The following is a 55,471-nucleotide window of genomic DNA, read 5'->3' as shown; positions in this document are numbered from 1 at the left end:
GCAATAGAACTACGGCCCCGGCAAATCAAAGGTGGGTTTCTAGTATAAAACTGCTGCAACCCGCCCCAACCCACTACTTTTGCGACGGCCGGTGTCCTGGTTACACCCTTTGCATTGTCTAGGGCTGCCTCTCCGCGCCGGCTACTACTTCTTCCTTTTGACTTCCCTCCTAAAAATCCTGCTGCTTCCCTTCAGCTGGCTCTATGCGGCCGTGCTGGCGATGCGCAACTGGCTCTACGACCGGGGCTGGAAACCCAGCACGGCCTTTCCCGAGGTACCGGTGCTCAGTGTGGGCAACCTGCGGGTAGGAGGCACCGGCAAAACGCCCCACGTGGCCTGGTTGGTGGCCTGGCTGCAGGCCCGCGGGCAGCGGCCGGCGCTGCTCAGCCGGGGTTACGGCCGTCGTACCCGTGGCTACCGGCTCGCCACGGCTGCCGATTCGGCCGCTACGGTTGGCGACGAGCCCTGGCAGCAGTTTGGGCAGTTTGGCGGGGTGGTGCCGGTAGTGGTGAGCGAAGACCGGGTAGCTGGCATCCGGCGGCTGCTGGCCGAAGTGCCCGCCCTGACGGCCGTGGTGCTCGACGATGCCTACCAGCACCGCCGGGTACGGCCGGCCGTAAATATCCTGCTGACTGAGCAGCAGCGGCCGTTTTATAGGGATGAAGTGCTGCCGGCCGGCCGCTTGCGCGAGAGCCGGGTCGGGGCCGCCCGCGCCGATGCGGTTATCATCACCAAGTGCGCCCCCGACCTGACCGTAATTGCTCAGGCCGGCATCACCCAGCAGGTGCGCCGCTATGCCCGGCCCGAGGTGCCAGTGCTGTTTTCTGCCTACGATTATGGCGCGCCAGTGCCCGTGCCGGGTACGGCGGCCGGCCGGATGACCGCGCCGATGAGTGGGGCTGAGGTGGTCTTGCTGACTGGTATTGCCCAGCCCGGCCCGCTGCTGGCGCACCTCGCAGCGGCCGGATACCGCGTAGCCCACCACGCCCGCTTCGCCGACCACCACGCTTTTACGCCCGCCGAAATTGCGGCCCTGGCTGCGCAATGCCAGCCGGGCCAGTGCGTTCTGACCACCCAGAAGGATGCGGCCCGCCTGCAGGAGCCCGCGCTGGCGGCAAGTGTGGCCGATTTGCCCGTATTTTACATTCCGATTACCGTCCGGTTCCTGGCCGACGGGGAGGCCCGGCTGGTCGCCCTGCTTGCCCCGTACTTTCCGCTTCCCGCCGTTGGCTGATTTTCCGTTGCTTTTCATCCGTAACTTCTCGCTGCGCCTGCTGCTGCTGGCCGGCCTGCTGGGGCTGGGCCTGCTGCGCCCCTGGGCCGGCCACGCCCAAATTCTCGACGACTCGACCCGCAACCGCTATGGCGCCCGCACCACCTTCATTTTGAAGGAGCGCGACCTGCTGCAAGGCGATACCGTGGGCCGGATGGTGGACTCGACGCTTACGCGCCTGCCCCAGCAGCGCTACTGGACCCACGATACCACGTTTCAGCAGACGCTGGGCTACTTTGGGGCGGCCTCGCGGCCGCTACTCTGGGAGGCCAACCGCCAGCTGGGCGCCCGTCTGGGCCGTACCGTTTTCGACCAGTATGCCCGCGGTCCCGAAGATGTAAACTACTACGATACGAAGTCGCCCTACACGTTTTTTCGCTTTTTCCAGGGCAACCCCTACGAGCAGGTATTCGAGCTGGGCTACGCCCGCAGCCTCAAAAAGCGCTTCAATGTGGGCTTCAACTACGAGCGTTTTGGGGCCAACAAGGCCATTGCGGTCAGCAACACCAAAACCGGTCAGGTCGAGCACAACAACTTCGTGTTCTTTGCCCGCTACCAGTCGCTCAACAACCGCTACCACGCTATGGGCCACTTCAGTACGGCCCGCCACACGCTGGCCGAGCAGGGCGGCATCCGGCCCCAGCCCTACCAACTGGATACGCTGGCTAACCAGCTGGATACGCTGACCAATGGAAGGGTGTATCCTGACCTGAAACTGCTTTTTGGATTCCAGCGGGAGGTAGTGAACCTGACCAACGCCAAAAACCGCGACTCCCGCGACCGGGTGCGGCTGCTGCACAGCTATCAGCTGCTGGGCCGGGGCCTCACGGCGTACCACCTCTTCAACTTCAGCCGGCAGCTCAACCGGTACACCGACGAGCAGCCGGCCCCTGGCGGCGTGCGCAACCCGTTCTACCCGATAAACCGGCTCAGTTCGGCCGCCACCGACGACCGGGCTGAGTTTCGCCAGTTCGAGAATACGGTAGGCGTGATGGGGCAGAGCCAGCAGGTAAACTACCGCCTGTACGGCCGCTACCGTATGTATTCGCTCGAAACACGCTCGGCCTACGAGGCACCGCCGGTGGTGCGCGAGGCGCTACCTACAGTCGATGGCCCCAGCCAGCTGTTTGCGGGCGGCACGGCGGCGTTCCAGTACCGGCAGTTCGCCATCGAAACGGCCGGTGAAATCAAGCCCGATCTGAAAGACGCGGCGCAGACGGAATATTGGCTTAGCGGCCGGGCCCGACTGGGCTTTTTGAGTGGGGAGGTGCTGCTGACCAGTGTGGCCCCCACGCTCACGGAGCAGCAGTTCTCGGGCAATCACTTTGCCTGGAACACCAACTTTAAAAACGTGAATGTACAGCAGCTGCGGGTGCGGGCTGCCCGGCAACTGGGCCGGCACTTCGTGGAAGCCGTGGGCACGGGAGCCAATGTCAGCAACTACATCTACTACTCCGTCGACCCGATTTCCCAGACGGACCAGGTACATATGGATGGCCCCCGGCAGACAGTCGATTCCAGTCATTTTCAAATTGGCTCTCTCATGGGGCACTACCGGGGTAGCGTGGGGCACTTGTTCTTCGAGACGCAGGCGACCTTTACGGCCGGGGCCAGCTCCGACAACCCGGCGCTGCGGATTCCGGCCGTGGTGGGCGAGGCGCGGGTGTACTACCAGGGCTATCTGTTCAAAAAAGCGCTGTTCGGGCAGGTGGGCGTGCAGGGCTACTACCAGTCGCGCTGGAAGGCCTACGACTACAGCCCCAGCACCCAGCAGTTTTTCGTGCAGGACCACTTCACCATCCGCAGCGTGCCGGTGGCCGATGTGTTCCTGAATGCCGACATTAAAACGGTGGGCGTGTTCCTGAAAATGGCCTACATCAATCAGTTTCTGCCCCCAAACGGCTATTTCGCCGCGCCCTACTATTCCGCCCTGCCCCGCCGCTTCCAGTTCGGCCTGCGCTGGCAGTTCTTCAATTAGGGCTGAACAAGGCCTTACTATCCTGACGAAGGCTCTCCTTCGTTCCACCAGCACCCATGAAAGAGAAAACCATCCTCAAGCTGAAGCTCAACACCGACCCGCGGTGGGTGGACATTGCCAGCAAAAACCTCGAAGATATTCTGGTTGACCACGCGTACTGCGAGCAGAAAGCGGCCAGCACCGGCATTTCGCTCATCCTCAAATACCCCGAGAAGACCAGGCTGGTAGAGGAGCTGACGGCGCTGGTGGCCGAGGAGTGGGAGCACTTTGGCCGGGTGATGCAGGAGCTGCGCCAGCGCGGCTTCGCGCTGGGCCGCCCGCGCCGCGACGAGTACGTGGTGGCGCTATTGGCTCATGTGCGCAAGGGTGGCCCCCGCGAGCGGCAGCTCATGGACCAGCTGCTGGTGAGTGCGCTCATTGAGGCCCGCAGCTGCGAGCGGTTCAAACTGCTCTGGAAACACATTCCCGACCCCGGCCTGAGCCAGTTTTACTACGAGCTGATGGCCTCCGAAGCCGGCCACTTTGTGAGCTACGTGGAGCTGGCCAAGGAATACGCCGACCCGCAGGAGGTGGACGTGCGCTTCCAGGAGCTGCTGCGCATCGAAGGCGACATTGTAACCAGCCTGCCCGTTCGCGACGACCGGATGCATTGAGTGGGTTGCGGGTTGTCAGTCGTTAGCTTCTGTCAATGGCTGATAACCAGCTGCTGATCGTCGATTAGCCGAGCCAAAAACATGGTTGGAGTAAAAAACTTGCCTTCCGTTCGGGGTCTTCGTAGCTTAGGCCCCAACCATTTAGCTAGTTTGCTGCTCTGCCCAATTCCTTATGAAGAATCTGCTATTCTTTGCGTTGCTACTGGCGTTACCCTTCACCGGCCGCGCACAAGCTGCGGCCGGCTCTCAGCTTAACTTTTGCGGCGTTAACCTGCCCCTGGAAAACGGCTATACCGCCGTTTCAAGCTCCGAAGTAACCGGCCCGGCCTACCAGCTGGCGTGGGTGTACCTCGATTACAGCGTGATGCGTACCTACCCGCCCGAGCATGTGCGGGTGGCGAAGAAAAAGCAGAAAAACGTGGAGGTAACACCCTTTACCTGCACGCTGCTCGACGGCCCGCCGGCCCAGGGCACGCGCCTGGCGTACGCCACCGAAACGGGCGGCATGGCCTACCAGTACATCGTGTTCGGCATAGCTAAAGGCCAGCCCGTGCTGGTCGACCTCACGCTGCCTTTGGACCCCGAAAAAACCGACGACCTGCCCGCTCTCGTGCAGCAGTTTATGCGGCTGGAGAAGTAAGGAGGCTACTGCTGCCAGATTCCGGGAAATCAGCACCTTGTTAAGGTTTCAACACCCGGCTAAAGCAAAGGGGCACGGACTGCAGTCCGTGCCCCTTTGCTTTAGCCGGGTGTTCTCGTACCGTTTCTCACCTCTTGCTGGTGAACATCAGGTTTTCTGCTTCTTCTTCTTGGCGGCCGGAAACAGGATGTTGTTGAGAATGAGTCGGTAACCGGGCGAATTGGGATGAAGGCTCAGGTCGGTGGGCTCTTCCTCTACCAGATGCTGATAGTCTTCGGGGTCGTGGCCGCCATAGAAGGTCCAGGTGCCTTTGCCCAGCGTGCCGTGCATATAGCGCACCTCGCCCGACGCCTTGTTCTCGCCCATTACCACCACATCGGGCTTCACCAGGCTTTTGCGGAAGGCTGTGGTCTGGCCCATAAAGCCCTTGATGGTGCGTTCGTGGTTCTGGCTGAGCATGGTAGGCACCGGGTCGTACTTGGCCGAGAAGTTGAACAGCTGGAAATAGTCGTTGTCTTCGTACACGCCCCGCTCGCGCGGGTCCATGTCGATGTTGGAGTACTCGTACTCGAAGGGGTTGGGGCGCAGCTGGAAATTCTGGAAGGCCAGCGTGCGGTTGAAGTTGAGCTTGCTCTGCGCCTGCTGGTCGGCCGGGTCGCCGTCGTACATGCTCTCTACCATATCCAGGCCCAGGCCGGCCAGGGCAATGTCGTACGAGTCGGTGGCCGAGCACATGGCGAACATAAAGCCGCCGCCGGCAATAAACTCCTGCATCTTCACGGTTACGGCCCCTTTCATCTGGCTTACTTTGGCGAAGCCGTTGCGTTTGGCCGCTGCTTCGGCGTCGCGCTGCTGCTGCTGGTACCAGGGGCGGCTGCGGTACGAGGCGTAGAACTTGCCGTACTGGCCCGTGAAGTCCTCGTGGTGCAGGTGCAGCCAGTCGTACTTGGGCAGGTCGCCGCGCAGCACCTCGTCGTCGTAGATGGGGGTGAAGGGTATTTCGGCGTAGGTGAGCACCATCGTTACGGCGTCGTCCCAGGGCATCTTGCCCTTGGGCGTGTACACCGCAATTTTGGGCACCTTCTCCAGCTTCATCACATCCATGTTGGCGTTGGGGTCGGCTATTTCGGAGAGGATGTTGGTGTACTGCGCCCCGGAAATCACCTGGTAGCTCACGCCCCGGATGGCCAGCTCGTTTTCGGCCCCCGGCACCACATCGCAGGCAAAGGCCCCACCGCGGTAATTCAGCAGCCAGTCTACCTCCACCTGCTTGCCCAGCAGCCAGTAAGCCGCACCGTAGGCCTTCAGGTGTTCCTTCTGGCTTTTGTCCATCGGGATGAGAATATGGTTGGCTTGAACCGCCAGCGGCCCCAGCAGCCCGGCAGCCAGCACGAGCAACAAACTCAGCAGACGAAGATTTTTCATAGATAAAAGGCTAAAAACACGGCCCGGCGAAAGGTAGCAAATCGGGGCGGAGTTGTGGGCCAAACGCGCTACCTTGCACAGGCGGCCCCGGAGTTAACGAAGGCCGGCGGCACCCGGAAATACAGGTTCCGAAGCCCAGGTAACATTCATTGAAAACTAAACGCTTATTGCGCCACTAGCAGGAATCTGGCAGTCAGAACGAAAGCTAACAGCCAACCGCTATAAGCTAACAGCTGAAACCCATGCATTTGCTGGAAAACATCAAAGAGGCGTTTCGTTCCATTGGCAGCAATCTGCTGCGTACCATTCTCACGGCCCTCATCGTAAGCATCGGCATTATGTCGCTGGTGGGCATCCTCACGGCCATCGATGCCATCAAGGCTTCGCTCAATTCCACTTTCGCCAGCCTGGGAGCCAACTCGTTCGAAATCAAGGCGAAAGGCTACAACAACCGGGGCCGGCGGGGCGGGGTGCAGGCCAAAACCTACCCGGCCATCGACTACCTGCAGGCCCGCCAGTACAAGCAGCAGCTCGGCGACGAAGCCAAGGTGGGCATTTCGGCCTTCGTGGCCGGAGCTACCGAGGTGAAGGCCAACGGCGAGAAAACCAACCCCAACATGCAGGTGGTAGCCGGCGACGAAAACTACCTGCTCATCCAGAGCTACGGCCTTAAAGCCGGCCGCGGCTTCTCGCCCACCGAACTCGACAACGGAGCCAATGTGGTGATTGTGGGTTCTGAAATCAAGGACAAGCTGTTTCCTGCGCAAAGCCCGGTGGGCAAGTATGTGTACATGCTGGGGCGGCGGTTTCAGGTGGTAGGCGAGCTGGAGAAAAGCGGCAGCAGCATGGGTGGGGGCGGAGCCGACCGGCTCATGCTCGTGCCGCTGGAAACGGGCAACCAGCTGCCCCGCCAGCGCGCCCTCACCTACGACGTGAAAACGGCTACCACCGATGCCAGCCAGCTCAACTACCTGACAGGCGAGGCCACCGGCATCATGCGCGCCGTGCGCCACGACGAGCTGGGCCAGCCCGACAGCTTCGAGGTGGAGCGCTCCGACTCGCTGGCCGGCAAGCTCGACGCACTATCGGGCAACCTGCGTATCGGCGGCTTTCTGGTGGGCTTTATTACGTTGCTCGGCGCCAGCATTGCCCTGATGAATATTATGATGGTGTCGGTAACCGAGCGCACCCGCGAAATAGGAGTGCGCAAGGCCATGGGCGCCACGGCCCTGCTCATCCGCCAGCAATTCCTCATCGAGGCCATCGTGATTTGCGTGCTGGGTGGCTCGCTGGGTATCCTGCTGGGTGTGGGCATCGGCAATGCCGTGGCGCTGCTGGTGGGCAGCGGGGGCTTCATCATTCCCTGGCTCTGGATGAGCGTGGGGCTGGCTATCTGCGTAACGGTGGGCCTGGCCTCGGGCTACTACCCGGCCAGCAAAGCCGCTGCCCTCGACCCCATTGAGAGCCTGCGTTTCGAGTAGGAGCGAGGCATCGTCAAATACGTGTGAGCCGGCTGTTTTCTTCGGAAGGCAGCCGGCTTATTCATTTGGTGGTATATTGCCACGGTATTCAACAAATATACTCTGGGCATGGCAACGCAAACAACGGTAGGGCAACGGTTTACTCAACTGATAAATCATTTGGGCTTATCAAAAAATGCCTTCGCTATGTCGCTGGAAAAGACGGCTACCGTCATTCAGCACCTCGTGGACGAGCGTAATAAGCCCGGTTTCGATTTGCTGTGTAAGGTGTTTGAGGTGTATCCAAATGTGTCAAAAGATTGGCTGTTGGAAGGCCGTGAGCCCATGCTGACCGACGAAAATGAGGCGGCCACTGCTGAAGTTGAGGCTGCGTCTTCTGCCCCAGCGCCTCGGGAAAGCGTTGCCCGCCAGCCGCGCCCGGAGCCCGCCGCCACTACACAAACTGGTGCACCAACTGCTGCGCCAGTACCAGCAGAAGCAGCGCCTTTAGTGGCGCCGGTGGCTGCTCCCGCCCCGGTCGCCCCGGCCCCTGTTGAGGCGCCGGCCACTCCTGTTCCCGTGCCTCATTCCGCGCCGGCTGCCGCTGCCCCGGCCGCGCCAGATACCAGCTGGCAAACGGCCCTGTACACCCAGCAAATGGCCCACCAGTTGGCTATGGCCGAGATGCGCAACCAGCACCTGCAGGACCAGCAGCGCATGATGCAGCAGATGATGGACCTGATGCAGCGTCAATTGGCATAGTAGAACTGCCCTTTCGAACAGCGCGGAGTACTTCGTCCTTCACAATAGAAGCTGTTTAGGTGGTGTTCAGTGCTCATAAGGACGGTCACGTTGAGCTTGCCGAAGCATCTCTACCGCTTCGTTTAACGACTGCTATGAAGCGGTAGAGATGCTTCGGTAGGCCCAGCATGACCGTCCTCACGACTTCCTAAACAGCTTCCCAGTCTAAAACCCTGCTAACGAACAAGCCCCTAACGTGAGGACGTCAGGGGCTTGTTCGTTAGCAGGGTTTCCAGGGGCAAACTGCGCTGCGCTACTCGCAATAAGAGCTTGTTTTAGTGCTGCAACACCTCGATGCCCATTTCTTCGGCTTCCATCAGGTTCTGCGGGTTCACGGCGGTCAGGCGCAAGGGCTTCAGCTCGCCCACCAGCAGCGGGTCGTACTTGGCTACTACGCGGATGTAGTTGGGCGTGAAGCCTTCCATCTGGCCGTTGGTTACGTCGTCTTCAAACAGCACCTGGGTTTCGAGGCCCGTGTGCTGCTCGTAGAAATAGCGCTTTTTCTTCTCGGAGAGGCTGCGCAGCTGGGTGGTGCGCTCGTGGCGGTGGCGGTCCTGCACGCGGCCGGGCAGGGTAGGCGCCAGCGTGTTGGCCCGCTCCGAATACGGAAACACGTGCAGGTAGCTCACGTCGAGCTCGTTGAGGAACTGGTAGGTCTCCAGGAAATCGGCCTCCGTTTCGCCGGGGAAACCCACGATAACATCGACGCCGATGCAGGCGTGGGGCATCACCTCCTTAATAAGCGCCACCCGCTCCTGGTACAGCTCGCGGCGGTAGCGGCGGCGCATCTGGCCCAATATCTTGTTCGAGCCCGACTGCAGCGGAATGTGAAAATGCGGCATAAACCGCTTCGATTGGGCCACGAAACGGATAATCTCGTCGGAGAGCAGGTTGGGCTCGCAGGAGCTGATGCGGAACCGGGCAATGCCCTCCACCTCATCCAGGGCCCGCACGAGGTCGTAGAAATTCTCCGGCCGCTCGTGCTCAGGGCCCTGCACGCCGAAGTCGCCGAGGTTGACGCCGGTGAGCACGATTTCCTTCACGCCGGTTTCGGCCAGTTTCTCCACGCGCTCCACCACGCTCTGCACCGAGCCCGAGCGGCTGGCTCCGCGGGCCAGCGGAATCGTGCAGAACGAGCAGGAGTAGTCGCAGCCGTCCTGCACCTTTAAAAAGGTGCGGGTCCGGTCGCCGTAGGAGTGGGCCGCGTGGAACTCGGTGGCCTCCGAAATGGGGGAGGCGAACACCCGGCCCGGCTCGCCGGCGGCTGGCCGGATGAAGCCGGCCAGCGTTTCCACGAGCTGGAATTTCTCGGCGGCTCCGAGCACGGCGTGCACGCCGGGGATTTCGGAAATTTCCTGGGGCTTGAGCTGGGCGTAGCAGCCCACAATGGCTACAAAGGCCTCGGGGTTGTGCTTGAGCGCCTCCTTCACCACCTTCCGGCACTTGCGGTCGGCGTGGTCGGTGACGGAGCAGGTATTGATAACGTAAATGTCGGCCGCGTCCTCGAAGGCGGTTTTCACGAAGCCCGCTTCCTCAAACTGCCGCCCAATGGCGGACGTTTCGGAGAAGTTGAGCTTGCAGCCCAGCGTGTAAAAGGCAACTTTCTTGGTTTCCATGTCCATAAGCAAGGCCGCAAAGATACGGCGGAAGCGGCGAGCTTGCGGCAGTGAGGCGGGCCACCTGGAACACAAGTCTAGAAACTCCTATTTTTGATTGGCCTACCTGATGAGGAAGTGTACACAACATGAGTTTGTTGTATGCTCAGTGGCAGAAGGACCCAGCTACCCTCACCAAAGACCCGACCCACCGCCCGCTGAGGCTATGCGCGTAGTATTCTATTCGCTAAAATAGTGCGGTTGAACTCATAAGAGAAAGTGTTTGTTTGGGGGGCTACAACAGAAGGTGGGTTGTGCTTAGAGGAGAGTGTTGAAGTGGTTGTGAGAAAGATTTGTGCTGAAGAAATACTACGCAACATCGCGTGAAGTTGAATTCCTAAACCCTGTTTAATGAAGAGAGTACCCATGTTTTTGAGCCTGGCTGCTATTGCGTGCAGCCTGTTTTCGTGCAACAAAGACCTCGAAGAGGTAAGCCCGATGGCCGTTGAAAGTGTTGCTGTGAGCCGCCCGCTCCAGCTGGCTAGTAGCAACTGGCACCAAACGGGGCTTCTGGTAAGCACCAGCACGGCCGACAAAGTGACCGAAGCCGACCTTTTTTCGCACGTTAGCCCCAGCATGCTGGACCAGCTGGCCGATTTTCAGGCCGATGGCACGTATACGGTGCATAAAGGCGGAGCCCATTCGACCCCTGCTGTGGGGCGCTGGCTGCTGAATCCTGCGGGCGACTCCATTAAGCTGACGCTGTCCGAGCGTGTACGCAACCTCGCCGTAACGGAGCTAACAGCTGACAAACTGAGCTTGTCCTACACCGATGCCGCTACCAATGGCTCCGTGACTACCTACACTTCCGTGTATAGCCACTAACTCCTCCCAGAATCGGGGGATTTATACATCAGTCCCTGCACAAAATAGTGGGCGTTAGCAGTAGCAATCGTGTCCACACGATTGCTACTGCTAACGCCCACTATTTTGTGTTTAGCAATGCGTTGTTTCCAGCAGTGCGCCTGGAGAGCAAGTGGCAGGGTAGGAGGAATGCGAAATCTGACGGAGTTCTGGTGGCAGCTGCATTGAACTATAGGGACGAGGAGTTATGCAGAAGCGCGAGGATTTAGGAGAGTGACCTGAGTGTAATACGCTGTTTATCAGCTGCTATTACTCTTTTGCGGGCCTCAAACGGCTCTTCAGTGGGCAATATGTCGGGACTAACGGTACTGCTTGCTTATACGCTTCAACACGATAAGCGCATATATATGAATAAGCAGCCAGTAAATGATTGATGATATAAAAACAAAATATATTACAAATATACTGCTATCGGGGTATTGCTTGTATTGCTTATTAGTGTTATATTAATAAAAAATATATTTAGAAGACAATTTTTGAATTTGTACGGGCATCAGCTGATGTCAAGATACAGGCTCAAACTGCTCCACTACACTTGCAGTATATCCAACTACTCCAAGCGCGCTATCGGCTTTCGGGCTGCTAGTTACTCGTCCTAATCGGCGGCAATACACAAGAATCACTCGCTCCTTTCCCCTCGCTATGAACCGTTTCTCTACACCTCAATGTCACTCCTGCCCCAGTTATCATCTCTCTCTGCTGCACTGCTGCGGTAAGGATGAGCAGGAAGAAATAGGGCTGCATAAAACTGCGCAGCAATACGTGGCCGGGCAAGTCATCTTCCGTGAAGGAAGCAGGGCACTGGGATTGTATTGCGTGCACGACGGGATAATAAAAATTTCTAAAACCGGGGGCGACGGCAAGGAGCAAATCGTGCGGCTGGCCAAGGGCGGCGACATGCTGGGCTACCGCGGCCTGGTAACCGGCACCCTGCACTCAGCTTCGGCCGTAGCGCTTGATACCTGCACAGTGTGCCTGGTGCGAAAAGAAGATTTCTTTCAGGAGATGAGCAACAACAGCGTTTTTTCCAACGGCCTGATTCAGCTGCTTTCCAAAACGCTGGGCGAAACCGAGGAGCGCATGTTGCACCTGGCCTACAAACCGGTACGCGAGCGGCTGGCCGAAGCCCTGTTGCTGCTGCTGCGCACGTACCGGAGTAAGGACCAACCCGACTCCCTCTCTTTCTCCATCACCCGCGAAGATCTGGGCGCGCTGATGGGCACCACCAAAGAAACCTCCACCCGAATGCTTTCTGAATTCAAGGCCGAAGGCATGCTCAGTACGCACGGAAGCGCCATTACTATTCTGGACACGATGAGGCTGGTGAATATCGCCACGCAGTATGATTAGCGGCCAACGGGTAGCAGCGGCATTGGCCTGCTACACCTGACCAAAATCAGGCTGTCAGCCCGCCTGCTCCGCGGCGAGCAACAGCAGTATCGGAACCGGACTTTGCTGAAGCAATGCGGCCATCATGCTCCTCCCAAAACCGGCTTCCCGCAGGGCACCCCGCCGGATAATCAGGACGAGCAAGTCGGCCCGTAGCTCCCGTACTCGGTCCGGAACCCCGCTTAAAATCTTATCTGCCGCATTGCCACCTGGTACTACGAGGGCTGCGGCAGTAGTGAGGTAGCGGGCTGCCAAACCACATGTGAGCAGGGTTTGTAACGCATCGGCTGGCGAAGAGGTGGAGCGCGCAGTTGGCGTGTGCAGCACCGTGATAAGAACAGGCAGGGTGAGTAGTAGCGCATGCATGGCGCGCTGCCCATGCATGAGGGTAAAAGGGTCACCATCGGTTACCAGCGCAATATGCGAGGGGGGCTCCTGGCTGGTCAGGCCGCTTGGCACGAGCAGCAGCGGCGGGCTGATGGCTGGCAGCAGCGACCAGACTGCCGGATCCGCCAGGCCGGCGGAGGGACTTGACGTAGCCGGCACGGTCATCACAACCAGCAGCGCGTCTTTGTTGGCCAGGGTCGGTACAATCGTTTCCTCTAGCGTGGCTGCTGGCCTAGCTATGTCATCAGCCATACCAGGAGTTGATTCGCCGGCCAGCACGGGACCCGCCGCCATCTGAAGCAGACAGACGGGCACGGCCATTGCCCTGGCGAGGAGCGTAGCGTAGGATACGGCTGCTTTCGAAGCAGACTCGCTTTGACTAAGCACAACGATGGATGTAGGCATATAGGTGGTGGCAGGTACGAAAGCAGACGGGTAGAAAGCGCATCAGCAAGGACTACGGGTAAAGCATCAGCGAAAGGAACATAGCGCTGTGAAAACCCGCTTAATTATATTATATTCGTATTATATATTTATAATTGCATATTGAAGAAACTGTCAAGAAGCCTTCCCAAAAAGATCTGCGCGGCCTTGCCATAAAGCTACTGCGCATCCGAGCGCTCATAAATGACGCTGCATACTTCCAGAAATGCGTTTGGTCAATGCTAGCGAGCTGCCTATGAAGAGAGAAAATCGAAATCTGCGCAGTTTTCGAAGGCCTGAACCAGGTTGTTGAGCAAGCTGTGGCGGGTTTCCCGCTGCCCGGTTTTCGCAATGGGACTACCGCCACAACCGTTGCGGAACCATACGATTCCGACGACACCCTCACCTGACTTATCTGGAAAGCAGTTTTTATCCGCCCTATGCATGCCTCCCTTACCCTGCAGGCTTTTGATGAAACCATATATCGGGAAGCCGATAGGTTGGGCCAGAACCTGCTGGCCAACCAGTTTCTGGTGGCTTTCGAGCTGTGGCAGCAGCGCTGCTTTTACGTGAGTCAGCACGCCGAGAAGGTGTTGGGCTACGCCCCCAACCTGATTGAATTCAATTTGCTCGACAACGCTATCCACCCCGATGACCGGCCGTTTGTGCGGCGGGCATCGGAGTTGGCGACGGATTTCAGGCAGTATATCCAGCTCTCGGATATCGATTCGCCACCAGCGGGCGCGTTACCACTGACTATCTGTTGCAGTACCGACTACCGGCTGCGTACCTGCTCAGGGGCATTTCTGCGAGTGTTGCGGCAGGATTTTATTCTGGCCCAGGATGCTGCCGGAAAGCCATTGGCGATGGGGAGCCTGTTTACGGATATCACCGGCCATAAAACAACCTTTGAGGTGCACTTTAGCCTCAACCATCCCGACTTTATCCGCTGGTTATACTCCCACAAAAGCCCGGCCGCCATCGATGTCCTCAGCGTGCGCGAACAGGAAATCATGGACCGAATGCTGGTGGGCGAATCGAATGCCAACATTGCCGAGTCGTTATTTATTAGTGAGTTAACTCTGAAGACTCACCGGCGCAACATCTACCGTAAGCTCCGAACTGATAGGGATAACCGGCCGGCATTGCCCAGGAAACCAGACAAGCCGAGCCTGCATAAGTAAAAAGCCTGACCCATAATGGGCCAGGCTTTTTACTTATGCAGGCTCGGTGGTAGTGTTCAGCTACTCTAACCTGGGCGGGGCTACTGCTTTACAAATTGCAGGGATTTACCCCGTTGAGAGCCACTAAGCACGCGCAGAATGTAGGTGCCCGCTACCAGGTTGTTGGTCGGGATGGGCTGGCTTGGGGTGTTGGGCTCAATTACTATCCGCTGGCGGCTGAGTGAAACGCCCTGGATGGTATAGATACCCACTTCCACTTCCTCGGCTGTGGTTACCGGCAACTGCAGTTGCATGCTGGCAACCGTGGGGTTAGGATACAGGCGCAACGCACCCAGCGAGATGCTGGAAGAGGCGGAGGCAGCCAAGACGGTTCCGGTACCCGCCGCGCCGGAGCCCTGGTATATTTCGAGTCCGGCGAGGTTAACGTTTCCGCCGGTGGTGGCCACGTTGAGCGTGCCATCGGTGACGTTGGTGGCGAACGGGCCCAGGCGCTCCCAGTGGCCGGCGTTGCCGGTGCTGTAGCCCGAGCGCACGGTTTTGCCTTCTACCAGCACGTTCACCGTCACGGGGCTGTCATTCTCCCAGATATAGAGGTAGACGCCGTAGCTGCCGTTAGGCACGTTCAGGGCCAGGGTGGGGCCGGTGCCGAAGAGGGCGGAGGTGAGCATGTCGGCCCGATTGGCGTCGGTGGCCGGGTTCAGGGCCGAGCCGCGGCTGGACCAGCCCGAGGCGTTGGTGGAGAAGCCCGAGGCGCCGGCGGCGGCCTCCCAGCTGTTGCCGTCAATAGTCAGGGCCGAGCCGCCCAGGTTCAGCGCCCGATAGAAGGTGGCAACTGGTGCGGTCACGTTCAGGGCCACGGTGGCCGAGGTCGTAGCGGCGCCGGCGTTGTCGGTGGCACGGGCCGTCAGGCTCAGTGTGCCGGCCGTGGCAGGCGTGAAGCTCAGGGCATAGGGTGCGGTCAGGTCTTCGCCCAGTTTGGTGGCGCCGTTGAAGAACTCGACTTTGCTCACACTGCCGTCGGCGTCGGAGGCCGTGGCCGTCAGGGCCAGGGCCGTGCCCACTGTGGCCGAGCCCGGCGCGCTCAGGCTAACCACTGGTGCCGTATTGGCCGGCGGGGTTGGCGGTGAAGCCGTGCCGGAACCCTGGTATATTTCGAGTCCGGCGAGGTTAACGTTTCCGCCGGTGGTGGCCACGTTGAGCGTGCCATCGGTGACGTTGGTGGCGAACGGGCCCAGGCGCTCCCAGTGGCCGGCGTTGCCGGTGCTGTAGCCCGAGCGCACGGTTTTGCCTTCTACCAGCACGTTCACCGTCACGGGGCTGTCATTCTCCCAGATATAGAGGTAGACGCCGTAGCTGCCGTTAGGCACGTTCAGGGCCAGGGTGGGGCCGGTGCCGAAGAGGGCGGAGGTGAGCATGTCGGCCCGATTGGCGTCGGTGGCCGGGTTCAGGGCCGAGCCGCGGCTGGACCAGCCCGAGGCGTTGGTGGAGAAGCCCGAGGCGCCGGCGGCGGCCTCCCAGCTGTTGCCGTCAATAGTCAGGGCCGAGCCGCCCAGGTTCAGCGCCCGATAGAAGGTGGCAACTGGTGCGGTCACGTTCAGGGCCACGGTGGCCGAGGTCGTAGCGGCGCCGGCGTTGTCGGTGGCACGGGCCGTCAGGCTCAGTGTGCCGGCCGTGGCAGGCGTGAAGCTCAGGGCATAGGGTGCGGTCAGGTCTTCGCCCAGTTTGGTGGCGCCGTTGAAGAACTCGACTTTGCTCACACTGCCGTCGGCGTCGGAGGCCGTGGCCGTCAGGGCCAGGGCCGTGCCCACTGTGGCCGAGCCCGGCGCGCTCAGGCTAACCACTGGTGCCGTATTGGCCGGCGGGGTTGGCGGTGAAGCCGTGCCGGATGCACCAATCGTGATGTTGTTCTGCTGCAGCTTCTGCTGCCAGAGCACAAACTCGTTCTGCTCCGTGCTCAGGGTGATGGGGTTGGGCAAGTGCGTGGTGCCGGTGCAGGTGGCGCAGGCGCCGTTGGAAAGGTCGTGCCGCTCCGGGAATGGAATTCTGTACGCCGGGTTCCGGTAGCCGATGGTGTTGTTGCGAATGCTATTGTTGTAGAAGACGCTGCTGGGTACTTGGTGGCCATTGAACACGGCCGTACCGGCATACACGGCGCGCAGGGCCGTTCCGTCGGGCAGAAAACCGCTGGTTACAATGCGGTTGTCGTAATAGTTGATGTCGTGTCCTGCGGCGATATTCATGCCCGCGTTACAGGTCGAAATGAACTGGTTGTTGAAGGCATTCAGGTAGGCGGGCACCGTGCTCACGGTAGTGCCGTCGCCGTCGGTAGTCATGCCGGTGCCCGAGTAGGTACCGCTGGTGGCCGGGAAGGGGTAGGCACCCTGCACGTAATTGTCGTGCACACGGGCCGGGCTCTGGACCGTGCCGCCGGAGTTGTAAAAGTTGATGTTGTCTTCGACCGACGAGAGGTTGGGCTCGTTGATGACCTGGTTCCAGGCAATTTCGATGTTGCCCACCGCCCGCACCGTGTTCAGGCCGATGAAGTTGGCCAGCTGCACGCCGCCGTTGCGGGTGCGCCCGTCGATATCGAGCACCTTGTTGCGTATGATGCGCACCGTCTGGCTGGGCGAGCCGTCGCCGCTGAAGCGGTAGATGGTGAAGCCCGTGGTGTGCTCCAGGTAGTTGTTTTCAGCCCGGATGTTCTTGGCATTGGTAGCGGCTATAAAGCGGCCCCGGTAGCGGTTGTCCTGGGTGGGGGTGGTGCCGAAGGCTTGGGAGTTGAGCACGGTGATGTCGCCGGGTACTCCGTTGGCCTGAATTAGGTCGCCGGGGCCAACTATCACGCAGCCTTGCAGCGTAACCGGGGCAGAGGTGGCAATGGTAACGGCCGGCGTACCCGAATCGGTACTGCGGTAGTTGCCAGTGTAGGTACCGCCCTGGGTAATGGTGATGGGACCTTGGTAGGTAACATTCGGTACGTTCTGGGCCTGTGCCAGTGCAGGCAGCAGCGCCAGCCCGATAAGAGAAGCACGCATTGATGTGCCAATGTGGTTTTTCCAGGATGCTACTTTCAAACTTTTAGGTATTTTAAGTGGAAACTTTTTTATTTTTCAGCCTATTGTGGCTAAAAAGAAAGCAATAGTCCTATTTCGTAAGATGGTTCTCTTCGGACTTAGCTCCACGTTTTTCCCAACCTCACGAATCAGACCCACACATGCGTCTCCCACATCGGAGACGGCTTTTCTATTGCCACTACCAGCAGATTTAGCGGCAGCATCAGCCCAACGGGTTTTTCAATCCGGTAGGTTAGTAATGCGCCAATAAGCTGTCTGCCAGCAGAGCAATCACACTCTCATCTTTATTTCACTCAGCACTCGGGAACGAGTAAAGCTGCTGAACCGCGAGTAAAACCAACTTCTCCTCCAACTACAAACCTCCTTCAACAACCGCAATGCTTATAAAGAACCAAGTTCTTTTTGCGGGGCATTCACCAACTTCACTTTCTGCGTTTCGGACAAATATACAGCGGCTATCTATATTTTGTTCAATAACTTGCTATAATTGATATATATAGTTTTACTTATAGATAGTGGTTGCGGTAATGTAAATATTCCTTTGCACGCTGATTTTGCGCTTTTTTAACAGTGAGGCCTTCAATCAAAAAAAAAGAAAAAGCCGTTATTTTTTACCTTTAAAATCTTGAAGTAGAGCACAAAGGGCTGGTGCAAGCGCAGGGCTTAGAGCTGACCAGAGGTCCTGAACAAAGCCTCCCTAAACCCGAAATCCCACCCCGGCGCTAAACCAAGGTGGGCGGCGATAAATGAGAATGGGTGATGCGCTCAGACCAGAGTAGCTTACGCTGCGCGGTAGCCCGGCAACTCACGGCTACTTCAGGGTGTTGAATCCACAGTGAGAACTGGCATTATTGGCCGTAAGTCAGCGCACTTACTGATCGAGAAACACGGCAAAATCTGCCAGATTTATGGCTTGGTTGGGCGTGTGGATGTGGCATAGTGGCGTTTGGCCATAGAAGGAGGACCACATGGAAAAGGAGCTGGGCGGCCCCAGCACGTAGTCGCAGGCGGCCAGCGCGTACAGGTCTTCCACGAAGTGGCCGCTGGCACAGTGCACCCGCAGGCCCTCAAACGCGCTCAAATCCAGGGTTTCGTCGGAGCACAGCAGGAACTCGACCCGGGTGCTGCTACTCCATTGCGACAGTAGCTGACGCATGAGGTGGGCATATTGCGGGTTATCGTAGTAGTACTGCCCATCGGCGAAGGTGGCATAGTCGCCGCGCCGGATGTGCACGCCCACCAGCACCTCGGCGGTGCGCCGGCAGGTGGCAATGCGAGCGGCTACGGCCTGAGAATGCACCGGTACCGGCTCAAACAGGCGACGGATAAGGGCGGCGTGCTTCAGGAAGCTGGGCCGGTCGCGGAAGCACCAGCCGTGCAGCAGCACCACCCGCTGGCGGGCCGCCGCCACAAATCGGGCTTCGTGCATGTCGAAAGTACCCGTATTGTCGTCGAGGTACAGCAAATCGAGGGGCTGTGCTGATGCGGGTAGCGGCCGAATAGCGGCAGCCAGGGCCTGAAATACGCGCGGTGGCTGAACTAAACGCAGCAGCCCTCCCAGCAGCCGTTCCTGCCAAGCCCGGCGCAACACGGGTATGCGCACTGGTAGTCCCTCGAAATCGGCCGATGTTGGGGCCACAAAATAGCGGGCATATCGCCCAAAGCAGGGATTAGCCAGGGCGTAGCCGTGCTCGGCCGCGTTGGCAATCAAGTGGGCAAAGAGAAAAAGCCGGTTGCCCAGCTGACCGAAGCTTTTGACGAGGATGACCACGGCATGGGTTGCTGAAAAGGCGGAAGATTTTTATGTCAACATGCTATAAGTCAGGTTGAAAAAACAGGTGGTGGCGCGAAGGTTTATGCTCGGACAGATACTCAAGGTGAAGGAGAGACATAACCAGCGCACTATTCTGATCCAGGCAGTGGCACACTAGCCCAGTTGGCTGCTCAATGCAGGAAATAGCCCAGCAGCCGCCGGGCGTAGCCGTTGAGCAGGAAGAAAGGCAGGTAAAGAATCGGCGCATTCTTGATGGCAAAACGACTGAAATTAAGCAGGTTGCCACCTCCCTGAATGCCAAAAAGGTGTTGGGTGTACCCGCGCAGGCTTCGGCGGCGGCGGGTTTTGGCCTGGCCGCTTGCATCGGGGTAGGTGAGTAGGTGGGTGGCGTAGTTGACGTACACCGGGAAGCCGGCACGGCGCGCCTGGCTGGTGAAGTCGTAATCGGCGAGGTAGTGCGGCAGGCGGCCCTCATCAAACAGGCCCAATGTCCGGAACACCTCGGCGGGTACCAGCAGGCCCCGGCCGGGCAGGTAGGTAACCGGGTGCAGGCCGGTACGGTCTTCGGGGGCCAGGATGTCCAGCAGCCGCCGGGTTTTGTGGGTTAAAAAGCTGAACAGTTCGCCGCCGAAAACGGGCTGGTCGGTGGCTGCGTCCAGCTCCAGCGGGCCCAGCAGGGCGCGGGGCTGCCGCCGGGCCCAAAGCAGCATGTTGGCAATGAAATCAGGCGGGGCTACCGTGTCGTTGTTCAGCGTCATGATGGGGTGCGCATCGAGGATCAGCGCCCGGCGGATGCCCAGGTTCACGGCGGCGGTCCAGAACAGCCCGCCTGTGCTACGGAGCACTTCCACTTCGGGGAATCCTGTGGCCAGACGCGCGCTGGTGCCATCCGTCGAGCCATCATCCACAACGATAACCCGAAAAGCCTGGCAGGTTTGACGCCGCAATGACTCCAGACAGGCCCGCGTAAACGCCAGGCGGTTGAACACGGGAATGACGATGTACAGCATGGCCTAGGTGTCGAGGTGAGCTAATTGCGCCAGCGGAATGTCTGGCACTAAGCCAACGGGTTGCTTTTTAGGTAATACCTGCGCCGCGTGTGCCAGAAGGTAATCGACCAGCGCGGGCCAGCTGTATTGGCGGGCATAGGCGTACCCCGCTCGGCCCATCTGATCCAGCTTGGCGGGGTGGTGGTAGAGGTGCTCCACGGCGCGGGCCAGTGCGGCGGCAGTGGCTTCGGGCGACGCTACAGGCACCTTTATGCCAGCCTGGTCGGGAATGAAATCGGTGGCCCCGTGGTGGTCGAGCGTGAGAATGGGCAGGCCCAGGGCCATGGCCTCCAGGTATTGGGCGGCGTAGCTGTCGCGCAGGCTGCACAGCATAAACAGGTCGTGCGCCAGGTAGGCGGCCCGCACCGTGGGGTAGGGGGCGTTGCCGTGCCAGGTTACGCGGCTTTGCAGGCCAGCAGCGGCAATCCAGTCGGGCAGCAGCTCGGCCACCGGCCCGTCGCCGTAAATGTCCAGGTGAAACGTTACGTCGGGATTCACCCGGCCCAGCGCTTCGAGCACCAGATGCAGGCCCTTGCGCGGAAACAGCCGGGCCAGCCACAAAATGCGTAGCGGCCTACCCGCCAGCGGCTCGCGGGGCGGATAGGCATCCGGGAAATAGGCCACCGGCAGGGCCGTGCTCATGGCCAGCTCTACGCGGCGCGCGCCCAGGCGGCGGGCCAGTACCAGCGTTTCGTGGTTGGCCACCAGCACCAGGGCCGCCCGGCGCAGGGTGTTGCGCACGCTGGGGTCGAAGGTAACCAGCAGCCAGCTGATAGCGTTGCGCAGGGTTTCGGTTTTAAACCAGTCGGGCAGGTAGCGGCGCAGCTGCCTGGGCGCCACCTGCCCGCCGCCTACCGGACCAAAAATAAGGGGCCGACCCAGCCGCCACAGCCACGAGGCAAACTGCAGGCTGCCGAACGTCACGTGATGGACCAGATCGTACGGCTGCCGGGCATCGTGGGGGCGGGCGGCGCGCCAGGCCTGGTACTGCCACACCATGTAATGCAGGTACACGCCAAACTGCCAGCGGTACAGGTACTCTACCCAGTCGGGCACGGCCACGAACTCGAAGTGCAGGCCCGGCGGCACGGGTTCGCGGCTGCCAGCCAGGTACGCTTCGATGTTCTCGCGACCCCATACCGTAGTAAAGCAATGCACGTCGTGGCCGCGCGCTGCCAGCTCCCAGGCCCAATGGAAGCCGTTGCCGCCTTCGCCCCCATGAGTAGGGTCGCAGGCGTAGGCCGAGAGCAGGATTCTCATGAGGAAGTGAGCTGAATGGTGGGGGAAATGACAAGTGGCGGGCTGAGCGGAACCTGCCGGACGGGCACCGACTGCTCGCGGCCCAGCAGCGCCCGCAGCTTGGCGTGCAGCCGTCCGGCCAGAAAGGCGCGGAACTGCTGCCGGTCGCGGAGCCGGTCGCTGAGCACGTGGCCGGGGTGGCGCAAAGGCCAGCAGAGCGTGCCGGTGGGCAGGGCCGCGTGCGGGTCGGCGGCATCCTGGGTGTGGGTGGCGCCCTCGTGGCCGAAACCGATGTTGGTTACCAGGTTCACGGCGGGCATAATGGCAAGGCCGGAGTGGGCAGCCCGCGCAAAGTGCCACTGGTAGTCCCAGGTGGTAAAAGGCCTCGGACCGTTGTAAAGGCCCCAGCATTTGCGCAGGAAATACCACTCCTCCAGGCGGCTGCTGAAGCTGCCGCGCAGCCGGCCGCTGCGGGCCAGCCGGGGCAGGTCGCGCAGGTGCAGGTCGTAGAGCTGCCAGGCGCGCCGCCAGGTGGCCCAGCCCCAGCTGTGGATCTGCTGCGAGAAATAATACGCGGGTTGGTGGGGCTGCTGCCGTGCGCCCGCGTCGGTCCCGAAGCTGTTGCCGCTGATGTGCACCACGCGGGTATCGTGGCGGTAGCGGGCCAGCAGCTCGGCGCAAAACAGGAAAAAGCCGGGTGTGGGCAGGCAGTCGTCTTCCACAATAATACCCTCCGGCTCGTGCTCAAAAAACCAGCTGATTCCCTCCGCCACTGCCGTGCTGCAGCCCAGATTTGCTTCCCGAAACAGCGTGTGCACTTCGCAGCCACTCTCGCGGCCGGCCTGCAGCACCAGGGCCCGGGCTTCGGCGCAGAGGGCGGCATCGGTGGGGTGACCGGGGCGAGGCCCGTCGGCTGCTACATATAGCCGGCGCACGCCCGCCGCCCGCAGCTGCGCCAGCACCTGAGCGGTGGCATCGGGCCGGTTGAAAATCAGAAACAGGACGGGCGTCTGAAAATCAGGCCCCTCGGCTGGCTCAGGAATAGTTAGCAGCGCTGGCATGCGAAAAAGGTGAAGCAGGTTGGGGTAGAAGATGATGGTACGGCCATTTGCGCAGGCCTCAAACCGTAGCAAACGGCCGCGGCGTGGCGGCTACTACGGGTTCGGGCACTGGTGTCGGTGGGCGGTTGGGACGGTCTGGGCGGATGATGGTTTCGTAGATTTCCACGGTGCGGCGCAGTACGGTGGCGGGGTTGTGGCGCTGGTGGGCTACTGCCTGGGCCTGGCGGGCCAGCTGGGCACGTAGGGTGGGGTGGTGGTGCAGACGTAGCACCTGGTCGGCGAGGCTGCGCGGGTTCAGGCTGGCGAACAGCCCCGTGCGGCCATCTTCAATCAGGGAGCCAACGCCGCCCACGTTGGTGGCCACCACGGGCAGGCCGGCTACCTGGGCCTCGCACACGCTGTTGGGGCTGTTGTCGATATACGACGGATGCAGCAGGCACTCGGCTTCGCGGCAAAGCCGGGCCAGCTGGGCCGCCGTCTGGAAGCCCCGGTACTCGATGTCGGCGGGCTGGGCGTGTTGCAGGGGGAAGCGGCGGCGGGCATCGGCCATTTCGTTGGCATACACGGGGCCGGCCACCACCAGGCGCATGTCGGTGGTTTCGCGGATAAGGTCGAAGGCGGCCAGGGTTTCCTGGTAGCCTTTCATTACCTGCGAGCCGCCCATAAACAGTAGCATGGGCCGTCCGGTAGGGGTGGGGCGTGGAAGCAGCGCGGCCGTAAAAAACTCCTCCCGAATGGCTTCCCAGTTGTGAAAAATGCGGCTGCCGGGGCTCAGTCGGGCAATATGAGCAGCGTCCCAGTGCGTGCGGCACGAGAAGTTGGGCACCGTTGGCAGGTATTTGCGCTCGTAGTAGCTGGACAGGTTCCAGAGAAGCCGCCGCCAGGAAAAGGTGCCCGGCAGTACTTTCACGCACTCTGAAATCAGCCCTTGCACCGAGAGCAGCACCGGCACTGGCAGCCCCGCCGTGGCGGCCGGAAACTGCAGCTCCGAGCCGTGCAGATGAAGTAGGTCGTAGTGCTGGACGTGCTGGCGCAGGTAGGCGGCCGTGCGCCGGATACGCGTCTGATAAAGCGACAGGATATCGAAGCGAAACGCCGGAACGCGCAGGTAGATGAAGTGAATGCCGGCGTGGTCGAACTCCTCGACGGGGTTTTCCAGCTCCGAATTCCAGCTCAGAATGGTCAGCTCCACTGCCGGGTGCTGGCTGAGGAGGTGGGCCAGGGTAACGACCCACGGCACGGGGTGTTCGCGGGTGATGCGCGGCGAAGGGTACGCGGCGAGCCAGAGGATTTTCATGAGGCAGAGGCGTAAGCGGGAAGGGAGGCTGCCACGCGCCGCGGCCGGCGCACCCGAATTGGGGCTGCGGGCCCGGGCTCCGTTGGCGGCCGGCTGGTAATGGCCAGCAGCATGCCCAGCAGGCCGTAGAGGTAGGTGGGCCAATCATAGGAAAGGCCGAACAGCAGGAAAGTAACGGTGTAAGCCAGCAGGGCGGCTGTTTCGCCGCTCAGCGGGCCCCGCTGAAACATGCGCCGGCCCAGTACCACCACCGGCACCAGCAGCACCAGCAGTACGCCCAGCCCGCCGGAGTAAAATATGCGGTCGAGGTAGAAGCTGTGGAAGTGGTGGCCGGTGAAGTCGGGCCACACCGGCTCGCCCGAGTCGGGGCTGTAGAACTGGATGGGTACTTCGAAGCCTTCGAGCCGCCAGCCGGCCAGCGGCCGCTCTTTAAGCAGGGGCAGGTAGGAGCGGTACTGCTCCAGGCGGAAGGTGCCCGTGCCCTGAGTGGTAGGGTTCTGAATATCGGCGATGCTGGTGGCCAGCTTCTTCACCACGTCGGGGTTTTCGAGCACTACGGCCAGCCCGCTCACCAGCCCCAGGCTCAGGCCCAGCAGGCTCAGTACCGCCAAGCGGCTAGCCCAGGCCCGGGCGGGGGGCACGCGCAGCGCCACCAGGGATATATTGATAAACAGGGCCACCGCCATGCACACCCACACTGTGCGGTGTTGCAAAAACACCACCAGCACCACGCATAGCAAAAAGCTCAGGGCGCTCAGTAGGTTGTTCGAGGCCAGGTACCAGTTCAGGCACAGCAGCGCAATGGGCAGCAGCAAGTAGGCCGAAGCCACGCTGAAACCCCTTTCCGTGGTCAGGAAAGAGCTGAGCGACAGCGCTTCGGGGTAGATAAAGGCCAGGCTCAGCAGCAGGGCGGGCAGCACCACCAGCACCAGCTGCCGGAACGACGGCGGTGGGTAGCGCCGGTAAAAAGCGTATAGCCCAAACAGCGGTAGCAGCATCGTGAGCTTGCCAAACACGTGCGGGTACACCATCCACGAATGCCACCTGGCATACGACTCCAGGGCCAGGGCCACGAGGCAGCCCAGCACCACCCAGAGCCACACGCGCATGTACGTTTCCAGGTAGCGGTAGTAGGCCGCCACGGCCAGCAGCGAGAGGGCAGTTAGCGCATACTCCAGCAGCCGGTCGGCCGCACCATCGGCCTCCTTGCCAAAGAAAAAGGCATTGAGGGCGCGGTTGGTGAACAGCATGGCCAGTAGCGGCAGCAGGTACAGAAAACGTAGGCTAAGTTTCATGCGTGACAAGCTAAAAGCAGCAGATGAACGAGTAGCTCAATAGCTACCCACGGCGGCAGACAGGGGCCCGGGCCGGGGCGCGGATCCTGTTGCCAGGGCCCTTTCCCGCAGGTGGTAGCGCCGATGCCAGATGGCGTACCGGTAGAAATCCAGTGTTTCGTCCAGCAGGCGGGCTACTCCGAAGTGGGCAGTGGCGCTGGCCGCCTGCCGTTCGGCCAGGTGGCGGAGACGGGCCGGCGCGCTAAGCCACTGGTGTAGCTGGTGGGCCAGCCCGGCCGCGTCGGTGGTGGCGGGCAGCAACGCCTCGGGGGTAGCGTGCAGCACCTCGGGCACACCGCCCACTGCCAGGGCCAGGGCCGGCACCCCGGCGGCGGCAGCCTCCAGCAGCACCAACCCAAAGGTTTCGTGGGTGGCAACGTGCACGTACAAATCGGCGTTGCGCAACAGGGGCAGCACTTCGTTGTGGTAGCCCAGTAGCACCACGTGGTCCTGGAGCTGGTACTCGGCAATGCGTTGGCGCAGCAGTTCCTCATCCTTGCCCTTGCCCACCAGCCCCACCACAAAATCGGGGAACACCTTCCGCAACTGACGGGCGGCTTCTACCAGCAGCAGCTGGTTTTTCCGGCCTTCCAACTGGCCAATGTTGAGGATAATGCGGCGGTTGGGAAAGCGGGTGCGCAGGTCCGAAGGATTGGATTCAGCACGCAATGCTTCCAAATCCAGGCCGTTGTGCACCACGCGGCTCACGGCGCCGGCCGGCAAGGCTGGCCGAATAAGCTGCAGGCCGAACTCCGACACGCCGATGAAGTAGCGGGTGCGGGCCAGTAGCCAGTTGAACCACCGGCTTACGGCCCGTGCCGCCGCCCCCACGGCGGGTTGCTGGCGCAGGTGGTCGATGGCCGGGTGGTCGTTGAAGTGGCCGGTTACTACTACGGGCACGCCCGGCCCCAGCGCCCGGCGCGCCGCCGCACCGCTGCCCAGGTCCTGGGCATTCACCACGTCGTAGGAGCAGCTACGGTCGATGCCCCACAGAATGTGCAGGAAGTAGGCCACATTGCCCGCCAGTGCTCGGGGGCCGGGACCCAGGCGCAGCAGCAGGTGTCGGATGGCCGCAATCAGATGTCGCCGTCCGCCCGTGAGCGTACCGGGAGTTACCACATCCACGCAATGGCCCTGCCGGCGCAACTGCCCGGCCAGCTGCAGGTAGTGCACCCGCACGCCCGACGGTGCGTCGGGCTTCAGAAAGGAAACCAGCAGAATATTCATGGCCGGAGGGAAGAAGCCGGCTCCAGATCCGGCACGTATGAGGCGGGTAGCAGTGCGGTGCGGTCGAGAAAGCGCACGTAGCGGGCCAGCACCAGCGCTACCTTCCCGGAGGATGACTGGCCAGCCGTCAGGCGGCTGAGCAGGCCGTGCAGCTCACGGCGCAGCAGCGGCCGCGGCCAGGCCAGCATCAGTACGCCCAGCACTATAGCCCCGCCCAGCATGAGCAGCGCCAGCGCCGCCGGCGCGGGCCAGGCCCAGTTTTCCAAACCCAGGTTCAGGCCCCAGAGTACCAGCCCTACCGCGGCACCGTGCAGCAGCCCCGGCCCGTAGGCGGCGCCCAGGCGCTGGTAATTCAGGTCCAGCTCGTGGTGCATGAGGCGCATAAACAGCACCGTGCGCACCACTTCGTTCAGCACCAGGGCGGCCGCGAAACCCATCAGGCCATAGCCGTGTAGCAGCCAGAAAAAGCCACCCAGGCTAGCCAGGGTCAGTAGATTAACGTTGATTTTGCCCCGCAGTGCGGCGCGGGCATCGCACACAATGCCGGCAAACATGGTGATGAGACTCAACGGCACGGCCACGCTCAGAATACGCAGCACCGGCACCGCCGCTTCCCAGCCCGGCCCCAGCAGCGCCCGCACCAGCACCGGAGCGGCTACGGCCACGCCCGCGCCCAGCGGCAGCACCACGGCTGCCACCAGCGTTACGCTGCCCAGGTAGGCGTTGCGGAGCTTGGCCACGTCGGCCTGAATCTGGCTGAAGGCCGGAAACACCACCTGCGACACGCTGCGCGTGAGCAGGTACAGCGGCAGGGTGATGAGCATGGCCGCCCGGTTGTAAATGCCCAGCAGCGCGGCCCCCAGAAACCGCCCAATCAGCAGCGTATCGAGCGAGCTGGTGATGAACTCTAGAAAGCTCGTGAACGTGATGCGGGTGCCGTAGGCCAGCAGCGGCTTGTAGTGCGCCCAGTTGAAATACAGGCGCAGACTGTGGCGCGTGGCCCCGTAGGCCAGCATGCCCACCAGCACGCCCTGCCCCAGGCTGGCCCCCACCAGGCTCCAAACCCCATAGCCGCGCCAGGCCAGCACTATGCCCAGGCCTGCGTAGGCCACTGTGTAAGAAACGGTTTCGATAATGGCCAGGGTGCGGAAATCCATGCGCCGCCGTAGAATGGTAAGGGCCGTGGCCGATAGCCCGCTCACGAGCAGGCCGAAGCTCATCACCCGCACCAGCGGTACTACTGCCGGCTCGTGGAAAACCTGCGTGGCCAGGGGCGCGCCCAGCGCCAAAGCCAGCGTACACAGCGCCCCCAGCAGCGCGGCCGAGGTGAAAGCGGCGCGCACGTCCTCCTCGCTCATCTCGGCTTTCTGCACCAGCGCCTGCTCCAGGCCAATTTGCGAGAAGTAGGAGCCGAACCGCAGCACCACACCCGCCAGCGCCACCAGCCCGAAGGTGGCCGGCGTTAGCAGCCGGGCCATTACGGCGGTATAGCCGATTTGCAGCACGGCCGTGACCACGGTAGCCGCCGTGCTCCAGCTCATGCTGTGCAGGGTTTTGGTGGTCAGGTTTCCGGCGCTGGACATAAGCTGGAGTGCTGCGTGGTACGATGGTGAAGTTGCCGTTGCCGGGGTTTTGCTGGCGCAGATAGTGCCGCTTGCGCAGATGGCGCTGACCGAACGTCAAACTCACCATTGCACCACGTAGCACCTCACTTATAATAGCTGTAGGCGTTTTTCTGGTGGCGGTACTCGTAGCTGGTTGTAAAGTGTACATCATTTATAATGATGTACACTTCGCGGATTTTGCCGTCCTCATATAGTTCGTTGATGCGGCTTACCAGGCTGCGGTCGGTGTAATTATGGCGCACCACATACACGGTGGCGTCGAGGTGGCGCACCAGCACGAAGTATTCGGCCACAAAAACCACCGGGGGCGTATCGAGCACCACGTAGTCGTAGTCGGCCCGCAGCTGGTGTAGCAAATCGGTCATGCGGGTGTTTTCAAGCAGCTGGGTAGGCCGGGCAGGCAGGGCCCCGCACAGCAGCAGGTCGAGGCCGGGTACTTCGCTGGGGCGGCAGGCTTCCTCAAGGGTGCTCTGGCCACTCAGGTAGCTGGCCAGGCCGTGCTTGCCGCCGCGGGGCAGCTTAAAGTAGCCCGCCAGCGTGGGCCGGCGCAGGTCGGTTTCAACCAGCACCACCCGGCGGCCGCTGTTGGCCAGCTCGGTAGCCAGGTTAACGGCGCAGAACGATTTTCCCTCGCCGGGCACCGAGGAGGTGATGCCCAGCACTTTCTTGTCGGGGGTGGCGGCCAGGTACTGCAGGTTCACGCGAATGGAGCGGAATGATTCGGCTAGCGGCCCCTTGGTTTCGTGCAGCAGGTTCCGGGTGTCGGCCCGGTCGCCGTGGGTTACAATGCCCAGCATCGGAATATCGGTCAGCTGCGCCAAGTCTTCCTGCCCCTGAATGGTGCGGTTGGCCTTATCGAGCACCACCACCAGGCCCGCCGGCAGCAGCAGGCCCGCCAGCAGCGCAATAAGCACCACCAGTTTGGGGTTGGGCGAATCGGGGCCGATGCTGGTGGCCTGCGCCCGGTCTACAATGTGCTTGTCGCTGGTGTTGGTGGCCAGGGCCAGGGCCGCCTCACTGCGCCGGTCTACCAGAAAGCCGTAGCTCTTCTCGTTGAAGTCGCTTTCGCTTTTAAGAAAGCCGAATTTGCGCTCATTTTCGGGCATCTGGTTTATCTGGCCGCGCACCTGGGCCAGTTGCGCATCCAGGTCGCGCACGCCGATACCGGCCGTGCGGCTCATGTTGGTCAGCGTCTGAATCAGGGCCTGTTTGGTGGAGCTGATGCGCTCATCGACCACCACCAGTAGGGGGTTGGTGTCGCTGCCGTTCACGCCCAGCGCGGCCCGGCGGCCGTTCAGTTCGCCCAGTTGTAAAATCAGGCTGCTGAGCACGCCATCTTCAATGCCTGCGTTGCTGGGCGAGGCAATCTGGGTGGCGTTGCTGTTGGCGCGCAGGTAAGCCAGCATATCGAGGCAGTAGCGCTGGCTGGTGGCGGCGCGGGCGCGGGCCGTCTGCAGCTCGCTGAGCCGCTGAATGCCCGCGCTCGACTGCACGCCTACATCCACCACGCCCTGGCTGGCGCGAAACGTCGATAGCGTCTGGGCCGCCTGCCGCCGCACGCCGGCCAGCTTGGCAATTTCCTCATCCATGAAGGCCAGGGTTTTGCGGCCGGTGTTGTTCTGTTCGCGCAGGTTGGCCGCCACGTACACGGCCATCAGCGTGTCTAAAAACATGGCGGCCTGGGCCGGCACGCTGCTTTTGAGCTTTAGCTCCACAATGCGCGAATCGTGGTCGATGGGCCGTACGACGAGGTCGCCCGCGTAGTCGCTGGCCGCCGTGGGCAGGTCGCGCAGCAAAAACGAGTAGCGCCCGCTTGCCTGCCCGAACACCCCACCCAGCCGGGGCCGGATGACTAGATGCAACAAGGGATGCCGCAGGGTATCGCCGGCCCGCACGATTTTGTCGAGGTGCACGGCGGGCACTTCGCTTACCACATTGCCGCTGGGCAGGTCTACCAGCTGGCTCAGCTCGGCATCGGCGCGCAGGCGGTAGCGGCCGGGGCCGGCGGGCGTCACGTAAATGCGCACCCCGGTAAGCTGGGGGGTGGCCAGATCGGGAGCTATGGCAAAGGGCATGGCATCGGCCGCCTGCTCGCGCACCACCACTGAGCCCATGCGGTTCAGCCACGAGGTAGGTTCGTGGCTGTATTGCACGGCGTAGGGTAAGCTGGCCACGGCCTGCTGCACGGTGCCGGTAGAGGTTATCAGGCCCAGCTCGTCCTCCATTTTAAGGCCCTTGTCGGGTACTTCCAGCATTTGCAGCAGGTCCTGGGCCCGCTTCGAGCCGGTGGCCTGGTCGCCCAGGAGCATGGTGGCCCGGAAAGCATACACCGGGGCCGTAATCTGGAGGTAGAAATAAGCCCCGGCCCCGGCCAGCAGCAAAGCCAGCACGAAGAGCGGCCAGCGCTTGCGCAGCTTGAAAAACAGCAGATTCAGGTCAATTTCGTCGGCTGCGGAAGAAGGAGTGGGAATCGTTTTCATACCAGAGACAGATAAGGACCAGAAGAAGCGCAGCGGCGGCTACCGTCAGCGGCGCAGGAAACTGAGCAGTAGCACCACGGTCGAAAGGCCGCTGAATATTATGCCCAGGTTGTTGGCATTGGCGCGACTGGTGCGGGCTTTCAGCGGCTCGATATAGAGCGCGTCGTTGGGCAGCAGGTAGTAGTAGGGCGAGCGGAGCAGGGCCGGGTCGGTGAGGTCGAGCAGCACTACTTCCGAGCCGGTGGGGGTCTGGCGCACCAGCTTCACGTGCTGGCGGTTGCCAAACTCGGTGAGGTCGCCGGCCATGCCCAGGCCTTCGAGCACTGTGGCCTGGCCATTGTACACGTAGTAGCGGCCGGGCGAGCGAACTTCGCCCAATACTGTTACCTTGAAGCTCAGGAGCTTAACAACCACATTGGCACCGCGCACGAAGGTTCCCAGGCGCTGCTGTACCAGCTCCTCCACCTTCTCTACCGAAAGGCCGCCGACCTTGAGCCTGCCCACCGTAGGCAGTGTGATTTCGCCTTCTTCGGTTACCGAATACCCACTCAGAAACATCGTGCCTGGGTCGCTATTGAGCATGGCGCGCGTGTCGGCGGTATTGAACACGTCGTTGAACTCAGCCTGCACGCTCTGCACCCGGATTGACAGCACGTCGTTGGGCTGCACCTGGTACACGGGGTGGACGTTGGTCACTGCCACCGGCCTGCTGGCCGAATACTGCGTGCTCTGCAGGTAGGGCAGCTGGCGCTGCTCGATGCAGCCGCTGAGTAATAGTGCGGCCCCAAGCAGGCCCCGGCAACTGTATCTCAGAGAGGGCATGAGGCTGGGGAAATTAGGTGAGAGGTACGACCGGGCGTAAAGTGCCCCGAGGAAGAAAAAATCAGCTAAAAACGGCCCCTGTTAACTTTAAATAGGGGGAGAGTAGTGATGTAAAACTCCGCAGGGAAGCCCGCGGATAAAATGACTATCATCATTTTTCATAGTATCGATAGTCATTTAGAAAGATTGGTTGCCGGCGGGCCAACTGCCGGGTGCGCTGGCGCAGACAGGCCATCCGCTGTGCCAGCGGCCGACGCTGCAACGGTCAAAAAAACCGGAAAGGAGGGGGAGGTAAAACGCATCGATAGCGGAGCTGATGGGCGGGAGCCGAACAGGCGCGGCCGGCGGAAAGCTATAAAGGACGTACGCCGCTCCGTGCGCTAAAATGAGCAGCCGTAATCCGGAAACTGATGCTTCTCATTTTCTGGGACGGGCCCGGCGTTGAGCTTTGTAATACTGCGGCTAAGTAGGTGCAGGCCCGTATTCTGGCGGGTAAATACGCTGTTCCTTATCGTATGAAACGTGCACTAATCACCGGCATTACCGGACAGGACGGGGCTTATCTGGCCGAGCTGCTGCTCAGCAAAGGCTATGAGGTGCATGGCATCAAGCGCCGCTCGTCGCTCATCAATACCGACCGGGTCGACCACCTCTACCAGGACCCGCACGAAGGCGAGTCGCGCTTTTTTCTGCATTACGGCGACCTTTCGGACTCCACCAACCTGATCCGTATTATTCAGCAGGTGCAGCCCGATGAGATTTACAGCCTCGGGGCCATGTCGCACGTCAAGGTGTCGTTTGAAATGCCCGAGTACACGGCCGACGTGGACGGTGTGGGCATTCTGCGCCTGCTGGAGGCGGTGCGCATTCTGGGCCTGAGCGCTAAAACCCGGATTTACCAGGCCAGTACCTCCGAGCTCTACGGGCTGGTGCAGCAGGTGCCGCAGTCCGAAACCACGCCCTTCTATCCTCGCTCGCCCTACGCCGTGGCCAAGCTGTATGCCTACTGGATTACGGTGAACTACCGCGAGGCCTACGGCATGTTTGCCTGCAACGGCATCCTCTTCAACCACGAAAGCCCCCTGCGCGGCGAGACGTTTGTGACGCGCAAAATCACGCGTGCTGCGGCCCGCATTGCGCTGGGCCTGCAGCCGCGGCTGTACCTGGGCAACCTCAACGCCAAGCGCGACTGGGGCCATGCCAAAGACTACGTGCAGGCCATGTGGCTGATGCTGCAACAGGACACGCCCGAGGACTACGTAATTGCCACGGGCGTAACTACCACGGTACGCGAGTTCGTGCGCCTGGCCTTTGCCGAGCTGGGCATCGAGCTGGCTTTCAGTGGCGAAGGTGTGAAAGAACAAGCCTGGGTGAAAGCCTGCCACAACCCCGAGTACCAGCTGCTGCCCGGCACCGTGGTAGTGCAGATTGCCGAGCAATACTTCCGGCCCACCGAGGTCGAGCTGCTCATCGGCGACCCCACCAAGGCCCGGCACCAGCTGGGTTGGGAGCCGAGCTACGACCTGGCCGCGCTGGTGCAGGAAATGGTGCGGGCCGACCTGCAGCTCTTTCAGCGCGATGCCTACCTGCAAGCCGGCGGCCACGCCACGGCCAACGCCTACGAGTAAGCGCCAGCTAAACAGCCCACGAAAAGCCCCACCGCAGACCAAAAATCGGCTGGCTGCCCCTCTCCTTTTTCGGAGAGGGGGGCGGGGGGGTGAGGCGGCCCGCCAGAACGAATCAACTCTACTTACCCCCGAAGCGATGGAACAGGACGCTAAAATTTACGTTGCCGGGCACCGCGGCATGGTGGGCTCGGCACTGATGCGCCGGCTCCAACAAGCGGGTTACCAGAACCTGGTCACGCGCACATCCCGGCAGCTGGACCTACGCGTCCAGGCCGACGTGGCCGACTTCTTTGCCGATGAAAAGCCCGACTACGTGTTTCTGGCCGCTGCCAAGGTGGGCGGTATCATGGCCAATAACACCTACCGGGCCGAGTTCATCTACGATAACCTGCTGATAAGCACCAGCGTTATCGGGCAGAGCCACCGGCATGGGGTAAAAAAGCTGCTGTTTCTGGGTTCCTCCTGCATCTATCCTAAACATGCGCCGCAGCCCCTCAAGGAAGAATACCTGCTTACGGGCCCCCTGGAGCCCACCAACGCGCCCTACGCCCTGGCCAAAATTGCGGGCCTGAAGCTCTGCGAGGCGTTTCATGAGCAATACGGCAGCCAGTTCATTGGGGCCATGCCCACGAACCTGTACGGCCCCGGCGACAATTACCACTTGCAGAACGCTCACGTGCTGCCGGCCATGCTGCGCAAGTTTCATGAAGCCCGCGAGCAGCACTTGCCCGAAGTGGAAATCTGGGGCACCGGCACGCCGTACCGGGAGTTTCTGTACGTGGATGATCTGGCCGACGCCTGCCTGCACCTGATGGAAAACTACACTGGCACGGCGCCCGTCAACATCGGCACCGGGCAGGAAATTTCCATCCGCGACCTGGCCCTGCTGATGCAGGATATCACTGGCTACGAAGGCACCATCCGCTTCGACCCGACCAAACCCGACGGCACCATGCGCAAGCTGCTGGATGTAAGCAAAATGCGTGGCCTGGGCTGGGAATTCACCACCGACCTGCGCCAGGGCATCGAGTACGTTTATCAGCACGATTTTCTCGCCCGCTGCGAACTGGCCCTGGTAGCTGACCAGAAGTAAGCCACCCAGAAATACGCTCTTCCCCATCCGCGGGTAATTGCTCGTGCCACCGCAACCGCGCCCGGGATTACCACCAACCGCTATCAGCCAACACGTAAGCTCGCAGCTTGAACCTAAAAGCTGGCGGCTACTCATCTAACTGCCTGGCTACGGGTTACCTTCATGTCAGATTTACTGAACCGAGTACGGCGCCGCGCCGGCCGTGAGCTGCGCGAACTGCTGCCCCACCACGAGCACTTCCGCCCCAGTGGCGTCCATGCCAGCAGCCAGCAGCTGGCCTGCCAGCCAACGGCCAGCGTGGCGTATTTCGGCCTCGTACCGGCCCACCGCTCCTACTCGCACGTTCCCGACGATTTTTACGCCCGCGCTTCCCGCCACCGGGGACTGCACGTGAAGCCCCACCGCGAGGAAGCCGTACCCGAAGCATTTGTCGTGATGCTACCGCGGGGCCGCATCTACGCCGATAATTATAACAGCGTGGCTGTTATAGCGGCCGACAATTGCCTGGTAGGCGACGTTTCTTTCCAGTACGACGGCGCGCTCTGGGACCTGGTCGCGCCCGAGCAGAACAACATTTTCCGGCAGCGCTACTTCGTGCCGCCCCGCCAGATTGCGGGCACCGTGTGCAGCCTGCTGGCGGGCGGCGGGGCGGCCATGGGCAATTACTACCACTGGCTGATTGACTCGCTGCCCCGCCTGCACCTGGTGCGCGAAGCGGGCTTGCTGGACAGCGTCGATTTTTTTCTGGTTTATGATAAGCGCAAGGGGTTTGTGTGCGAAACCCTGGCGGCCCTCGGCATTGGCCCGGAGCGCATTCTCGACATTGCCACCTACCCGCATTACCAGGCCCAGCAGCTCGTGGCCACCAGCCCGGTGCGGGGCCGGCTCACGCACACGCCCGAGTGGGCGGGCCACTTCCTGCAGTCGATTTTTCTGCCCCCGCCCCTCGTCGACCGTTGCTTTAGCCCCTTCGTTTACCTGAGCCGCAACGATGCGCCCAACCGCCGCGTGCTCAATGAGGCCGCCCTGGAGCCTATGCTAGCTGAATACGGCTTCCAAACCCACGTGCTCACGCCCTATTCCCAGGACGAGCGAGTGGCCCTGTTTGCCCAGGCCCGCGTGGTGGTATCGGCGGTGAGCGCCGGCCTGAGCAACCTCGTGTTCTGCGCCCCCGGTACCCAGGTGCTGGAACTGCTGCCCCAGACGTTTGTGGTGCCCGATTATCTGGAGCTGAGCACCCGCCTGGGCCTGCGCCACCAGTACCTCGTGTGCCCCACCCCGCGCCAGCAGAAGCACCGCTACGCGGCCCAGCGCGAGGACCTGATGGTACCCGAAGCGGCTTTGCGCCGCCGCCTCGACGCGCTGATGCAGCCGGAACCGCTCGTTCAGGGGCCCTGAGCGCCCCACCGCACCTGGTCCCCAACAGTTATCGGGGGCCGCGCCGGCGCTACCTGCCTTGGCCCCGCTAACCCTCGCTACTCTTAGCTAACCCTCGCCACTATGCTTCCCGAACTATCTATATCAGATCTACTGAACCGGGTGCAGCGCCGCGCTGGCCGCGTGCTCCGCGAACTGCTGCCCTACCAGGAGCAGTACCGCCCCACCGGCGTGCACGCCAGCAGCCGCGAGCTGGCCGCCCGGCCCGCATCGGGTGCGAACTACTGGTCGGTGGTGCCCGCCCACACCTCGCACCTGGTGCTGCCCGAGGGCTTTGCCGAAGCCGTTCCGGTGTACGAAAGCGAGGCCCACAGCAAGCCCCGAGCCGAGGAGTACATGCCGGAGGCCTTTGTGCTGGCCCTGCCGCACGGCCGCCTCTACGCCGACAACTGGGACAGCGTGGCCATCATTTCGGCCGACAACCAGCTCGTCGGCGACGTGTCGTTTCAGCACACCCGGCAGGGCTGGGCCATGCTGGGCCCGGCCCAGAACAACATTTTTTCGCAGCGCTACTTCCAGGAGCCAGTGCCGGTAGCCGGCACGGTGCTGAGTTTGCTGGCGGGTGGCGGGGCAGCCATGGGCAACTACTACCACTGGCTTATCGACTCGCTGCCGCGCCTGCACCTGGTATGCGAAGCCGGGCTGCTGGCCGAAGTCGACTACTTTCTGGTCTACGACAAGTACTGCAGCTTCGTGCGCGAGTCGCTGCTGGCCCTTGGCATCCGGCCCGAGCAGCTCATCGATGTAGCCACGCACCGCCACTTGCGGGCCGAGCGGCTGCTGGTAACTACGCCAGTGCGGGGCAATGGCCGCCACTCACCGTACTGGGTTAGCCAGTTTTTGCGCGCTGCCTACCTGGCGGTGCCCCCCGCCGCGCCCCGTTTTGCGCCCCGTGTGTTCATCAGCCGGCGCGACGCCACTATGCGCCGCCTGCTCAATGAGCCTGCCGTGGAGGCGGTGCTGCGCGAATTCGACTTCCAGACGTACGTGCTCAGCGACCTGTGCTTCGCGGATAAAGTCAACCTGTTCAGCCATGCCGAGGCCCTCATTGGCACGGTGGGCGCGGGCATGGCCAACCTCATGTTTGCCGCGCCCGGCACGCCGCTGCTCGAATTCCACCCCAGCACATTCGTCGAGCCTGAGTCGGTGGACACTGCCTACCGCGCTGGCCTGGTCTACCACTGGCTTACGGGCCGGCCCAGCACTCCGGCCAGTGCCCACCACAGCGCCGCCCGCCAACTCGACCTCTGGATTGACCCGGTTGAGCTGCGAACGGCTGTCAGTGGCCTGCTGCCGGTTCCGGCCCGGCAGGGCGTTTGTTAACCCGTTATTGCTACTGCTCATGGGTCCCATCCTGCTCTCCATCGTCACCTGGAACAGTGCGGCCGTGATTGAGGCCTGCCTGGCGGCCTGCCTGGCCCAAACTTACCCCGACTTTACCATCTGGGTGGTCGATAACAACTCGGCCGACGATACCTGCGCCCGCGTAGCAGCCGTAGCCGCCACCGATGGCCGGGTGCAGCTGCACCGCCTAGCGCGCAACACCGGCTTTTGCGGCGGCCACAACTACGCGCTCGACCACAGCACAAGCGAGGCCGTGCTGCTGGTGAACCCCGACGTGGAAATGGCTCCCGATTACCTGAGCCGTGCGGCAGAGGCACTGGCCGCTGATGCGGCCATTGGCACCGTGTGCGGGCTGCTGCTGCAAAGCCGCGCGGCCCACCCGCGCATCGATAGCGCCGGGCTGGTGCGGCAGTCGGGCGGCCGTTTCACCCTGCGCCACCACGGCCGGCTGCTGCCCGAGCTGCAACTCATTACCGAAGACGTGGATGGGGCCGATGGGGCCCTGCCGCTGTACCGCCGCGCATTCATCAACGACTTGCGCGTGGAAGGCAGCTTTTTCGACGAGCGGTTCTTTGCGCATAAGGAGGACTGGGACATTGCCTGGCGCGGGCAGCTCTACGGCTGGCGGACGGTGTTCGAGCCCCGGTGCCGCGCCCTGCACCCCCGCGTATTTCTGCCCGCCGATCTGCGCAGCCGGCTGCAACTAGGCGCGGCTATTAAAGCCGATGCGGTGAAGAACCAGTGGCTGCTGCTGCTCAAAAACCCCCCGACGAATCAGTTGGCAGGCTTGTGGTTGCGCGCGCTGCCCCGGCAGCTGGGGGTGCTGCTCTACTGCCTGCTGCTGGAGCGGCCCTCCCTGCGCGCCTACCGCTACGTGTGGCAGCACCGGGCCAGCATCTGGGCCAGCCGGTTGCACATTCAGCAGCGGGCAGGCCAGGGGTTGCCTGCGGCGGCCCGGTTCCCCACGGCGGCCAGCGGGCAAATACCGTCCGAAACGGAGCTGCTGGCCGGCTGAGGATAGTAACAGGCCAAGCGTCAGTTCACATCGTCACCTGCTTCATCGTCTTTCCAGCCCACTCCACTATGTACAAGCGCCCCGTTGGTCTCTCGCGCATAGTGGTGTCGCCCGGTTGTTTGTGGTAATCTCGCCCGTTTTAAGCGTGTTTGCGCAGCAGAAAGTAGGCGAAGTTGTGGTCGTTGATGAGCGGCTCCACGGGCTCCAGATACACCAGGTGCGGCTGCAGGCCGCACTCCTTGGCCAGCTCCCAGAACTCGTCGATCAGGTAGGTGGTCATGTTGCCCATGTTCTTGGCGTAGCCCCAGCGGTAAGCCCGGCTGTTGAGCTTATTGGTGCCGTATTTGATTTGAATGAAAGCCAGGCCATCGGCCTCGAGCAGGTTCTCGATAACGCGCAGAATGCGCCGCCCATAATCCTTGGAAGGCAGTAGCTCGAACACGTAGGTTGAGAGCACTAAATCGCAGGTTTCCGGAATGAGCGCGGCCACCTGCTCGGGGTCGGACACCGCAAATAGCACCGGCACGAAGTTGTGCAGGCCCAGGGCCTGGGTCTGCCGCTCGCATTCCTGCAGGCTCGCCGGCGTGATGTCGACGCCGTAGTAGCGGGCGGCGCCGGGTGCGAAATGCACCGCGCAGCTACCGCCGCCGCAGCCCCAGTCCACAATGCGGCGCGGTTTGCACTGGAGCCAGTCGTCGCCGGCCAGCTGCGAGAAAATACGCAGGCTGTTGCGCCCCAGACTCATCCACCGCTCGTCGTCGGTAAAGATGCTCTGCCCCCGCCAGTGGGCCGGACCGCCGTCGTGCCCGTGGTTCGACAGCCCGTTCCAGAACGCCTGCGAATCGGCCATTATCTTCTCCTCCGGCTCATGAATGTCGGCATAGTTGTCCAGCAACCGTCGGCTGACGCGCAAGGCTTGTTCCAGGTACCGATGCATGATGAAGAAAGGCTAAAAAGTGGTTGTGAGGGAGTTCCTAGCCGGAATCAGGAGTACCGCCGTGCCGGCCTGACGGCTTAGTTGCGGGCGCGGTACACGGGTTTCACGGGCCGGCTCTGCAGGTAGCGGCCAATGCCTTCGTCCAGCGCCTGGCGGTACACGCCCAGCGCCTCTTGCACCCGGCGCACGGTGTCGTCTACCATGGCCGTGGTGTGGGCGTAGCTTATCACGAAGGAGGGTGCCAGCAGTCCCCGGCGCAGGGTTTCCTGCAGAAACAGCGTGCGAAATGCCTGCGAGGGCAGCCCCGCCGCATCGTACGTGCCATACGACAGGCAGCACGGCGCCCCCAGTACCCGGAAGTGTTCGGCTACACCCTGGTCGCGGGCAGCGGCCTGCAGCCCGTCGCGCAGCCGCTCGCCCTGGTGGTGCAGGTGGGCCACCACTGGTTTGTTGGTGTAGGTCCGCATCACCTCCCGGGCCACGGCCAGCGCGTGCGATTCGGCCCCGTAGGTAGTTGAAAGCAGGAAAACCCGGTCGTGGTGGTAGTGGTGCAGGCCGCCGAGCTCCATCAGCTCGCGGCGGCCGGTGAGGGCCGCAATGGCAAACCCATTGCCCAGTGCCTTGGCGAAGGTGCTTAGGTCGGGCCGCACGCCGTACAGTGCCTGCGCGCCGCCGTGGTGCCAGCGAAACCCGGTAATAATTTCGTCGAAGATGAGCACTGTGCCGGCCGCGTCGCAGAGTTTGCGCAGCCCGGCCAGAAAGCCGGGGGCCGGCGGTACGTCACGCTCCACCTCCAGCACCAGGGCCGCCAGCTGCCGCGGGTGCCGGGTAAACAGCTCCTCGACGCTCGCCAGATCGTTGTAGCGAAAGTGTAGCGTGAGTGCCTGCACAGCCGCCGGTACGCCGGCCGGAATGCCGGTGGTACCCATAAACCAGTCGTCGGAGGAGAAAAACGGGTGGTCGGCGCAAATAGCCACCAGGTCGCGGCCGGTGTAGGCGCGGGCCAGCTTGAGGGCCGCCGTGGTTACGTCCGAGCCGTTTTTGGCGAATTTCACCATGTCGCCCGCCTGCGTAAAGGCCAGAAATTCTTCGGCCGTTTCCAGCTCCAGCACGGTGGGCCGGCCCAGGTTGGTGCCTGAACTCATGGCGCGCCGGGCCGCTTTCAGGATCGGCGGGTAGGCGTGGCCCAGCGTTACGGAGCGCAGCCCCATGCCGTATTCAATGAAGATGTTGCCATCCACGTCCCACACTAAACAGCCGCAGCCGCGCACTAGGTAGGGTGCCATGTCGGCGGGAAACTGGTCGTCGCCCTTGGCATAGGTGTGGCTACCGCCCGGAATGGCGGCGTGCATGCGGCCCTGTAGCGCCCGCGAACCGGCAAAGCTGGCGGGCGTGAGCGGGGCGGCCGTGCGCCAGGCTAGGGGTGGGGCCAGTGCGGGGCCCTCGGTTTCCAAGTCTAGCATGTCAGTCGGGAAGAAGGATGAGTAAATCGTGGGCGAGTAGCCGGTCGGCGGCCCGCTGCACCTGAGCAAACGGCAGGCGGGCGCGCTCGGCAATGTCGAGCAGGCTGTGCTGCCCGTCCGAAAGATTGAGTACCCAGAGCAGCGCGAGTTGCTCGTCGGGGTGCGCGGAAGCTCCCCCAACGGGGCTGTACAGGCCCCGCCGGCCCAACTCCGGCTCCCCGTATGGGTGCCGGTTCTGGTAGCGGCAGTTGGCATCGAGCGCGGCCAGCACTTCCTGGGTTAGCAGCAGCGACTCGGCCAGCACATCGGGCTGCACAAAAGCCAGGTTGTCAGCCGAGGTATGGTACTCGGGAAATTGGGCGTAGGGCGTGCGCGAAAGGCAGCCCACGGGCAGGTTGAAGCCCGGCGAGCAGTATTGCCGCTCGTCGTAGCCGTACGGAATAAAGTCGACCACCTGGTGGGGCACCGCCATATCGCGCAGCATCAGGGCCACAGTTCGGTCGATTTCGGCCGTGGCGCGGCGCGACTTCTTATAGGTGAATCCCCCCTCGCCGCCCAGCAGGCTCAGCACCAGCCCATGCCGGATGCGGGCCACGGCCGCCGGGTTGCGACTCAGCCACACAATGGAGCCGATGGTGCCCGGCGCGAACACGAACCGGTAGGTGTAGCGGCGTGGCACCTGCGCCAGCCACCGCGCCAGCCCCACCGCCACTACCATGCCCGAGAGGTTATCGTTGGCCAACGACGGATGGCAGCAGTGGCACGACAGCAGCACTTCCTCCTCGCTACTGCCCGGCAGCAGTAGCTCCCCGTAAGTCAGCGAGCCGGCCGGGTCGAGCGTGCTGTCGATGCCTACTTCGTAGTACTCGTCCTGGAGTTGGGCGCGCTGGTGGTGGCTGAGGCAGAAGCCCCAGTTGGGCTGGTAGTAGCTGGTGCGGTACGGAATCAGGTCGGGCTGTTCGGGCAGCGAAAATAGGTGTTCCTCCAGCTCCTGGCGCGCTACCCAGCCGTGCTTGGGCTGGCTGTACTGCAGCACGTGCAGGTTGTGCGCCCGAAAATCGATAACCCGCACTCCGGCCGCGTTCTTCACCCAGGCATCCCGAATGTTCCACTCGAAGGGCACCGTCCAGTCGAGGGCCGGCGTGCCGCTGGGCACCTCGTGCACCACCAGCCCGGGCAGGTATTCGCGCACCACATCCAGCGTCTGGCGCACCCCGTCGCCGGTAATGCTGCGGCAGATTGGGTAGAGCCGCGCCATCAGCGCGTGCAGTTCCTCGCCGGTCAGGGCAGTGGCAGCATCAGCAGAAAGGGCGGAAGTGGTAAGCATGGTTGGTTTGTTGGATGGAAAAAGAACGGTCATGCTTCATCTGGGGTCCGCGCAGCCGAAGCATCTCTACCGCTTCGTTGCAGTACCATTAATTAGTCAGCGGTAGAATGCGCTCAGCATGACCGTTCACTTTATTCACCATTTCACTTCAGCCCAGCAGCAGCTTGCGCAAGTAAAAGGCTTCGGCGTAGCGGGTGGCGCTCTGGATGCCGCGGAGGCGGGGTAGAGCCCGGAAGGTTTCGTCGTCGTACCAGTGCTTACTGGTTTGAGTTGGGAAGGCGAGCCGGAGCAGGCGTAGCTTTTCGGCCAGCACCTCGGCAGTCAGCTCCACGAAGGCGGCCGGGTTGCCCAGATCTCCGTCGTACTTCGGGATTTCGTATTCCAGAATCAGGTGGCTGCGAAACGTGTTCCAGGTCAGCTCCGACACCAGGCGGTGGTCCTGGTGCAAATCGTGCTGGTAGTGCGTGAGAATCAGGTTGGGGTTGAAGTCCTTGAGCTGCTCGAAGTGTTGCTTGATGGGGGCGCGGTCAGCGGCCAGCGAGCCGTCGGTGAAGCGGTGCACCGTTACGGTGGCCTCGGTGTCGGGCGCGGTGGCCAGAAACAGGGCCGCACTGGCCTGCGCCTCCCGGGCCCGCTCGTCGGTGGCGGCCCACACCACCCAGTGCAGCGCCGCCACCCGGCCCGCCCGCAGCCAGCGCAGCAGCGTGCCCCCCGCTCCAATTTCGATGTCGTCGGCGTGGGCGCCCAGGCAGAGCAGGCGCAGGCCGGCCGCCGGTACCAGGGCTAGCATGGCGCGGGCTCCCCTCTTACCCGGGCCTGCGGCTTGCGCCAAACTTCCCAGGGAGCATCACCATTGTTATAGAGTTCGTCGAGCTGCTGCTTGTCCTTGAACGTGTCCATGGCCGCCCAGAAACCCGTGTGCCGGTACGCCCGCAGTCGGTTGGCTTCAATGAGCCGCTGAAACGGCGCTTCCACCAGTTCCTCGCCCGGCCGGAGATGGTCGAATATCTCGGCCCGAAATGCGAAGTAGCCCGCATTGATCCACAGGCCCGAATGGGCAATGGGGCTGATGTATTCCACCTGGTTGTCGTCGGCCAGCGCCACCACGTGAAAGCTGTGGGGAGGCTGGTAGGCTACGAAGCTGCCCACCGCCGACGAGGCCTCAAAATCGGTGAGCATGGCCGGCAGGTCGAGGTCGGAGAGGCCGTCGGCATAGTTGGCCAGAAACATCGACTCGCCCGCCAGAAATGGCTGTACGGCCGCCAGCCGCTCCCCGATGTTGCTGTGCAGCCCGGTATCGACGAACGTAATGTTCCACTTATAGATATCAGAATTGAGCAGCTTCACCTGCAGGCCCCCCTGCGAAAACACGAAGTCGTTGGACAGGCACTCGTTGTAGTTCATGAAGTACTGCTTCACCGTGTCGGCCTTGTAGCCCAGGCACAGGATAAAGTCTTCATGGCCGTAGTGCGCGTAGTAGCGCATAATGTGCCACAGGATGGGGCGGTAGCCCAGCGGCACCATCGGCTTCGGAATGGCTTCGGAGTACTCGCGCAGGCGCATTCCCTGCCCGCCACAGAATAGGACCACTTTCATCGGATTGCTGGATTAGAAGTGATGAGGAATAAGGCCGATGCACTTAGAGAAACCGGCCCAAAGCCTTGTCTTGAAGCTGTTTAGGAAGTCAACTAGAACGTCATGCTGAGCTTGTCGAAGCATCTCTACTGCTTTGTATTGGGGCGTTCAACGAGGCAGTAGAGATGCTTCGACAAGCTCAGCATGACGTTCATTTAAATAGCAGACACTTCCTAAACAGGTTCCTTATAAAGAGTAGCTAATGCCCCGCTGCTGCGGTATGAAAGGCTCGTTAAAACAACCCGACTCACTCGTAAACCTGCACCTCCGGGATGGGCACCACAAACTGCCCGCCCCAGTCGCGGATGTAGGCCATCTGCTCCATGATTTCCGCGCGCAGGTTCCAGGGCAGAATCAGCAGGAAATCGGGCCGGGTTTCCGCAATGTGCTGCGGTTCGAGAATCGGAATGCGGGTGCCGGGCAGGAAATTGCCCTGCTTGTGGGGGTTCAGGTCGACGGTGTAGTCGATGAAATCGGTGCGGATGCCGCAGTAGTTGAGCAGGGTGTTGCCCTTGCCGGGAGCCCCATAGCCAGCCACGGTTTTGCCGGCGCGCTTAGCCGCAATCAGGAATTCGAGCAGCTTGCGCTTGGTTTCGCGCACCTGCCCGGCAAATGCAGCGTAGAAATCCAGCTCGCACACGCCGGCCGTCAGCTCGCGGTTGCGCAGCTCCGGCACGGCCGTTGTTACGGCCAGTCGGGCCGATTGCGCCGCGCGGTGCCGGGCATAAATCCGCAGTGAACCCCCGTGGGTGGGCAACTCCTGCACGTCGAAAAGGATGAGGTCGTGGTGGGCAAAAATCTGCTCCACCGTCCAGAAGGAGAAGTAGCTGAAGTGCTCGTGGTAAATGGTATCGAACTGGTTGCCCTCGATGAGCTTGAGCAGGTGCGGAAACTCGAGGGTGATAACGCCCTCCGGCTTGAGGACCAGCCGCAGGCCCTGCACGAAATCGTTCAGGTCGGGCACGTGGGCCAGCACGTTGTTGGCCACCACCAGGTCGGCCAGGCCGTGGCTTTGGCCTATTTCCAGGGCCGTGGCGCTGCCAAAAAACTTGCGCAACGAGGGCACGCCTTTTAGCAAAGCCGCGTCGGCCACATTGCCGGCCGGCTCCACGCCCAGCACCGGAATGTCTTTGGCCACCAGGTATTGCAGCAGGTAGCCGTCGTTGCTGGCCACTTCCACTACTAGGCTGGCGGCGTCCAGGGCCAGCCGCTCGGTTATCAGGTCGCAGTACTGCTGGGCGTGTCGCAGCCAGGAGGGCGAGTACGACGAAAAGTAGGCGTAGTCGGACCGGAATACATTGGCCGGTTCCACGAAGGTGCCCACCTGCACCAGGTAGCACTGCCCGCAAACGTAGGCGTGCAAAGGGTAAAATGATTCTGCGCGGTTGAAATCGGCGGGCCGCACATGGTCCTGGCACAGCGGCGAGGTGCCCAAATCGACGAACGTAACCCGGAGCGGGGCCGCGCAGAACCGGCAATGGTCCGCCGGGGCCAGACTGGCAGCCGGCGCCGGGTGGGCCTCCAGTTCAACAGAATCAGCCGGATGGAGCAGGGTGGAGGTCATGGCAGAAGTGTTAAAGGGCCTGAATAAGGGCTGAGTTGGTTGCCATCGGGGCGGTGGCGGCGGTGGGTAGGGTCCAGTCCGGGTAGGTGCGGTCTTTGTCGGAGAGCAGGACTGGCGGGGCGGGCCAGTGGATGCCGATGGCCGGGTCGTTCCAGCGCAGGCCCCGCGCCGCGTCGGGCACGTAGCGGGCGTCCATCAGGTAGCTCACCTCCGTGTCGGGCTGCAGCGTGAGAAAGCCGTGGGCAATGCCGCCGGGTACCAGCAGCTGGCGCAGGTTGTCGGCCGTGAGCTCCAGGCCCAGCCACTGCCCATACGTGGGCGAGTCCGGCCGCAGGTCTACCAGCACATCGAAAATAGCCCCGCGGGTGCACCGCACCAGCTTGGTTTCCTCGTACGGAGCGGCCTGGTAGTGCAGTCCGCGCAGGGTACCCTTGGTCGGGTTGAACGACACGCTGCCCTGCACCGGCACAAAGGCGAGGCCGTGGTGGGCTTGCTCGTCGACGCACCAGTAGCGGGCAAAAAAACCCCGCTCGTCGCAGTGGCGCTCCACTTCCAGAATGAGGACGCCCGGTAACTCAGTTTCTACAAATTCCATGGCCGCAGGGTAAGCAAGCGAAAAGACCGGTGGTTCAGACTGCTTCGGGAAGCCGGCGGGCTGGTGCGGGTTCGGGCAGCCCAATTGGGGCTCCGCCCGGTACGTGCCGGAGAATCAGCTCCTCATCCAGCTCGCCCTCGTCCTGCAGCGTTTTGAGCACGTGCAGGCGCATGAGCCGGGAGGTGCGAAACGAGGCGTCGTGAAAATCGATTTCCCGCAGGTGGCTGCGCAGCTCGGCGATGGTTTCTGCGAGAGTATGGCGGGGCTGGTGGTGGGGGGCCAGGTGGCGGAACAGGCTGAAATCGACGCGGTAGGAGCGCAGGTCAGCCGGAGCATCGGGGTTGAGCTGCACGCGGGTGCCGGGGATGGCCCGCGCCACGGCTTCGGCCAGCTCGCTCACGCGGTAATTCCAGCCATCGGAGCCCACATTCAGGCACAAAAAGTTGCCGCCCTGGTTTGTGCTGCGCCCCAGCGCCCACAGAATGGCCCGGGCCATGTCGTGCACATGAATCAGGGGCCGCCAGGGCGTGCCGTCGCTTAGGATACTAATGGCGCCTGTGGCCGTGGCGCTGGCCACAAAGTCGTTAAGCACCAGGTCCAGCCGCAGCCGTTCGCTCCAGCCGCAGGCAGTGGCAAAGCGCAGGCAGCTCACCTGGAAAGAGTCGTCGGCCAGCGTCTGCAAATCGCGCTCGGTGGCAGCTTTCGAGCGGGCGTAAGCCGACAGCGGATTGAGCGCCGAATCTTCGTTCTTCGCCACTTCGCCGCCCAGCCCATACAGGCTGCACGAGCTGGCAAACACGAAGCGCTGCACGCCGCACCATTTGGCCTGCCGGGCCAGCTGCACGCTGGCCGCGTGGTTTACGGCCAGCGTTGCGGCTTCGTAGGCGGTGCCCATCGGGTCGTTGGAAATGGCGGCCAGATGCACCACGGTGTCTACGCCCTTCAGCAAGGCGCTGGGAAAGGTGCGCACATCGCCAAATTCCTGCCGGTTGAGGTAGGATTCGGGCAGGCGGCCGGAGCCAGTGAGGCAATGCGCAAACAGGCCCAGGTCGTAGCCAATCAGCTCGGCCCCGGGGAAGGCCTGGCGGAGCGTGCGTACCACGCCGGGGCCTACATAGCCCATGTTGCCGGTTATCAGAATGCGAGGAGAAGCCATGGAAGTAGGAGAGCAGGTGAGAGGCCAAGTAGTATCAGGCAAATGGCTAGTCGATGGGCATGAGCGTGCCCGGCGGCAGGTGCGCAGACCAGCGGGTCCGGCCGTTGTGCCCGTTGTCGGACGCTACCGCAATGGGCCAGGGCGCGGGCAGCACCGGAACGACGGCGGGCTGCGGTTTAAGCGGGCGCGATGCGGGCGCCGGGTTCTGGCTCCACACATTCCAGGGGGCCTTGCCGCTTTGCCATAGCTGTTCGAGCATGTTACGGTCCCGCAGGGTGTCCATGGGCTGCCAGAAGCCCGGGTGGCGGTAGGCCGCCAGCTGCCCTTCGGCCGCCAGGCGTTCCAGCGGGGCTCGCTCCCAGGTGGTGTTGTCGCCGTCGATGTAGTCGATTACGGCGGGTTCAAGCACGAAAAAACCCCCATTTACCCACGAGGTGACGCCGCCTTCGGGCTTTTCGGTGAAGCTGCTCACTTTGCTGTCATCATCGGGCAGGTTGAAAACCCCGAAACGACCCGGCTGCCGCACCGCCGTGAGCGTGGCCAGGGTGTGCTGCTGCCGGTGGTAGCCTATGCTGGCCTGAATGTCGATGTCGCCGACCCCGTCGCCGTAAGTGAGGCAAAACGTTTCGTCGTCCAGGTGGCCGCGCACCCGGCGCAGGCGTCCGCCGGTCATGGTTTCCTGGCCGGTGTCAACCAGCGTCACCGTCCAGGGTTCGGCGTTGGTGAAGTGGACTTTCACCTCGTTGCGGTCCAGCCGGAACGTGACGTCGGCGTTGTGCAGGAAGTAATCGGCGAAGTATTGCTTGATGAGGTAGCCCTTATAGCCGCAGCAAATCACGAAATCGGTGATGCCGTGGTGGGCATAAATCTTCATGATGTGCCACAAAATGGGCTTTCCGCCGATTTCAACCATCGGCTTGGGCCGCAGCCCGCTTTCCTCGCTGATGCGGGTGCCGTAGCCCCCGGCCAGAATCACCGCTTTCATCGCACAATAGTTTTGGAGTGAAGAACAGAGGACCCGTCGCGCCGCGCCCCATTGCGCCGGCGGGCCAGCCGGGGCCGGCTGGGGCCGGCCGATTGCCCAGGGGCAACTGCCCGGCCGATATAAAGCAGGAGCAGTTCGCGGGCCAACAGGTACACAAACAGTGGGTTGGTGCGCAGGTAGCGCCCGGCCAGCCGCCGCGGCTCCTGCCACAGCCGGAAGGCCCACTCCAGCCACAGCGGCCGGGCCCAGGGCGGAAGACGCGGCTCAAACCCCGCATACACCCGAAATGCCTGCCCCACGCCCAGCATGCAGGCCTGCACGCGGCCGTCGTGGGCCGCCATCCAGCGCTCCTGGCGCGGGCAGCCCAAGGCCACAAACAGCAGGTTGGGTTGAGCCACGTTGATGGCGGCCACGTCGGCGGCGTCCTCGGCCGGGGTGAGGGGCCGGAAGGGCGGAGCGTGCCAGCCAGCTATTTGCAGGGTGGGCAGCTCGCGCCGGGCCCGGGCCACCAGCGCGGCCAGCACTTCCTCGGTGGTTCCATAAAAGTAAACCGACTGGCCGGCGGCGGCGGCGGCAGTCAGCAGCGCCGGTAGCAGATCCATGCCCGCCACGCGGGCCTGCGGCTGCCCGTGCAGCCAGCGCAGGCTGGCGGCTACGGGGCTGCCGTCGGGGGTTACTACCCGGGCCTGGTTGAGCAGGCGCCGAAAATCGGGCTGGTGATGGGCCTCCACCAGCATGTGCACGTTGGCGCAGCACACGTAGCCCGAGCCGCGGGCGGCACCCAGCCGCAGAATGGCCGCCAGGAAATCGGCGGGCGTACCCGCCGAAACCTGCGTTTTCAGCACCGCATATTTGGCAAGGATTCTGGGCATGGCTGGGTAAGAAATTAAGAACGATTCAACGGATTCAGCAGCTTCGGTCTGCTCGAAAACCACCCTGCCAAGCGGCGCTGGCTGCAACAGGCCTACCGCAGTTTTAAGGAGGTAGTCGTCGGGAGGCGAATGACTAGTAGGCGTTTTTTTCGCCTTTTATCATGTTGCGGAGCGTTAAGCCTATTATCTGCATATCCAGGCTAAACGACCAGTTCTCAAGGTATTTCAGGTCGTACTCCACCCGCTTTTCCATGGCGTTGGGGGCGCGGGTTTCCCCCCGAAAACCGTTCACCTGGGCGTAGCCCGTAATGCCCGGCATCACGGCGTGGCGCATGGCGTAGGTGTGAATGTGCTTGGAGTATTCTTCCAGCTGCGAAATCATGTTGGGACGCGGGCCTACAACCGACATATGGCCCAGCAGCACGTTGAAAAATTGCGGCAGCTCGTCGAGGTTGTATTTGCGCAGGTACCGGCCCAGGTGCGTCACCCGCGGGTCGGCCTTGGTAGCCTGCAGCTCGGCCTGCTGGTGGCCAGCCGACATGGTGCGCAGCTTGTAGCACGGAAACAAGCGGTTGCGCTTGCCCGGCCGCATCTGCCGGAAAAACACCGGCCCCTTCGAGTCGAGCTTAATGGCCAGGGCCAGCACCGGCAGCACCAGCGGAAACAGCAGCACAATAACCAGCAGCGAGAAGCCGATATCGAAGGCCCGCTTCAGCACCAGGTTGGCCCACATGGCCAAGGGTGCCCGCCGCACCATCAGCACGGGCAGGTGGTCGCAGAGGTACATGTTCACGTCCTGGCCCAGCGTGCCGTGGTAATCGGGCACAATGCGCAGCGAGAGGAAGTTATCGGCCGCAAAGCTCGTCAGGTCGGCAATCAGGGCCTGCTGGGTGAAAGGCAGCGCAAAGTAAATTTCATCAACCGGGGTGCGCCGGCAGTAGTCTTTCACCTCGGCCACCGTGCCCCGCACGAGGTGGCTCAGGGCGGCTGGCACGTTCTCATCGGCAAAGAAACCCTTGAACTGACTGCCGTCGGGGTCGTGAGCCCGCAGGAAGTAGTAGAGCTGCTGCCCACTAGTGCTGGCTCCCACAATAATGAATCGGCTGTGGGGCTCGGCAAAATAGCGCTGGTAAAGGCGGTAGCAAAACGCGAGCAAAAACCGCCCTAGCACCACACCCGCAACCGCCAGCCCATAAACCACGAGCAACTGCCGCTGGGGCATCCAGCTGACGTGCAGCAGTAATGCAACGCCAAACAGCAACCCGCCATGCATCAGGAAGGTCCGCAACAGGTAAACCAGCTTTTCGCCGTAGGAAATCTGGCGGTCCAGCCGGAAGATGTTCGCGTAGTGATGCGAAAGCATAGACCACAGGAGCGCGAAAACGACGAAGAATGAGGCGTAACTATCAAATAACCAAGCATCTGAAACCAAGATGGTAGAAGCGCGAAAGGCACCAAAAATAATGATGCCATCGAGCAAGGGAAGAATTATCCGGCTGGAGTCAGAGTAGTGAGCATAGCGTTCCATAGTCGTTCCAGTTGAAGCCAGGAAGTATTCAGAGTAGCCTTGTTGGTGATTTGATGCTACTCTCTTTACAAAGAAAAATTAATAATTATTATATAAAAATGACAAAATGCACTCTAAAAATTGATCAATAGCATTTATATGAAAAATTATATTTTATAACGTATTATAGTTTATTTGGAAAGTAAAACACAGTAAAAGTTATAATTATATGCATTGGATAATATGACTTACATGTAGTTTTGAGCTGGCCTCGGCAAAACAGACAAGAGAAGGATGTATATTTCTTCTTTCATGGCAGCAAAACCCAGCGGAACGTCGCCCGACAAACGGAGTAAACACGGCGAAGCGTTTAGGGCGTAGGCTCTGCGTCTGGCCATCGGGAGACGCAGCACCTAGGCCCAGCCCGGCAAATGGGCAGTAGCCCCAAGCTGCTCTACCGTTGGCCACCGCCCCAGCTCGTGACCGAAGAGGCCAGTGTAGAGTGGCACGCGACCCGCAAGTGCGCGCCCTTCGCGCAGCTAGCACACGACTGGCGCAGGAGCTCGATACTGTAGAAAAAGCCTTGGTTCTCCTTGGCCATCCGCCCCCGTGAGCACTTACCACCACATTGCCCAGCAGGCCGCTCAAGTGCCCGTACACCAGCTCTGCCAGGTGCTGCACGTGGCCCCGGTCGCCTGTTACGCTTGGCAACGCCCCTCCCGTCTGGTCGGCCTGGCAAGTAGTCGTTATTGAGGTGTTGGTATGCCAGTGGGCCAGCGCTACGGCACCTACCTGCTGCGCACCGAAGTGCAAACCCAGATTTGCCGCGTGCTCAAAGCCCACGGGCTGCGGGCCCAGCAGCCGCACTCGTTCGTGCCGCGTACCACCCATTCGGATTCGGCCGTACGCGCCGCCCCCAACAGGCTGCCCGGCCTGCCAGCTCCTACGGCTCCCAACCGGCTGTGGGTAGGCGCCATCACCTACTTAACCCAATGTACGGAGTAGACTGGGCCTATATATCTACGCCCCAGCCACTTCCTCACTTCCCCAGAAAATCCCCGAAAGACACCTGCTCATACGCCTGCCCGAAGCGCAACTGCCGCTGGGAAACCGTCGAATCCCGCTCGATGATGCGGCGGGCTACGTTGTCGTAAGTGACCACTCCGGCGGGCGTCGCTACGCCGAAGCCGTCGGTGAAGGAGTAGAAGGCCGCGCCGCCGGGCCAGGCGGGCGGGGCGGGGGCCAGCAGGTCGCGGCTCCAGGGGAAGTTGGTGGCGGGCAGGTTCAGCTGGTGCAGCAACGTGGCAGCAACGTCGGTTTGCGAGCCGTAGGTGGGCACCCGCCGGCCCTGGGCGGCGGGTGCCAGCGCGCCGCCGGTGAGTAGCAGCGGAATCCGGAACTTGGCCGGGTCGTGGTTGGGCGAGTTGCCGGGCTGGGGGTGGCCGTGGTCGGCTACCAGCACCACCAGCGTATTGTTCCACCAGGGCTGCTGACGGGCCGTTTGCAGAAACTGACCCAGCACGTGGTCGGTGTAATACATGGAGTTGCGGAAGCGGCTGGCCTCGCTGGAACCTCGGAAGCGGGCGCGCATGGGCACGTCGAACGGTTCGTGGCTGCTCAGGGTAAAGGCCGTGACGAAGAACGGTGCCGGTTGGGCGGGCAGCTCCTGCTGCAGCCGGTTGAACAGCACATGGTCGTGGGCGCCCCACTTGGCGTTCTGGTCCTGGCGCGCGAAATCGGCCCGCTCGGTGAAGCGCTGGTAGCCGGCCGTGACGAGGTAGCTTTTCATGTTGGCGAAGGCCAGCTCGCCGCCGTGGTAGTAGGCCGTGCTGTAGCCCTGCTGGCGCATTACCCGGGCCAGGTGAGGCAGCTGCTCGGTTTTGCGCGGGTACTTGATGATGCTGGTGGCCGGCTGGTTGGGGTAGCCCGAGAGCAGCGCTACAAGGCCCTTCTGGCTCCGGTCGCCGGCCGCAAAGATGTTGCGGAAGGCCACGCCGGTGCGGCTCAGGCTGTCGAGGGTGGGCGTGATGCCCGGCTCGCCGCCCAAATGGCCCACCAGCTTGCCCGTGAAGCTCTCCAAAATGATAAACAGCACGTTGGGCTTTTGCAGGCCGGGGCGCAGCAGCCGGACCGTATCGGGGCCGCCCGTTTGGTAGAGGCTGGCGGTGAGGCGAGCGGCGGCGGTATCGGGCAGGAATTGGTAGGGGTTGCGGGTGCTGGTTTGCAGCCGCAGCGAGTTGAGCACATTCCAGGGCACGTTGATGGCTGCGTGGTTGGCAAAGGGCGCCTGCGAAAAATACACGTCGCCCTGGTTGATGGGAATCTGCTGCAGGCCCCCGCGCAACGGCACCACCAGCAGCACCAGGTACAGCAGCGCCGCCAGCGCCGCCCGGCCCCGTCCGAAGCCCGCCGGCAGGTCCGGCAGCCGGCCTACCACGCCTCTATATAGGCCCCAGCCCACGCCCAGCAGCGCCAGCCACAGCCCCAGCAGCAGCCCCAACTGGCCGGCGCTGGCCGAAGCCGCCGCCTCGCCCGGCGTGCGCAGGTACTGCAGCGGCGTAGCATCGAGCCGGAAGCCCCAGGGGCCGTACAGGGCCAGGTCGGCCACCGTAAGCAGGGACACCAGCGCCACCAGCACCATAGTAAGTACGCGCAGGCCGCGCGCCAGCCCGAACCGCGGCCCGGCCAGACTGCCGACTACGAACAACAGGAAGGTAGCCAGGCACAGGTAGGCCGTCGCTGAGGCATCGAGCCGCAGGGCGTGGCCGAAGATGCGTGGCACCGTGCCGGCCGGCAGCACCAGCGTGCGCGACAGGTAGTAAACCAGAAACAGGCCCCTGACCAGCCCGAAATACAGCAGCCAGAACAGGAAGTAGCGCGGCTGAAACGCAAAGCGGCTTTTCACGCCTGCAAAGGTAACCCCCCGGCCCGGATGCCCGGAGTTGGCGGCCGGGCTTTTCAAACCCAGGTTGCGGAGGTCGATGTAGGGGCGGGGCTTGCCCCCGCCCGCCGTTCGCACCGTACTGTTGAACGGCGGGCGGGGACAAGCCCCGCCCCTACATCGACCTCCGCAACTCATTCCCTACATATGCGATACAAGCCCAAAACCCGGTTTTGCGTAAGTCCTGCCAATAGTATCCTTCAAAAGGGGTACGGCTCTGTAAAATGTGTGTGTGAAACAGGATAGGGGGTATAATTATATGGGCTTATCTGAAAAAAAAGGTGATTTATATCGAAGATAGGGGTGCAAAATAAGGCGGTTGGTGTCATCTTTTATACTTAGGTCGTATATTTGTCCCTATTGATAAGTGCTACACGCTTCAATTTCTTCCGCGTACTTCATTTCCTCTATGGCAATTCTCCGCTTCAAAGCTCTTGAGCAAGTTACCAAGCGCCAGCCGCTGACCGTCGCAAACACTGGTGAGCGACGCTCCGATAGCTTTGGCAAAAACGTTTTCAACCTTGATGCCATGCGGGCCACCATGCCCGGCGAGTATTTCAAGAAGCTGCAGGCTGCCGTGAAGCAGGGCTTGCCCGTGGAGCGCAACGTAGCCGACGCCGTGGCTTCGGCCATGAAAACCTGGGCCATGGCCAAGGGCGCTACCCACTACACCCACTGGTTCCAGCCCCTGACGGGTGCTACGGCCGAGAAGCACGACTCGTTCTTCGACCTCAACTCCGACGGCCGGCCCGTCGAAAACTTCAAGGGCTCGGCCCTGGTGCAGCAGGAGCCTGACGCCTCCAGCTTCCCCAACGGCGGCATCCGTAATACCTTCGAAGCCCGCGGCTACACCGCCTGGGACCCTACTTCGCCCGCTTTCCTGATCGAAACCGGTGGGGCCAAAACCCTGTGCATCCCGACCATTTTTGTGGCCTACACCGGCGAGGCCCTCGACTATAAAGCCCCGCTGCTTAAGTCGCTGGAGGTGCTCGAGAAGGCGGCCCTCGACGTGTGCCACTACTTCGACAAGGACGTGGCCCGCGTGAGCACCACGCTGGGCATCGAGCAGGAGTATTTTCTGGTAGATAAGGCCCTGTACGCCGCCCGGCCCGACCTGATTATGACCGGCCGCACGCTGTTCGGGCACTCTTCGGCCAAAGGCCAGCAGCTCGACGACCACTACTTCGGCTCGATTCCGGCCCGGGTGCATGCCTACATGCTTGATTATGAAGAGGAAGCAAACAAGCTCGGCATTCCACTGCGCACCCGCCACAACGAGGTAGCCCCTCACCAGTTCGAGTGCGCCCCCACTTTCGAGGATGCCAACCTGGCCGTTGACCACAACCAGCTGCTGATGGATGTGATGGCCCGCGTGGCCGACAAGCACGACTTTAAGGTGCTGCTGCACGAAAAGCCGTTTGCCGGCGTAAACGGCTCGGGCAAGCACAACAACTGGGCCCTGAGCACCGATACCGGCGTGAACCTGCTCGCCCCCGGCCGCCGGCCCAAGGAAAACCTGCAGTTCCTCACGTTCTTCATCACCACCATTAAAGCCGTACACCGCCACGCCGATCTGCTGCGCGCCAGCATCGCCTCGGCCAGCAACGACCACCGTCTGGGGGCCAACGAGGCCCCGCCGGCCATCATGTCGGTATTCGTGGGTTCGATGCTGGACTCGGTGATGAACGAGTTGGAGCGTACAGCCCAGGTGCCGCTCGATAAAGGCGACAACATCTACCTCAAACTCGGCATTGATAAGATTCCGGCCATTCTGCTCGACAACACCGACCGGAACCGTACCTCGCCCTTCGCCTTCACCGGCAACAAATTCGAGTTCCGGGCCGTGGGCTCGTCGGCCAACAGCTCGTCGGCCATCACCACGCTCAATACCATCGTGGCCGACCAGCTCATCGACTTCAAGCGTTCAGTTGACCAGCTGATTGCTGATGGCCGCAAGAAGGAAGTAGCCATTGTGGAGGTGCTGCGCGAGTATGTCATCAGCTCCAAGGCTATTCGCTTCGAGGGCAACGGCTACTCCGAAGAGTGGAAGGTGGAAGCCGCGGCCCGCGGCCTGAGCAACCTGCCCACCACGCCCCAGGCCCTCGACGCCATCGTTACGCCCGAGTCGGCGGCCCTGTTTGAGCGCCACCGCATCTACTCGCCCGTCGAGCTACACGCCCGCCACGAAATTGTACTGGAAGACTACGTAAAGAAAATCCAGATTGAGGGCCGGGTGATGGGTGATTTGGCCATCAACCACATTGTGCCCACGGCGCTGGCCTACCAGACCAAGCTGGTAAACAACGTGCGCGGCCTGCGCGAACTGGGCCTTGACGACGAGTATACCAATGGCACGCTGGATACTATTAAGTCCATCTCGCGCCACGTATCCATCATCAAAACCCAGGTGGCAGAGATGATTAACGCCCGCAAAGCGGCCAATAAACTAACTGATACCCGCGAGCAGGCACTGGCCTATTGCGACACGGTGAAAGTGCATTTCGACACCATTCGCCGCTCGGCAGACAAGCTGGAGCTGATGGTGGACGATGAGGACTGGCCCCTGGTAAAGTACCGCGAACTGTTGTTCCTGCACTAAGCCAGGGTCAGAGTCGGGCCGGAGTTGGGTGGGAATTTTTCTCCGCGCCCCGATCTTAGAAAGGCCGCATCCGGGGGATGCGGCTTTTTTTGTGCGTAAACCAGGGGGCAGCGTTGTGCCAAATGCGGGGCCTGTGGTTTGCCAGCTATAGTGCTCCTCTGCCGCCCGATAAGGAGTATCGGCCCGCTGGCTGGCGGCATCCTTGCAGCGTAAGGCCAGCGCGTCATTCGTCAACTGTACATCCACACGAGTGGGCAGC

At 62.0% G+C, this 55,471-nt stretch carries 42 protein-coding genes; 16 read left to right on the top strand and 26 right to left on the bottom strand.

Annotated features, from left to right (window positions below; translation table 11 throughout):
• Window positions 1-157 precede the first annotated feature (157 nt).
• From lpxK to HW554_RS15315, 4 genes are all read left to right on the top strand, one after another.
• Entirely contained in the window at window positions 158-1,234 is a 1,077-nt protein-coding gene (gene lpxK, locus HW554_RS15330; protein ID WP_176909463.1) for a tetraacyldisaccharide 4'-kinase, read from the top strand.
• A gap of 7 nt (window positions 1,235-1,241) precedes the next feature.
• Entirely contained in the window at window positions 1,242-3,251 is a 2,010-nt protein-coding gene (locus tag HW554_RS15325) for a putative porin (protein WP_176909462.1), read from the top strand.
• Window positions 3,252-3,307: 56 nt separating this feature from the next.
• A complete protein-coding gene (gene miaE, locus HW554_RS15320; RefSeq protein ID WP_176899939.1) occupies window positions 3,308-3,904 on the top strand; it encodes a tRNA-(ms[2]io[6]A)-hydroxylase in 597 nt (198 codons plus the stop codon).
• Window positions 3,905-4,076: 172 nt separating this feature from the next.
• On the top strand, window positions 4,077-4,544 hold the full coding sequence (locus HW554_RS15315; protein ID WP_176909461.1) for a hypothetical protein: 468 nt from the start codon (window positions 4,077-4,079) through the stop codon (window positions 4,542-4,544).
• A 147-nt stretch (window positions 4,545-4,691) separates the two neighbouring features.
• Here the strand turns inward: HW554_RS15315 and HW554_RS15310 are convergent, their stop codons facing one another.
• Entirely contained in the window at window positions 4,692-5,969 is a 1,278-nt protein-coding gene (locus HW554_RS15310; protein WP_176909460.1) for an asparagine synthetase B, read from the bottom strand.
• 242 nt (window positions 5,970-6,211) lie between these two features.
• Here HW554_RS15310 and HW554_RS15305 point away from each other — a divergent pair, with 242 nt between their 5' ends.
• Complete coding sequence (locus HW554_RS15305; protein ID WP_176909459.1) at window positions 6,212-7,450, top strand: ABC transporter permease; 1,239 nt, start codon at window positions 6,212-6,214, stop codon at window positions 7,448-7,450.
• A 186-nt stretch (window positions 7,451-7,636) separates the two neighbouring features.
• Complete coding sequence (locus HW554_RS15300) at window positions 7,637-8,191, top strand: hypothetical protein (protein WP_176909458.1); 555 nt, start codon at window positions 7,637-7,639, stop codon at window positions 8,189-8,191.
• A gap of 314 nt (window positions 8,192-8,505) precedes the next feature.
• Here HW554_RS15300 and mtaB read toward each other — a convergent pair whose 3' ends face one another.
• Window positions 8,506-9,852: a tRNA (N(6)-L-threonylcarbamoyladenosine(37)-C(2))-methylthiotransferase MtaB gene (gene mtaB, locus HW554_RS15295; RefSeq protein WP_176909457.1), complete on the bottom strand. Its 1,347-nt coding sequence runs from the start codon at window positions 9,850-9,852 to the stop codon at window positions 8,506-8,508.
• 384 nt (window positions 9,853-10,236) lie between these two features.
• On the opposite strand from mtaB, the gene HW554_RS15290 reads away from it, so the two are divergent.
• Together HW554_RS15290 and HW554_RS15285 are read left to right on the top strand one after the other, a co-directional pair.
• On the top strand, window positions 10,237-10,710 hold the full coding sequence (locus tag HW554_RS15290) for a hypothetical protein (RefSeq protein ID WP_176909456.1): 474 nt from the start codon (window positions 10,237-10,239) through the stop codon (window positions 10,708-10,710).
• 681 nt (window positions 10,711-11,391) lie between these two features.
• Window positions 11,392-12,099: a Crp/Fnr family transcriptional regulator gene (locus HW554_RS15285; RefSeq protein ID WP_176909455.1), complete on the top strand. Its 708-nt coding sequence runs from the start codon at window positions 11,392-11,394 to the stop codon at window positions 12,097-12,099.
• A 54-nt stretch (window positions 12,100-12,153) separates the two neighbouring features.
• Here HW554_RS15285 and HW554_RS15280 read toward each other — a convergent pair whose 3' ends face one another.
• Window positions 12,154-12,930, bottom strand: a complete 777-nt coding sequence (locus HW554_RS15280; protein ID WP_176909454.1) for an adenine nucleotide alpha hydrolase family protein — start codon at window positions 12,928-12,930, stop codon at window positions 12,154-12,156.
• 458 nt (window positions 12,931-13,388) lie between these two features.
• Here HW554_RS15280 and HW554_RS15275 point away from each other — a divergent pair, with 458 nt between their 5' ends.
• On the top strand, window positions 13,389-14,132 hold the full coding sequence (locus tag HW554_RS15275; protein ID WP_176909453.1) for a LuxR C-terminal-related transcriptional regulator: 744 nt from the start codon (window positions 13,389-13,391) through the stop codon (window positions 14,130-14,132).
• 80 nt (window positions 14,133-14,212) lie between these two features.
• Here HW554_RS15275 and HW554_RS15270 read toward each other — a convergent pair whose 3' ends face one another.
• The 11 genes from HW554_RS15270 to HW554_RS15220 all read right to left on the bottom strand — a co-directional run bounded on the left by HW554_RS15270 (window position 14,213) and on the right by HW554_RS15220 (window position 31,114).
• A complete protein-coding gene (locus HW554_RS15270; RefSeq protein ID WP_176909452.1) occupies window positions 14,213-17,167 on the bottom strand; it encodes an Ig-like domain-containing protein in 2,955 nt (984 codons plus the stop codon).
• Window positions 17,168-18,077: 910 nt separating this feature from the next.
• Window positions 18,078-18,977, bottom strand: coding sequence for an O-fucosyltransferase family protein (locus HW554_RS15265; protein WP_176909451.1), 900 nt, complete (start codon window positions 18,975-18,977; stop codon window positions 18,078-18,080).
• A 173-nt stretch (window positions 18,978-19,150) separates the two neighbouring features.
• A complete protein-coding gene (locus tag HW554_RS15260) occupies window positions 19,151-19,990 on the bottom strand; it encodes a glycosyltransferase family 2 protein (RefSeq protein WP_176909450.1) in 840 nt (279 codons plus the stop codon).
• 3 nt (window positions 19,991-19,993) lie between these two features.
• Window positions 19,994-21,289: a glycosyltransferase family 4 protein gene (locus HW554_RS15255; RefSeq protein ID WP_176909449.1), complete on the bottom strand. Its 1,296-nt coding sequence runs from the start codon at window positions 21,287-21,289 to the stop codon at window positions 19,994-19,996.
• Complete coding sequence (locus tag HW554_RS15250) at window positions 21,286-22,329, bottom strand: nucleotide-diphospho-sugar transferase (protein ID WP_176909448.1); 1,044 nt, start codon at window positions 22,327-22,329, stop codon at window positions 21,286-21,288. Before HW554_RS15250 ends, HW554_RS15255 begins: the two co-directional genes overlap by 4 nt.
• Before the next feature lie 58 nt (window positions 22,330-22,387).
• Complete coding sequence (locus HW554_RS15245) at window positions 22,388-23,626, bottom strand: glycosyltransferase family 4 protein (protein ID WP_176909447.1); 1,239 nt, start codon at window positions 23,624-23,626, stop codon at window positions 22,388-22,390.
• Window positions 23,623-24,921, bottom strand: a complete 1,299-nt coding sequence (locus HW554_RS15240) for an O-antigen ligase family protein (RefSeq protein WP_176909446.1) — start codon at window positions 24,919-24,921, stop codon at window positions 23,623-23,625. Before HW554_RS15240 ends, HW554_RS15245 begins: the two co-directional genes overlap by 4 nt.
• A gap of 36 nt (window positions 24,922-24,957) precedes the next feature.
• A complete protein-coding gene (locus tag HW554_RS15235) occupies window positions 24,958-26,187 on the bottom strand; it encodes a glycosyltransferase family 4 protein (protein WP_176909445.1) in 1,230 nt (409 codons plus the stop codon).
• A complete protein-coding gene (locus HW554_RS15230; RefSeq protein ID WP_176909444.1) occupies window positions 26,184-27,770 on the bottom strand; it encodes a lipopolysaccharide biosynthesis protein in 1,587 nt (528 codons plus the stop codon). The genes HW554_RS15235 and HW554_RS15230 overlap by 4 nt, the downstream gene beginning before the upstream one ends.
• Window positions 27,771-27,895: 125 nt before the next feature.
• Complete coding sequence (locus HW554_RS15225) at window positions 27,896-30,292, bottom strand: polysaccharide biosynthesis tyrosine autokinase (protein WP_176909443.1); 2,397 nt, start codon at window positions 30,290-30,292, stop codon at window positions 27,896-27,898.
• 45 nt (window positions 30,293-30,337) lie between these two features.
• The gene (locus tag HW554_RS15220) at window positions 30,338-31,114 is read right to left on the bottom strand and encodes a polysaccharide biosynthesis/export family protein (RefSeq protein ID WP_176909442.1); all 777 of its coding nucleotides are present in this window, start codon (window positions 31,112-31,114) and stop codon (window positions 30,338-30,340) included.
• Window positions 31,115-31,629: 515 nt separating this feature from the next.
• On the opposite strand from HW554_RS15220, the gene gmd reads away from it, so the two are divergent.
• The 5 genes from gmd to HW554_RS15195 all read left to right on the top strand — a co-directional run bounded on the left by gmd (window position 31,630) and on the right by HW554_RS15195 (window position 37,631).
• Window positions 31,630-32,742 (top strand): GDP-mannose 4,6-dehydratase, encoded by a 1,113-nt coding sequence (gene gmd / locus HW554_RS15215; protein WP_176909441.1) that lies wholly within the window; start codon window positions 31,630-31,632, stop codon window positions 32,740-32,742.
• A gap of 136 nt (window positions 32,743-32,878) precedes the next feature.
• A complete protein-coding gene (locus HW554_RS15210) occupies window positions 32,879-33,835 on the top strand; it encodes a GDP-L-fucose synthase family protein (RefSeq protein ID WP_176909440.1) in 957 nt (318 codons plus the stop codon).
• A 162-nt stretch (window positions 33,836-33,997) separates the two neighbouring features.
• On the top strand, window positions 33,998-35,233 hold the full coding sequence (locus tag HW554_RS15205; protein WP_176909439.1) for a glycosyltransferase family 61 protein: 1,236 nt from the start codon (window positions 33,998-34,000) through the stop codon (window positions 35,231-35,233).
• 102 nt (window positions 35,234-35,335) lie between these two features.
• On the top strand, window positions 35,336-36,595 hold the full coding sequence (locus HW554_RS15200; protein ID WP_176909438.1) for a glycosyltransferase family 61 protein: 1,260 nt from the start codon (window positions 35,336-35,338) through the stop codon (window positions 36,593-36,595).
• Window positions 36,596-36,614: 19 nt separating this feature from the next.
• On the top strand, window positions 36,615-37,631 hold the full coding sequence (locus tag HW554_RS15195) for a glycosyltransferase family 2 protein (RefSeq protein WP_176909437.1): 1,017 nt from the start codon (window positions 36,615-36,617) through the stop codon (window positions 37,629-37,631).
• A 139-nt stretch (window positions 37,632-37,770) separates the two neighbouring features.
• On the opposite strand, the gene HW554_RS15190 is transcribed toward HW554_RS15195, so the two are convergent.
• From HW554_RS15190 to HW554_RS15140, 11 genes are all read right to left on the bottom strand, one after another.
• Window positions 37,771-38,568, bottom strand: coding sequence for a class I SAM-dependent methyltransferase (locus tag HW554_RS15190; protein ID WP_176909436.1), 798 nt, complete (start codon window positions 38,566-38,568; stop codon window positions 37,771-37,773).
• 77 nt (window positions 38,569-38,645) lie between these two features.
• A complete protein-coding gene (locus HW554_RS15185) occupies window positions 38,646-40,031 on the bottom strand; it encodes a glutamate-1-semialdehyde 2,1-aminomutase (protein ID WP_176909435.1) in 1,386 nt (461 codons plus the stop codon).
• A 1-nt stretch (window position 40,032) separates the two neighbouring features.
• Window positions 40,033-41,358, bottom strand: a complete 1,326-nt coding sequence (locus HW554_RS15180) for a DUF4910 domain-containing protein (protein WP_176909434.1) — start codon at window positions 41,356-41,358, stop codon at window positions 40,033-40,035.
• 148 nt (window positions 41,359-41,506) lie between these two features.
• Window positions 41,507-42,148, bottom strand: a complete 642-nt coding sequence (locus HW554_RS15175) for a PIG-L deacetylase family protein (protein ID WP_176909433.1) — start codon at window positions 42,146-42,148, stop codon at window positions 41,507-41,509.
• Entirely contained in the window at window positions 42,142-42,954 is an 813-nt protein-coding gene (locus tag HW554_RS15170) for a sugar phosphate nucleotidyltransferase (RefSeq protein WP_176909431.1), read from the bottom strand. The genes HW554_RS15175 and HW554_RS15170 overlap by 7 nt, the downstream gene beginning before the upstream one ends.
• A 286-nt stretch (window positions 42,955-43,240) precedes the next feature.
• The gene (locus HW554_RS15165; protein WP_176909429.1) at window positions 43,241-44,557 is read right to left on the bottom strand and encodes a class I SAM-dependent methyltransferase; all 1,317 of its coding nucleotides are present in this window, start codon (window positions 44,555-44,557) and stop codon (window positions 43,241-43,243) included.
• Between the two features lie 10 nt (window positions 44,558-44,567).
• On the bottom strand, window positions 44,568-45,152 hold the full coding sequence (rfbC, locus tag HW554_RS15160) for a dTDP-4-dehydrorhamnose 3,5-epimerase (protein WP_176909428.1): 585 nt from the start codon (window positions 45,150-45,152) through the stop codon (window positions 44,568-44,570).
• Between the two features lie 34 nt (window positions 45,153-45,186).
• A complete protein-coding gene (locus HW554_RS15155) occupies window positions 45,187-46,308 on the bottom strand; it encodes an NAD-dependent epimerase/dehydratase family protein (RefSeq protein WP_176909426.1) in 1,122 nt (373 codons plus the stop codon).
• A gap of 46 nt (window positions 46,309-46,354) precedes the next feature.
• Window positions 46,355-47,293, bottom strand: a complete 939-nt coding sequence (gene rfbF, locus HW554_RS15150) for a glucose-1-phosphate cytidylyltransferase (RefSeq protein ID WP_176909425.1) — start codon at window positions 47,291-47,293, stop codon at window positions 46,355-46,357.
• Window positions 47,290-48,165, bottom strand: a complete 876-nt coding sequence (locus HW554_RS15145; RefSeq protein WP_176909423.1) for a WecB/TagA/CpsF family glycosyltransferase — start codon at window positions 48,163-48,165, stop codon at window positions 47,290-47,292. The genes rfbF and HW554_RS15145 overlap by 4 nt, the downstream gene beginning before the upstream one ends.
• Window positions 48,166-48,298: 133 nt before the next feature.
• A complete protein-coding gene (locus HW554_RS15140; RefSeq protein ID WP_176909422.1) occupies window positions 48,299-49,693 on the bottom strand; it encodes an exopolysaccharide biosynthesis polyprenyl glycosylphosphotransferase in 1,395 nt (464 codons plus the stop codon).
• Between the two features lie 741 nt (window positions 49,694-50,434).
• Between HW554_RS15140 and HW554_RS15135 the strand changes: the two genes are divergently transcribed.
• Complete coding sequence (locus HW554_RS15135) at window positions 50,435-50,677, top strand: hypothetical protein (protein ID WP_176909420.1); 243 nt, start codon at window positions 50,435-50,437, stop codon at window positions 50,675-50,677.
• Window positions 50,678-50,711: 34 nt separating this feature from the next.
• Here the strand turns inward: HW554_RS15135 and HW554_RS15130 are convergent, their stop codons facing one another.
• Complete coding sequence (locus tag HW554_RS15130) at window positions 50,712-52,577, bottom strand: LTA synthase family protein (protein ID WP_176909419.1); 1,866 nt, start codon at window positions 52,575-52,577, stop codon at window positions 50,712-50,714.
• A 445-nt stretch (window positions 52,578-53,022) separates the two neighbouring features.
• Between HW554_RS15130 and HW554_RS15125 the strand changes: the two genes are divergently transcribed.
• Window positions 53,023-55,212, top strand: coding sequence for a glutamine synthetase III family protein (locus tag HW554_RS15125; protein ID WP_176909417.1), 2,190 nt, complete (start codon window positions 53,023-53,025; stop codon window positions 55,210-55,212).
• Window positions 55,213-55,471: the final 259 nt, after the last annotated feature.

This window comes from Hymenobacter lapidiphilus, assembly GCF_013377885.1.
In the GTDB taxonomy this organism is placed as follows: domain Bacteria; phylum Bacteroidota; class Bacteroidia; order Cytophagales; family Hymenobacteraceae; genus Hymenobacter; species Hymenobacter lapidiphilus.
Note: the sequence above shows the minus strand (reverse complement) of the source record. Positions and strands in the feature narration are given on the sequence as shown.

Bases quoted from the DNA above. Each gene is read 5' to 3' on its own strand.
- miaE (WP_176899939.1), top strand. From the start codon at position 3,308: ATGAAAGAGAAAACCATCCTCAAGCTGAAGCTCAACACCGACCCGCGG.
- HW554_RS15315 (WP_176909461.1), top strand. From the start codon at position 4,077: ATGAAGAATCTGCTATTCTTTGCGTTGCTACTGGCGTTACCCTTCACC.
- HW554_RS15310 (WP_176909460.1), bottom strand. From the start codon at position 5,969: ATGAAAAATCTTCGTCTGCTGAGTTTGTTGCTCGTGCTGGCTGCCGGG.
- HW554_RS15305 (WP_176909459.1), top strand. From the start codon at position 6,212: ATGCATTTGCTGGAAAACATCAAAGAGGCGTTTCGTTCCATTGGCAGC.
- HW554_RS15300 (WP_176909458.1), top strand. From the start codon at position 7,637: ATGTCGCTGGAAAAGACGGCTACCGTCATTCAGCACCTCGTGGACGAG.
- mtaB (WP_176909457.1), bottom strand. From the start codon at position 9,852: ATGGACATGGAAACCAAGAAAGTTGCCTTTTACACGCTGGGCTGCAAG.
- HW554_RS15290 (WP_176909456.1), top strand. From the start codon at position 10,237: ATGAAGAGAGTACCCATGTTTTTGAGCCTGGCTGCTATTGCGTGCAGC.
- HW554_RS15285 (WP_176909455.1), top strand. From the start codon at position 11,392: ATGAACCGTTTCTCTACACCTCAATGTCACTCCTGCCCCAGTTATCAT.
- HW554_RS15280 (WP_176909454.1), bottom strand. From the start codon at position 12,930: ATGCCTACATCCATCGTTGTGCTTAGTCAAAGCGAGTCTGCTTCGAAA.
- HW554_RS15275 (WP_176909453.1), top strand. From the start codon at position 13,389: ATGCATGCCTCCCTTACCCTGCAGGCTTTTGATGAAACCATATATCGG.
- HW554_RS15270 (WP_176909452.1), bottom strand. From the start codon at position 17,167: ATGCGTGCTTCTCTTATCGGGCTGGCGCTGCTGCCTGCACTGGCACAG.
- HW554_RS15260 (WP_176909450.1), bottom strand. From the start codon at position 19,990: ATGCTGTACATCGTCATTCCCGTGTTCAACCGCCTGGCGTTTACGCGG.
- HW554_RS15255 (WP_176909449.1), bottom strand. From the start codon at position 21,289: ATGAGAATCCTGCTCTCGGCCTACGCCTGCGACCCTACTCATGGGGGC.
- HW554_RS15250 (WP_176909448.1), bottom strand. From the start codon at position 22,329: ATGCCAGCGCTGCTAACTATTCCTGAGCCAGCCGAGGGGCCTGATTTT.
- HW554_RS15245 (WP_176909447.1), bottom strand. From the start codon at position 23,626: ATGAAAATCCTCTGGCTCGCCGCGTACCCTTCGCCGCGCATCACCCGC.
- HW554_RS15240 (WP_176909446.1), bottom strand. From the start codon at position 24,921: ATGAAACTTAGCCTACGTTTTCTGTACCTGCTGCCGCTACTGGCCATG.
- HW554_RS15235 (WP_176909445.1), bottom strand. From the start codon at position 26,187: ATGAATATTCTGCTGGTTTCCTTTCTGAAGCCCGACGCACCGTCGGGC.
- HW554_RS15230 (WP_176909444.1), bottom strand. From the start codon at position 27,770: ATGTCCAGCGCCGGAAACCTGACCACCAAAACCCTGCACAGCATGAGC.
- HW554_RS15225 (WP_176909443.1), bottom strand. From the start codon at position 30,292: ATGAAAACGATTCCCACTCCTTCTTCCGCAGCCGACGAAATTGACCTG.
- HW554_RS15220 (WP_176909442.1), bottom strand. From the start codon at position 31,114: ATGCCCTCTCTGAGATACAGTTGCCGGGGCCTGCTTGGGGCCGCACTA.
- gmd (WP_176909441.1), top strand. From the start codon at position 31,630: ATGAAACGTGCACTAATCACCGGCATTACCGGACAGGACGGGGCTTAT.
- HW554_RS15210 (WP_176909440.1), top strand. From the start codon at position 32,879: ATGGAACAGGACGCTAAAATTTACGTTGCCGGGCACCGCGGCATGGTG.
- HW554_RS15205 (WP_176909439.1), top strand. From the start codon at position 33,998: ATGTCAGATTTACTGAACCGAGTACGGCGCCGCGCCGGCCGTGAGCTG.
- HW554_RS15200 (WP_176909438.1), top strand. From the start codon at position 35,336: ATGCTTCCCGAACTATCTATATCAGATCTACTGAACCGGGTGCAGCGC.
- HW554_RS15195 (WP_176909437.1), top strand. From the start codon at position 36,615: ATGGGTCCCATCCTGCTCTCCATCGTCACCTGGAACAGTGCGGCCGTG.
- HW554_RS15190 (WP_176909436.1), bottom strand. From the start codon at position 38,568: ATGCATCGGTACCTGGAACAAGCCTTGCGCGTCAGCCGACGGTTGCTG.
- HW554_RS15185 (WP_176909435.1), bottom strand. From the start codon at position 40,031: ATGCTAGACTTGGAAACCGAGGGCCCCGCACTGGCCCCACCCCTAGCC.
- HW554_RS15180 (WP_176909434.1), bottom strand. From the start codon at position 41,358: ATGCTTACCACTTCCGCCCTTTCTGCTGATGCTGCCACTGCCCTGACC.
- HW554_RS15175 (WP_176909433.1), bottom strand. From the start codon at position 42,148: ATGCTAGCCCTGGTACCGGCGGCCGGCCTGCGCCTGCTCTGCCTGGGC.
- HW554_RS15170 (WP_176909431.1), bottom strand. From the start codon at position 42,954: ATGAAAGTGGTCCTATTCTGTGGCGGGCAGGGAATGCGCCTGCGCGAG.
- HW554_RS15165 (WP_176909429.1), bottom strand. From the start codon at position 44,557: ATGACCTCCACCCTGCTCCATCCGGCTGATTCTGTTGAACTGGAGGCC.
- rfbC (WP_176909428.1), bottom strand. From the start codon at position 45,152: ATGGAATTTGTAGAAACTGAGTTACCGGGCGTCCTCATTCTGGAAGTG.
- HW554_RS15155 (WP_176909426.1), bottom strand. From the start codon at position 46,308: ATGGCTTCTCCTCGCATTCTGATAACCGGCAACATGGGCTATGTAGGC.
- rfbF (WP_176909425.1), bottom strand. From the start codon at position 47,293: ATGAAAGCGGTGATTCTGGCCGGGGGCTACGGCACCCGCATCAGCGAG.
- HW554_RS15145 (WP_176909423.1), bottom strand. From the start codon at position 48,165: ATGCCCAGAATCCTTGCCAAATATGCGGTGCTGAAAACGCAGGTTTCG.
- HW554_RS15140 (WP_176909422.1), bottom strand. From the start codon at position 49,693: ATGGAACGCTATGCTCACTACTCTGACTCCAGCCGGATAATTCTTCCC.
- HW554_RS15135 (WP_176909420.1), top strand. From the start codon at position 50,435: ATGCCAGTGGGCCAGCGCTACGGCACCTACCTGCTGCGCACCGAAGTG.
- HW554_RS15125 (WP_176909417.1), top strand. From the start codon at position 53,023: ATGGCAATTCTCCGCTTCAAAGCTCTTGAGCAAGTTACCAAGCGCCAG.